Annotated in this window: 53 protein-coding genes, 1 tRNA gene and 2 riboswitches (1 of these 56 running past the window's edge); of the genes, 14 read left to right on the plus strand and 40 right to left on the minus strand. The window is 33.9% G+C overall.

Going from position 1 to position 57,671, the window contains the following annotated elements; all coding sequences use genetic code 11:
- The first annotated feature begins 74 nt into the window (after positions 1–74).
- Positions 75–755 (plus strand): IS6-like element IS1216 family transposase, encoded by a 681-nt coding sequence (locus MN581_RS07760; RefSeq protein ID WP_013646119.1) that lies wholly within the window; start codon positions 75–77, stop codon positions 753–755.
- Positions 756–1,157: 402 nt separating this feature from the next.
- Here MN581_RS07760 and MN581_RS07765 read toward each other — a convergent pair whose 3' ends face one another.
- From MN581_RS07765 to rlmH, 3 genes are all read right to left on the minus strand, one after another.
- Positions 1,158–1,604 carry a JAB domain-containing protein gene (locus MN581_RS07765; RefSeq protein ID WP_241699560.1) on the minus strand — a complete coding sequence of 149 codons (447 nt, stop codon included), beginning with the start codon at positions 1,602–1,604 and terminating at the stop codon, positions 1,158–1,160.
- Positions 1,605–1,620: 16 nt separating this feature from the next.
- Positions 1,621–1,842 carry a hypothetical protein gene (locus tag MN581_RS07770; protein WP_222317032.1) on the minus strand — a complete coding sequence of 74 codons (222 nt, stop codon included), beginning with the start codon at positions 1,840–1,842 and terminating at the stop codon, positions 1,621–1,623.
- A 359-nt stretch (positions 1,843–2,201) separates the two neighbouring features.
- A complete protein-coding gene (rlmH, locus tag MN581_RS07775; protein WP_117973456.1) occupies positions 2,202–2,681 on the minus strand; it encodes a 23S rRNA (pseudouridine(1915)-N(3))-methyltransferase RlmH in 480 nt (159 codons plus the stop codon).
- A 299-nt stretch (positions 2,682–2,980) separates the two neighbouring features.
- Here rlmH and MN581_RS07780 point away from each other — a divergent pair, with 299 nt between their 5' ends.
- Entirely contained in the window at positions 2,981–4,348 is a 1,368-nt protein-coding gene (locus tag MN581_RS07780; protein WP_117973457.1) for a trypsin-like peptidase domain-containing protein, read from the plus strand.
- A 61-nt stretch (positions 4,349–4,409) separates the two neighbouring features.
- On the opposite strand, the gene MN581_RS07785 is transcribed toward MN581_RS07780, so the two are convergent.
- From MN581_RS07785 to MN581_RS07820, 8 genes are all read right to left on the minus strand, one after another.
- A complete protein-coding gene (locus MN581_RS07785; RefSeq protein WP_117973458.1) occupies positions 4,410–5,225 on the minus strand; it encodes an MBL fold metallo-hydrolase in 816 nt (271 codons plus the stop codon).
- Between the two features lie 12 nt (positions 5,226–5,237).
- Positions 5,238–6,071, minus strand: a complete 834-nt coding sequence (locus tag MN581_RS07790) for a two-component system regulatory protein YycI (protein WP_117973459.1) — start codon at positions 6,069–6,071, stop codon at positions 5,238–5,240.
- Positions 6,071–7,360, minus strand: a complete 1,290-nt coding sequence (gene yycH / locus MN581_RS07795) for a two-component system activity regulator YycH (protein ID WP_241699561.1) — start codon at positions 7,358–7,360, stop codon at positions 6,071–6,073. Before yycH ends, MN581_RS07790 begins: the two co-directional genes overlap by 1 nt.
- Positions 7,357–9,183, minus strand: coding sequence for a cell wall metabolism sensor histidine kinase WalK (gene walK / locus MN581_RS07800; RefSeq protein WP_117973461.1), 1,827 nt, complete (start codon positions 9,181–9,183; stop codon positions 7,357–7,359). Before walK ends, yycH begins: the two co-directional genes overlap by 4 nt.
- 12 nt (positions 9,184–9,195) lie before the next feature.
- Complete coding sequence (gene yycF / locus MN581_RS07805; RefSeq protein ID WP_241699562.1) at positions 9,196–9,900, minus strand: response regulator YycF; 705 nt, start codon at positions 9,898–9,900, stop codon at positions 9,196–9,198.
- 433 nt (positions 9,901–10,333) lie between these two features.
- Positions 10,334–10,639, minus strand: a complete 306-nt coding sequence (locus tag MN581_RS07810; RefSeq protein ID WP_117973463.1) for a hypothetical protein — start codon at positions 10,637–10,639, stop codon at positions 10,334–10,336.
- 189 nt (positions 10,640–10,828) lie between these two features.
- Positions 10,829–10,901 (minus strand) — tRNA-Lys (locus tag MN581_RS07815).
- A gap of 53 nt (positions 10,902–10,954) precedes the next feature.
- Positions 10,955–11,521 (minus strand): hypothetical protein, encoded by a 567-nt coding sequence (locus tag MN581_RS07820; protein ID WP_117973464.1) that lies wholly within the window; start codon positions 11,519–11,521, stop codon positions 10,955–10,957.
- A gap of 415 nt (positions 11,522–11,936) precedes the next feature.
- Between MN581_RS07820 and nrdH the strand changes: the two genes are divergently transcribed.
- The 4 genes from nrdH to nrdF are packed head-to-tail and all read left to right on the plus strand — an operon-like array spanning position 11,937 to position 15,678.
- Positions 11,937–12,170, plus strand: coding sequence for a glutaredoxin-like protein NrdH (nrdH, locus tag MN581_RS07825; protein WP_117973465.1), 234 nt, complete (start codon positions 11,937–11,939; stop codon positions 12,168–12,170).
- A gap of 2 nt (positions 12,171–12,172) precedes the next feature.
- Positions 12,173–12,553, plus strand: a complete 381-nt coding sequence (gene nrdI, locus MN581_RS07830) for a class Ib ribonucleoside-diphosphate reductase assembly flavoprotein NrdI (RefSeq protein WP_117973466.1) — start codon at positions 12,173–12,175, stop codon at positions 12,551–12,553.
- A complete protein-coding gene (gene nrdE / locus MN581_RS07835; RefSeq protein ID WP_241699563.1) occupies positions 12,531–14,693 on the plus strand; it encodes a class 1b ribonucleoside-diphosphate reductase subunit alpha in 2,163 nt (720 codons plus the stop codon). The genes nrdI and nrdE overlap by 23 nt, the downstream gene beginning before the upstream one ends.
- A 13-nt stretch (positions 14,694–14,706) precedes the next feature.
- A complete protein-coding gene (nrdF, locus tag MN581_RS07840; protein WP_117973467.1) occupies positions 14,707–15,678 on the plus strand; it encodes a class 1b ribonucleoside-diphosphate reductase subunit beta in 972 nt (323 codons plus the stop codon).
- A 559-nt stretch (positions 15,679–16,237) separates the two neighbouring features.
- On the opposite strand, the gene thiT is transcribed toward nrdF, so the two are convergent.
- The 5 genes from thiT to MN581_RS07865 form a co-directional block, all read right to left on the minus strand.
- Positions 16,238–16,798, minus strand: a complete 561-nt coding sequence (gene thiT / locus MN581_RS07845) for an energy-coupled thiamine transporter ThiT (protein WP_117973469.1) — start codon at positions 16,796–16,798, stop codon at positions 16,238–16,240.
- A 62-nt stretch (positions 16,799–16,860) separates the two neighbouring features.
- A riboswitch (TPP riboswitch) is annotated at positions 16,861–16,962 on the minus strand.
- Between the two features lie 542 nt (positions 16,963–17,504).
- A complete protein-coding gene (locus MN581_RS07850; protein WP_117973470.1) occupies positions 17,505–18,017 on the minus strand; it encodes a DNA topology modulation protein in 513 nt (170 codons plus the stop codon).
- Between the two features lie 100 nt (positions 18,018–18,117).
- Positions 18,118–18,999, minus strand: coding sequence for a hypothetical protein (locus tag MN581_RS07855; RefSeq protein ID WP_241699564.1), 882 nt, complete (start codon positions 18,997–18,999; stop codon positions 18,118–18,120).
- Positions 19,000–19,014: 15 nt separating this feature from the next.
- Positions 19,015–19,683 (minus strand): class D sortase, encoded by a 669-nt coding sequence (locus MN581_RS07860; RefSeq protein WP_117973472.1) that lies wholly within the window; start codon positions 19,681–19,683, stop codon positions 19,015–19,017.
- Positions 19,683–20,252, minus strand: a complete 570-nt coding sequence (locus MN581_RS07865) for a hypothetical protein (RefSeq protein ID WP_241699565.1) — start codon at positions 20,250–20,252, stop codon at positions 19,683–19,685. Before MN581_RS07865 ends, MN581_RS07860 begins: the two co-directional genes overlap by 1 nt.
- Positions 20,253–20,832: 580 nt before the next feature.
- Between MN581_RS07865 and MN581_RS07870 the strand changes: the two genes are divergently transcribed.
- The 4 genes from MN581_RS07870 (at position 20,833) to MN581_RS07885 (ending at position 23,807) form a co-directional block, all read left to right on the plus strand.
- Positions 20,833–21,246 carry a helix-turn-helix transcriptional regulator gene (locus tag MN581_RS07870; protein ID WP_241699566.1) on the plus strand — a complete coding sequence of 138 codons (414 nt, stop codon included), beginning with the start codon at positions 20,833–20,835 and terminating at the stop codon, positions 21,244–21,246.
- 309 nt (positions 21,247–21,555) lie between these two features.
- On the plus strand, positions 21,556–22,659 hold the full coding sequence (locus MN581_RS07875) for a YibE/F family protein (protein WP_241699567.1): 1,104 nt from the start codon (positions 21,556–21,558) through the stop codon (positions 22,657–22,659).
- Positions 22,649–23,395: a YibE/F family protein gene (locus MN581_RS07880; RefSeq protein ID WP_158559456.1), complete on the plus strand. Its 747-nt coding sequence runs from the start codon at positions 22,649–22,651 to the stop codon at positions 23,393–23,395. Before MN581_RS07875 ends, MN581_RS07880 begins: the two co-directional genes overlap by 11 nt.
- Before the next feature lie 35 nt (positions 23,396–23,430).
- A riboswitch (M-box (ykoK) riboswitch) is annotated at positions 23,431–23,591 on the plus strand.
- A gap of 75 nt (positions 23,592–23,666) precedes the next feature.
- On the plus strand, positions 23,667–23,807 hold the full coding sequence (locus tag MN581_RS07885) for a hypothetical protein (RefSeq protein ID WP_158559457.1): 141 nt from the start codon (positions 23,667–23,669) through the stop codon (positions 23,805–23,807).
- Between the two features lie 498 nt (positions 23,808–24,305).
- Here MN581_RS07885 and MN581_RS07890 read toward each other — a convergent pair whose 3' ends face one another.
- Together MN581_RS07890 and MN581_RS07895 are read right to left on the minus strand one after the other, a co-directional pair.
- Positions 24,306–25,412, minus strand: coding sequence for an NADH-dependent flavin oxidoreductase (locus MN581_RS07890; protein ID WP_117973531.1), 1,107 nt, complete (start codon positions 25,410–25,412; stop codon positions 24,306–24,308).
- A 105-nt stretch (positions 25,413–25,517) separates the two neighbouring features.
- Complete coding sequence (locus MN581_RS07895) at positions 25,518–25,886, minus strand: MarR family transcriptional regulator (RefSeq protein ID WP_117973477.1); 369 nt, start codon at positions 25,884–25,886, stop codon at positions 25,518–25,520.
- 454 nt (positions 25,887–26,340) lie between these two features.
- Here MN581_RS07895 and MN581_RS07900 point away from each other — a divergent pair, with 454 nt between their 5' ends.
- Positions 26,341–27,774 carry a catalase gene (locus MN581_RS07900; RefSeq protein ID WP_117973478.1) on the plus strand — a complete coding sequence of 478 codons (1,434 nt, stop codon included), beginning with the start codon at positions 26,341–26,343 and terminating at the stop codon, positions 27,772–27,774.
- 206 nt (positions 27,775–27,980) lie between these two features.
- On the opposite strand, the gene MN581_RS07905 is transcribed toward MN581_RS07900, so the two are convergent.
- From MN581_RS07905 to MN581_RS07925, 5 genes are all read right to left on the minus strand, one after another.
- On the minus strand, positions 27,981–29,696 hold the full coding sequence (locus MN581_RS07905; RefSeq protein ID WP_117973479.1) for an ABC transporter ATP-binding protein: 1,716 nt from the start codon (positions 29,694–29,696) through the stop codon (positions 27,981–27,983).
- Between the two features lie 81 nt (positions 29,697–29,777).
- Positions 29,778–32,996 carry a DEAD/DEAH box helicase gene (locus tag MN581_RS07910; protein ID WP_241699568.1) on the minus strand — a complete coding sequence of 1,073 codons (3,219 nt, stop codon included), beginning with the start codon at positions 32,994–32,996 and terminating at the stop codon, positions 29,778–29,780.
- An 11-nt stretch (positions 32,997–33,007) separates the two neighbouring features.
- The gene (locus MN581_RS07915) at positions 33,008–36,139 is read right to left on the minus strand and encodes an SMC family ATPase (RefSeq protein WP_241699569.1); all 3,132 of its coding nucleotides are present in this window, start codon (positions 36,137–36,139) and stop codon (positions 33,008–33,010) included.
- A gap of 10 nt (positions 36,140–36,149) precedes the next feature.
- Positions 36,150–37,283 carry an exonuclease SbcCD subunit D gene (locus MN581_RS07920; RefSeq protein ID WP_117973482.1) on the minus strand — a complete coding sequence of 378 codons (1,134 nt, stop codon included), beginning with the start codon at positions 37,281–37,283 and terminating at the stop codon, positions 36,150–36,152.
- 599 nt (positions 37,284–37,882) lie between these two features.
- A complete protein-coding gene (locus MN581_RS07925) occupies positions 37,883–38,521 on the minus strand; it encodes a 1-acyl-sn-glycerol-3-phosphate acyltransferase (protein WP_117973483.1) in 639 nt (212 codons plus the stop codon).
- 128 nt (positions 38,522–38,649) lie between these two features.
- Here MN581_RS07925 and MN581_RS07930 point away from each other — a divergent pair, with 128 nt between their 5' ends.
- The gene (locus MN581_RS07930; RefSeq protein ID WP_233519197.1) at positions 38,650–39,396 is read left to right on the plus strand and encodes a tRNA1(Val) (adenine(37)-N6)-methyltransferase; all 747 of its coding nucleotides are present in this window, start codon (positions 38,650–38,652) and stop codon (positions 39,394–39,396) included.
- A complete protein-coding gene (locus tag MN581_RS07935) occupies positions 39,383–39,646 on the plus strand; it encodes a GIY-YIG nuclease family protein (RefSeq protein ID WP_117973485.1) in 264 nt (87 codons plus the stop codon). Before MN581_RS07930 ends, MN581_RS07935 begins: the two co-directional genes overlap by 14 nt.
- Positions 39,647–39,864: 218 nt before the next feature.
- On the opposite strand, the gene acpP is transcribed toward MN581_RS07935, so the two are convergent.
- From acpP to MN581_RS07960, 5 genes are all read right to left on the minus strand, one after another.
- Positions 39,865–40,104 (minus strand): acyl carrier protein, encoded by a 240-nt coding sequence (gene acpP, locus MN581_RS07940; protein WP_117973486.1) that lies wholly within the window; start codon positions 40,102–40,104, stop codon positions 39,865–39,867.
- 66 nt (positions 40,105–40,170) lie between these two features.
- A complete protein-coding gene (plsX, locus tag MN581_RS07945) occupies positions 40,171–41,175 on the minus strand; it encodes a phosphate acyltransferase PlsX (RefSeq protein WP_117973487.1) in 1,005 nt (334 codons plus the stop codon).
- Between the two features lie 45 nt (positions 41,176–41,220).
- Positions 41,221–43,260 carry an ATP-dependent DNA helicase RecG gene (recG, locus tag MN581_RS07950; protein ID WP_241699570.1) on the minus strand — a complete coding sequence of 680 codons (2,040 nt, stop codon included), beginning with the start codon at positions 43,258–43,260 and terminating at the stop codon, positions 41,221–41,223.
- A gap of 58 nt (positions 43,261–43,318) precedes the next feature.
- A complete protein-coding gene (locus tag MN581_RS07955) occupies positions 43,319–44,956 on the minus strand; it encodes a DAK2 domain-containing protein (RefSeq protein WP_241699590.1) in 1,638 nt (545 codons plus the stop codon).
- Between the two features lie 84 nt (positions 44,957–45,040).
- Positions 45,041–45,403: an Asp23/Gls24 family envelope stress response protein gene (locus MN581_RS07960; protein WP_071456054.1), complete on the minus strand. Its 363-nt coding sequence runs from the start codon at positions 45,401–45,403 to the stop codon at positions 45,041–45,043.
- Positions 45,404–45,621: 218 nt separating this feature from the next.
- On the opposite strand from MN581_RS07960, the gene rpmB reads away from it, so the two are divergent.
- Complete coding sequence (gene rpmB, locus MN581_RS07965; RefSeq protein WP_071456053.1) at positions 45,622–45,810, plus strand: 50S ribosomal protein L28; 189 nt, start codon at positions 45,622–45,624, stop codon at positions 45,808–45,810.
- 44 nt (positions 45,811–45,854) lie between these two features.
- Here the strand turns inward: rpmB and MN581_RS07970 are convergent, their stop codons facing one another.
- From MN581_RS07970 to MN581_RS08025, 12 genes are all read right to left on the minus strand, one after another.
- Positions 45,855–46,505, minus strand: coding sequence for a thiamine diphosphokinase (locus MN581_RS07970; RefSeq protein ID WP_117973489.1), 651 nt, complete (start codon positions 46,503–46,505; stop codon positions 45,855–45,857).
- Entirely contained in the window at positions 46,505–47,158 is a 654-nt protein-coding gene (rpe, locus tag MN581_RS07975) for a ribulose-phosphate 3-epimerase (protein ID WP_233519198.1), read from the minus strand. The genes MN581_RS07970 and rpe overlap by 1 nt, the downstream gene beginning before the upstream one ends.
- 16 nt (positions 47,159–47,174) lie before the next feature.
- Entirely contained in the window at positions 47,175–48,059 is an 885-nt protein-coding gene (gene rsgA, locus MN581_RS07980) for a ribosome small subunit-dependent GTPase A (protein WP_117973490.1), read from the minus strand.
- 344 nt (positions 48,060–48,403) lie between these two features.
- The gene (pknB, locus tag MN581_RS07985) at positions 48,404–50,263 is read right to left on the minus strand and encodes a Stk1 family PASTA domain-containing Ser/Thr kinase (RefSeq protein ID WP_117973491.1); all 1,860 of its coding nucleotides are present in this window, start codon (positions 50,261–50,263) and stop codon (positions 48,404–48,406) included.
- The gene (locus MN581_RS07990; protein ID WP_117973492.1) at positions 50,260–51,012 is read right to left on the minus strand and encodes a Stp1/IreP family PP2C-type Ser/Thr phosphatase; all 753 of its coding nucleotides are present in this window, start codon (positions 51,010–51,012) and stop codon (positions 50,260–50,262) included. Before MN581_RS07990 ends, pknB begins: the two co-directional genes overlap by 4 nt.
- A 17-nt stretch (positions 51,013–51,029) precedes the next feature.
- Positions 51,030–52,400, minus strand: a complete 1,371-nt coding sequence (rsmB, locus tag MN581_RS07995) for a 16S rRNA (cytosine(967)-C(5))-methyltransferase RsmB (RefSeq protein ID WP_241699571.1) — start codon at positions 52,398–52,400, stop codon at positions 51,030–51,032.
- Positions 52,393–53,337 (minus strand): methionyl-tRNA formyltransferase, encoded by a 945-nt coding sequence (gene fmt, locus MN581_RS08000; RefSeq protein ID WP_241699572.1) that lies wholly within the window; start codon positions 53,335–53,337, stop codon positions 52,393–52,395. The genes rsmB and fmt overlap by 8 nt, the downstream gene beginning before the upstream one ends.
- Entirely contained in the window at positions 53,330–53,821 is a 492-nt protein-coding gene (gene def, locus MN581_RS08005) for a peptide deformylase (RefSeq protein ID WP_117973494.1), read from the minus strand. The genes fmt and def overlap by 8 nt, the downstream gene beginning before the upstream one ends.
- Before the next feature lie 23 nt (positions 53,822–53,844).
- Positions 53,845–56,259: a primosomal protein N' gene (priA, locus tag MN581_RS08010; RefSeq protein ID WP_241699573.1), complete on the minus strand. Its 2,415-nt coding sequence runs from the start codon at positions 56,257–56,259 to the stop codon at positions 53,845–53,847.
- A gap of 72 nt (positions 56,260–56,331) precedes the next feature.
- Positions 56,332–56,640, minus strand: a complete 309-nt coding sequence (gene rpoZ / locus MN581_RS08015; protein WP_071456043.1) for a DNA-directed RNA polymerase subunit omega — start codon at positions 56,638–56,640, stop codon at positions 56,332–56,334.
- 3 nt (positions 56,641–56,643) lie between these two features.
- Entirely contained in the window at positions 56,644–57,258 is a 615-nt protein-coding gene (gene gmk / locus MN581_RS08020; protein ID WP_117973496.1) for a guanylate kinase, read from the minus strand.
- A 93-nt stretch (positions 57,259–57,351) separates the two neighbouring features.
- On the minus strand, positions 57,352–57,671 hold the 3' portion of the coding sequence (locus MN581_RS08025) for a YicC/YloC family endoribonuclease (RefSeq protein ID WP_241699574.1). Its footprint extends 568 nt past the window's final position; 320 of the gene's 888 nt are visible here — the last part of the coding sequence; the start codon falls outside the window, past its right edge — the gene reads right to left on this strand; its stop codon occupies positions 57,352–57,354.

Raw genomic sequence — 57,671 nt, forward strand, 5'->3', positions numbered from 1 at the left:
GGTTCTGTTGCAAAGTTTTAAATCTACTATCAAATAAGGTAGAATAATAGAAAAAGATAGCAGGAGGAATGACGATGAATCATTTTAAAGGAAAGCAATTTCAGCAGGATGTGATTATTGTAGCCGTGGGCTACTATCTTCGTTATAACCTTAGCTATCGTGAAGTTCAAGAAATCTTATATGATCGTGGCATTAACGTTTCTCATACGACGATTTATCGTTGGGTGCAAGAATATGGCAAACTACTCTATCAAATTTGGAAAAAGAAAAATAAAAAATCCTTTTATTCATGGAAAATGGATGAAACGTACATCAAAATTAAAGGAAAATGGCATTATTTGTATCGAGCCATCGATGCAGATGGTTTAACCTTGGATATTTGGTTACGTAAAAAACGGGACACACAAGCAGCCTATGCTTTTCTTAAGCGGTTAGTGAAGCAGTTTGATGAACCGAAGGTTGTAGTCACAGATAAAGCCCCCTCTATTACAAGTGCCTTTAAGAAACTAAAAGAATACGGCTTTTATCAAGGGACAGAACATCGTACCATTAAATACCTGAATAATTTGATTGAACAAGACCATCGTCCAGTAAAGAGACGCAATAAATTCTATCGAAGTTTACGCACTGCCTCACCCACGATTAAAGGTATGGAAGCCATCCGAGGATTATATAAGAAAACCCGAAAAGAAGGCACTCTCTTCGGGTTTTCGGTCTGTACTGAAATCAAGGTATTATTGGGAATCCCAGCTTAAATCATAGATACCGTAAGGGATTTTATTCTTTATTTAAAACTTTGCAACAGAACCCCTGCATATAACATATTCTTTAAAAATGACAAAGGACGTGTTTTGGCGAAAATAAATGACTTATCTCATTTGAAATAAGTCATTTGTGATAACTATATCTAGTAACAAATTTCTAACACACCTATAACAATCGTAGTAGTTACCTTAATAAATAATTTAAACCAATTCATTTGCTTCCTCCTATTTCTTCCATAGTATCTAATATTTCTGATAAGCAATCTACCAATAACTCTAATATTTCCACAATCATATTTTTCAAATACCTTTCTCTCTCTTTAAATCAATCATTCCATGCCTCCCACATAACAAGATGAAAGCTGAATCATCAATACCTTACAAACTAACTCCTTATAGTTGTCCCTCTTCTTTAAAAGAATAATAACAATTACCTCCTATAATTAAATGATCCAGTAATTCTATTCCTAACAACTCTCCCGCAGCTTTTAATTTTTTTGTTAATAACTTATCTTGTGTTGAAGGTGTCGTATCTCCAGAAGGATGATTATGAGCAACTATATATCTAGTACTGTTAGACAGTAGAACTGGTTTAAAAATATCTCTAGGTTCTGCGATACTCTGATTAACTGTTCCTATATGAACTAAGTTAATAATTAAAGGTTCATGTTTTGTATTGAGCCCCACGACAACCAAATGTTCTCTATCTTTTTCTTCAATAAAGGGTCTCACTAGTTGGTAAGCGGATGCCACAGAAGTACATTGTCTTGGCTCATACAATAAGCTGGACTCCTTAACCAATTTTAAACTCACGACATCAATTCTTTTCCTAGGTTTCATCGTTATTTTACTCCCTTCATATTTTTATTTTCTCCAACGTCCATGGCTGATTTCTGATACTTGGTACCAAAGGATGGATTGGTCTATCTTTTTCATCAACAATCGCCACTACTTTTTCTTTATTAGTTTTAGTAAGTAGGTTCAATATCTCCTTCAATCTTCCTTGCAATAAATAACGACGTGTTTTCTTACCATTCATAAAAACTTTATTCCTAACTGTTTCTGATTCAACTTTCATTTCGTAACCTCCTTAATTATTCATTTTTGGGGCATAGAAAAAGTCCAATGACTTTCATGTCATTGGACTCATTGTTATAATATATATTCATATTTACCACTAAATCAGTGTTTCTTATTTTTATGATCTACTAAAACCTTAGCAGCCTTAGATTTAGCTGGCTTACTTTTTGATGTTGTTATCTTTTTCTCTTTCTGGTCATAGTTATGTATTCTTATATTATTTGAAGATGAATAAAATACTTTGTGCTTCTATTCAGAACATAGTAAACTATCTCTGCATATATAAAGATTAGTATTTATTCAAGGTTTAACAACCTCATTTAACACTATATATAGATAACCAACAAAAAAACCGCATCATTTATGATACGGTTCTCCATTATTAATCCTGAAAGTTCGATAAATTTGTTCTGTTAAAACCAATTTCATTAATTGGTGTGGATAAGTCAGTCGACCAAATGATAGTTTTTCATCACTTCTCTTTAACACATCTGTGGATAACCCAAGTGATCCTCCTATAATAAACACAAACTGACTTTTCCCACGTGTTGTTAATCTGTCTAGTTCACTAGCGAATTCTTCTGATGATAATTGTTTGCCTTCAATAGCTAAAGCAAAGACGTAATCTTGGTCACTTACCTTACTTAAAATGCGTTGTCCTTCTTTGTCCTTAACTTGTTTCATCTCTATCTGGCTTAGGCTTTCTGGTGCTTTTTCATCAGACACCTCTATCATCTCTAATTTGCAATATCGACTCAAGCGTTTACTATACTCATCGATCCCCTGTCTCAAATATTTCTCTTTTAATTTGCCTACCGTAATGATTTTTATTTTCACTTTTATCCATCCGTTCTCTTTATTTTTATACTAAAAAAATTATCCACAGTTTTACTCACAATCAAAAAATTTCTATTATAAAGATTTTTTACTTACCCACTAAATTGTGGATAAGTTATGTTGATAACTTTTTTATTTCTCGCCTTCACATTTTTTTCTTAAATTCATTATTTCTTCATATTTTAAAAAAATATCTTAAGTTTTTCAAGTATTGTTCCAATATAACCACTAATATTAGACTAATACCACGTTCTTATCTTATAATAGGTTAAACATAAATTTAAAGGAGGATGACATCTATGAGAAAAGACGTCACACCAAACGAAGAACAAAAGCGTGAAACGATACATAAAAAAAATAATCCTACTCCATCAAACCCCTCTCTTTTTAAGCGTTTTGGTATTTCATTAGCCGCTGGTGCATTGGGTGGGCTACTCGTAGTAGGGGGTTCTGCTTATATAAATGACCATAATGCGTCAAGCTCCAATAATGCGTCAACTACAACTGCACCTGTTGAAAAAGGAAAAACAACTGTCAGCAATGTGAATGTCAATGTTGAATCCGAAGTAACAAAGGCAGTTGAAAAAGTTGAAGATGCTGTTGTATCCGTTACAACTTACCAAAAAAGTAATTCTGAATTATCCGATATAGAAAAAATATTTGGTCCTGCTTCTGGTTCACAATCATCTAAAGATGAATTACAAGAAGCTGGTGAAGGTAGTGGTGTTATCTACAGAAAAGATAATGGAAAGGCTTATATTGTAACTAATAATCATGTTGTTGCTGGTGCTAGTGCTGTCAGTATTATGTTACATAGTGGTAAAAAAGCTGATGCCAAAATCATAGGAACAGATACCTATAGTGACTTAGCTGTTCTTGAAATTTCCGATAAAGACGTTACCACTATAGCTGAATTTGGTAATTCAAACAACGTAAAAGTTGGTGAAACTGTTCTAGCAATCGGTTCTCCTCTTGGATCAACATTTGCAAACTCTGTTTCTCAAGGAATTATCTCAGCAAAAGATCGTATGATTACAAATCAAACATCTGATGGTGCGATTATTAATAGTAAAGCTATTCAAACAGATGCGGCAATTAACCCAGGTAACTCTGGTGGTGCTTTGATCAATACTGCTGGACAAGTTATTGGAATCAATTCAAGTAAAATCGCTCAAGCAGCTTCTGGTGTGAGTGCTGAAGGGATGGGATTTGCTATTCCAAGTAATGAAGTAGTTAATATCATTAATCAACTTGAACAAGGTAAATCTGTCGCTCGTCCTATGCTTGGTATAAAAATGGTTAATTTAAATGTATTAAAAACAGAAGACAAGAAAAGTGTTCTAAAATTAGATGATAAAATTACTAATGGTGTCGTAGTTGCCTCTGTTGAGAAGGATACGCCTGCTGCAGCTGCTGGTTTGAAGCAATATGATGTCATTACTAAAATAGATGGGAAAGACATTTCTAGCACAACTGAACTACAATCCATTCTTTATTCTAAAAACATTGGTGATAAAATAGAATTGACTTACTATCGCGATGGAAAAGAAGCAAAAACAACGGTTAACTTGACTGAAGATTCCAGTAAATTAGAAGAACAACAAAAACAGGCTCAAGAACAACAAACAGAACAAAGTCGTAATAACTCAACTAACCCTTTTAACTAATATAAATTAAAAACGCCCCAATCAACCATGCACTACGACTGATTGGGGCGTTGCTTTTTAACTAAATTGCAAATAAATCACAGGCTTTATCAGGGTCAGTGTCCATAATGTTAACTTGACCACCTGCATCAATACCATGTTGTTGTAAAATACCTGTTACTGTCATATTAGCTAACTCTTTCATATTATTCTCTTTACTTAAATGCCCTAAATAAATGTGTTTGGTTCGATCACCAATAAATTCAGTAGCAGCTAGTGCACCATCTTCATTTGATAAATGGCCTTTATCACCTAATATCCGTTGCTTAGTATTCCATGGATAACGACCCATCCGCAACATATTAGGGTCATGATTACTTTCTAATAAGTAAGCATCAGCATTTTTTATGATGCCTTTAACTTGTTCACTGCAATATCCAGTATCGGTTAAAACAACAAACGATTTATTATCCTTATAAAATCGATAAAATTGTGGCGCTATTGCATCATGGGATACGCCAAAACTTTCAATATCCATATCACCAAAAGTCATAATTTTTCCCATATCAAATATATTTCGTTGTTCAAAAGGAACATTTCCTATTGATTTTTCCATCGCTTGCCAAGTTAATTCATTAGCATAAATATCTAAATGATATTTTCTTGCTAAAACACCTACCCCATGAATATGATCACGATGTTCATGAGTTACCAAAATTGCATCTAAATCTTCTGGCGAGCGATCAATGGATGATAATAGACTCGTGATTTTTTTTCCACTAAGACCAGCATCAACTAGTACTTTTCGTTTATCTGTTTCAATATATAACGAATTACCAGTACTTCCACTAGCCAGTACACTAATATTAAAACTTGTTTCTGACACTATTAAATGCATCCTTCCTACTAGCTACTTATTAATAACCTCTGATACAGAAGATGAAATGACCGCATTAGTAAAAGCGTTCACACGTTCTGTTTGTGTCACATTTTTACTACTTTCAACTGAAACAAACCACGCTGGAATATAGACATCCTTTCCTCGAACCGAAAAAATACGCGTATAACCTAAGTGTATCCATTTAATTGTATCGCCAGATTGAATGCGATTATTAGTATATAAACTAATAATCGCATCACGCTCAGAAATGACACTTTGTATTTCACGTAGTGGCTCAATGCGACTAATGTGTGTTTGCTTATAGCTAGATATATGATTATTTTCAAATTTATCTTGAGAAACAATCACAGATAATTGAGCTGTTTCATCATAAAATGGAATACCTTCATATGTTTGATTGTAAATATAATTCTTTAACGGAATGGTTTCCTCTTCGTTTAATACATAATCTATTCCATATAATATATTGGATGAATTACGAATAAAATTATCAAGTGACTCAATGGCATTTGTTTTTTTTATGACGACATCAGATTGAATCATCAGTTGACTAGTCAGTTGATGATTGTTCACTTGCCATGATTGGTCAGTCAATTTTTCACGTGCATCAGTTGCTAAGTCATCTTCTTCTGCTGAGAGATAGTATCCCTCTTTTTTCACTTTTGACAGATTGCTAGGGACTTCAATATGTTCAGCCTTTAAACGTTCTTCTAAATTTTCTGAAATACTTCCTGTTGAAATATAATCTTGAGGCTCTCTTCCTTCTTGATAGATATAGAATAAAAACATATTCAAAAATAAAAACACGATAAAAAAGATGCCTTCAACTCGTCTAAAATCCATTAAATCTGGCCTCCTTTAGCCAGTATTTTTTCTAACTCTTCTTGAGTCATCCAATTGTCATCATATTTTATATACCAAGAAGGGACTAAATCAATGGCTTGTTGCGTTTCTTTATTTTGCTCCCACTTGTATCCTATCTGAATATCTATTATTTTAGACATATCTGCACCTTGATTTTTCAAATGATCAACTAATTCTTGAGTGGGTACAAGAGTCACAGAATCGTCTGAAGGTAGAGGAATTTGCAAGGTATCTTGATTGGCTTTAATAAACACATTTTTATTTTGAACAGTCGTTGCCAGACACCCTTTCATATTATCACCAAATACAGGGAATCCTTCTACATAATTTCTATATACCACTTCATTACTAGTATCTGAAAAATATCGTAGATTACCTAAAGATGTCCCCATGTCTTCTACATATTGAAACGTATCATAATATAAGCTATTTTCATTTCCAACATGACTCTGTTTTAACTTACCAAAATAATTCACTTCACCTGTTTGACTATCAATAGTTAATGACTCTCCCTCACTATTTGACAAACTTAAGTTTTCACCTTCATTTGAAAACAAATCATTTGGTTGATTGAAAAAGCCATGTGAAAACGTCGTAAAAGACTGTGTGGCAATAATATAACTATAAGTTTTGAGCTTGGCACTATCAGCTAAATAATAGATACCTGCGACATTATCTGTAGATAATAGGGCGTTTACATAATTATTATTTTCAGCATCAAGTATTGAAGTAATACTAGAAATATTTCCTTTAACCTCAACTTCTACTCCTAATTTATTTTTGTAATTCACAAAGTAAATTTTTCCATCATCTAGTGACATAATTAACCAATTAAACATTAAGTTTTTACTATCACGTGGCAAGGAGATAGATAAATTATTCATATTGATGAATAAAGAGGCTGGAATAGCACTTGGATAAACCAAATTAAATAAATCGCGTTGCGTAGTTAGACTTTCTACTTGGCCTGTTGTCATAGTCCGAGCAGTCCCAAATTCAAGTGACACAATTTTCTCATGCAAACTTGTCATGGTAGATTCTTTATTAGAGTACAGAAAATGATCTCCATTCCCGTGATGATAAAATAACTTGGTTGGCATATATACTTCCGTCATATCTTTTTTTTGCACAACGGCTTTGACCTTCGCTGTTCTATCTTGAAAACTGCGATTAGCAGGTTTTGTCCAAATTTTCCAAGATAAAAATAAACTAAGTAGCACCATTAAAATGACACCAATCTTTAACAGATTCTCTCCTAATTTACTCATTCCCATAGATCCTCCTCGTAGGGTTCATAAGGTAGTGAAATAAAGAATGTCGAACCTTTATTCTCTTCGCTTTCTGCCCAAATATTTCCACCATGTGCTAGTATTGATTCTTTTGATATAGCCAGTCCTAAACCAGAACCGCCCATTGCACGGGAGCGTGCTTTATCAACACGGAAAAAACGATCAAACACTCTGCCAAGATTTTGTTTTGGAATACCTAATCCTTCATCAGAAATACTTAATACGACATTTTTGTGTGTTTCAAGTAAACGACAAGTAATCGTTCCACCATCTGGCGAATATTTCATGGCATTATTTAAGATATTATCCAATACTTGAATCATGCGATCAGTATCAATATCGACCCAAATCGCTCGTTGAGTAAATTCTCGTTTAATCACATAATTTCTATCACTATCCTTAATCACCATATCAAAACGATCTAACACATAATTAAACAATTCATTTAAATGGACTAATTCTTTTTGTAACTCAATTTTATTGGCATCCATACGTGATAATTGAAGTAAATCATTAATCATCCGAATCATGCGATTGGTTTCTTCTTGTGTAACTTTTAAAAATTGTGGGGCAACTTCTGAATCTTGCCATGCGCCATCAAGTAAAGCTTCAATGTAGCTTTTCATACTTGTTAGAGGTGTTCTTAACTCATGAGATACATTTGAAACAAATTGGCGACGTTCTTCTTCGTCTTTTTCTTTTTTGGTCACGTCATGAAGCACACATACTAATCCACTGATAAAACCAGACTCTCGCCGAATCATTGAAAACTCTGCACGAATAAGAGTTGTTTCACTAAAATCTTCACTAAAATCAAGTAACACATCTTCTTGTACTTCTAGTAAGTCCCTAAAGCTATACTTATCTCCTAATTTTAATAACTCTAAAATGGATTGATTGATGACATCTTCAGTACCAATTCGCAGTAAATTTAACGCTGTGTCATTAATTAAAATGATGTTTCCACGACGATCGGTTCCGATAACACCATCAGACATATGAGTTAGAACGCTATCTAAGCGACGCCTTTCAGCATCCATGGTTTCTTGTGTTTCTTTAACACGATAAGACAGTTCATTAAATGTCTCCCCTAATTGTCCTAATTCGTCTTTCCCATAAACTTCCACTTGTCCTGAATAATCACCATTAGCAATTCTATCTGCTTGTTGTTTCATTTCGCCAATAGGCTTTGTAATCGTTCTAGATACAAGCAGCGCTATGATTAACGTAAAGATAAGTGCAATCATCGATGCATAGAAAAATATCAACGTAATCTCACTAACTTGTTGATACTTACTTTCTATATTGCTTTTAACATATAATGAACCAATTACCGTATCACCAGTGGGAGAATATATTTGTTCAATATTAATAAATACCCTCTGCCCCGTTTTTGGGTCTGTCCGTTCTTCTTTTTTTTGATTAAATGAATTAAATAATTCATAATCATTTTTTTTTCCAACATCTCCTTGTAGATTTGGATCACTTGTTGCCATAACAATCCCTTTATCATCTACTAAACGAACTTCTAAAATTTCGTTTTTAGAAAATTCATCTAAAATTCGCTTTAAATTAGATTCTTGTTGTGAATCATTTTTTTTGCTAATTTCAGAACTTAAATTGGTCGCGAGTGTTTCAACTTGGTTAGTCACATTTTCCTCAAACGTTTGAATGGTTGATGTTTCAAGCACTCGGATAAAAATAGCTCCGACAATCTCAATCGAAATCATCAATAATAGCACAAACACCAAAGCAATTTTAAAGTGAACAGATGAAAAAAAGGGCGTTCTATTTTTTTTCATTATATGCTTCACCTAATCTTGTTCTGGATTTCTAAGATAATAACCAACACCACGTCGTGTAATTAACCAATTAGGATGACTAGCATTATCCTCTATTTTTTCTCTCAAACGCCGTACCGTCACATCCACTGTACGCACATCACCAAAATAATCATACCCCCAAACCGTTTGAAGTAAATGCTCACGTGTCATAACTTGTCCAATATGTTTTGCAAGATAATGGAGCAATTCAAATTCACGATGCGTTAACTCAATGGTTTCACCTCGTTTTGATACCACATAAGCATCTGGATGAATAGTTAACGCACCAATTGTTAATTCATTACTTGGTGCTTCTTCCGTTTTAGACGTTGTATTACCATGTCGACGTAAATTAGCTTTCACACGCGCCACTAATTCACGATTAGAGAATGGTTTTGTCACATAATCATCTGCTCCAAGTTCCAATCCTAACACTTTATCTATTTCGGAATCCTTGGCTGTTACCATAATAATCGGTGTATCATACTTTTTACGCACATCACGACACACTTCCAAACCATCTTTTTTGGGTAACATTAAGTCCAAAATAATTAAATCCGGATTTACTTCATCCACCATTTCAACTGCCTCTTCACCATCAAAAGCGGTAAAAACTTCATATCCTTCTTTTGTTAAATTAAATTTTACTATATCTGAAATAGGCTTCTCATCATCTACAACTAGTATTTTTTTCACTATTGGTCACCATCCTCAATTCTTCATTATCATAAAAGTCATCCCCACTATTATACAACATTTTGAATACTTAAAAAACATTTCCGATTTTCAGAATCATTTCAAACTTTTTTGACAATTTTCAGTAAATATCACTTATTTTTTTCGGTATTTTGCATATGCATAAGAAAAAAATGACGATTTTATATTAGTTGATATATCAATGTTTATAAACATTCTAATCTGTGTTATTTAATTAACTTGTTTTTTTCATTGTGACTTTCCTGTATATAACTTAAACTTAATATATAAATTAATTCATTTAATTTATTCGGCTAATAATTGAAGTAAGACTAGGTTTCCCCTTCCCTTACAAAGTCTAGTCTTATAGAAGCAAAAAAAGTTGAGATGTGATCTCAACTTTTTTTGTATCCTCTTTTATTATGCTAAAAAATCAAGCTTTCACCTGTGTTTTAATCGCATTTAATTTTGACTTCAATGAATCAATATGGCTTTCCGTTGGCTCAACTTCTAGTCGTTCAAAGACACTAACCATTGTTTTTAACTCTTCATCATCTAATTCATCGATAATATCTAATAAATTTTGATTGTCTTGTAATTTATCTTTTACTAACAATTTATACTTTAGGCGATTTACAGATTCTGTAGTTTTCTCAATCCCTCTTTTGGTTAGTTTAGTGATAGTGATTAGACCTATGACACCTGTTGCTACAATGGCACATTTTGTTGATTTTTTCATACTAATCATCCTCCATCTCTTTACAAGTTATTATAACATCAAAGAATTTTTTCTTGTACTAAAACCCCTTCTTTATATAACAACACTCTTATCATCTCTCGACAGATTGACTGTTTAACGGCGTAAAAATAAAAAAACATTGACAAATAAGTTCATACTCACTCATTCCACAATGTTTTTCTTATTTTATGGGCTGTAAGGGGCTTGAACCCTTGACCCACGGATTAAGAGTCCGTTGCTCTACCAACTGAGCTAACAGCCCAATAGTTAACGGGTCTATTATATCACTTGTTATTTTTTCACGCAAGAAATTTTCTAGATTTTACGTACTTTCATTGGAACGATATTTCTAGACCTTTCTCCCTCATTCTGTATTAATTCGGCTAATTGATATAAACAATCAATGTCTTCTAAGTTGCCTATATCGAGGCCTATTTCTTCACCTAATGTTAATAAATCTGCTTCTGGAGTTCCTATTAATAAATTCTCGACTTCCAGTAAAACCAATTCTTTTAAATTTTTAGTCGTCTCGGCTAATTGTAGCCCTTGTGAACATTTTTCGTGAAAATATAGAAATTCAAAAAATTTTACCAAAATGAGAAGAATTTTCTCAAAACATTTCTTTCCTGCAATAACTTCATGGGGAAAAATATCTAATAAGACATCTTGTAGCGCTTGCTCATTCCAATTATCTAATGTCTGAAAGTGATAATCAAACATATATTCACTAAAGGACATAATAACTCTTCGAGACATTCTCCGTTCAGAATAGTTAAGTTGTCTATAATAAAATGTTTTTTCAAATACATTTAATTTTTCTTTGGTATCACTCATCGCTTCTTCAAATAAATGATTCGCTTTTTCTAAATAATCATTTGCCATTATCTCACCATCTTTTCTGATATCATCTATTTTTCAAAAAAGGGGATTAATACCTTATTCATTAAACGTATCATGTAAATTTTAAGGTAACCACCTTTTATAAAAGTCATCTATACTATTTATTATTATATAGATAATTTAATATAAGTTTATGAATAGTTTCGTCTGATGAGACGACAAATTTGGTTTTTTTCAAATTTTTTTTCTATTTACTTTTATACTTAGTATGTCTATACTAGAAACTATTGGTTAAGCATTTTTATTTTATGAGAATTTTTTCTTTTTCACCTAAAACACAATAGATAGTAGCTTTCAATAATCCAAACACAATATCTAGTGTTTCATTATTGACTTTTTTTTATTTCAAGCTATACTTATATTTATATTAAGAAGAACAAATTAGGAGGAAGAACTCATGAATACAATCACACTATACACAAAAAACAATTGTCCACAATGTTTAATGACAAAGAAATTTTTAGCACAAAAAAATGTTGAATTTAATGAAATTAACATAGATAAAGAACCACAATATATTGATTCATTAAAAGAACAAGGTTTCCAAAGTGTGCCTGTTTTAAAAACAATGGATGAAAATATGACAATTGTTGGTTTTAGACCTGATCAATTAAGAACGTTGGCGGTTTAATCATGAAACTAGTCTTTTTTTCTTTAACCGGACAGACAAGACGTTTTATTAACAAACTAGACCTTCCTTTTCATGAAATTGACACAACCAATCCTTTTCATGAAATCAATGAAGACTATCTATTAATCGTTCCTACTTATGACAAAGAAGTCACAGAAGTAGTGAACGATTTTATTGAGTACAAAACCAACCAAGAGCACTTACTAGGTGTCGCTGGTGGTGGCAATCTTAACTTTGGAGACTTATTTGTCTTTACTGCAAAAGACATTGCAAAAGATTATGGCATTCCTCTTGTGTTTTCTTTTGAATTTAGTGGCACAAATGACGATGTAAAAAATTTTAAGAAAGTAGTGAATGAATTTGAGTCTAAAAGATCTGACTGACGTAACTTATTTCGAATTAAATAACGAAATCAACCGCCCCGTAAATGATCAAATTCCCTTATATAAAGATAAAGAGGCTTTAGATGCCTTTTTTAAAGAAAACGTGGAGCCAAATACGAAACAATTTTCTTCTATAAAAGAAAAATTGACATTCTTAACTGAAAATGAGTATGTAGAAGAAGAATTTTTATCTCTTTACTCACTAGAGTTTATTGAATCACTATATGCGTATCTAGCGTCTCAATCATTTACCTTTAAATCATTTATGGCAGCTTACAAGTTCTACTCTCAATATGCCTTAAAAACAAATGATGGCACACAATATTTAGAGCGCTATGAAGACCGTGTAGCGTTTAACGCCTTGTACTTTGCTAACGGTAATGAAGAACTGGCTATGAGTTTAGCAGATGAAATGATTCATCAACGCTACCAACCAGCAACACCATCCTTTTTAAACGCTGGACGTAAACGTCGTGGTGAATTAGTGTCTTGTTTCTTAGTGCAAGTAACTGATGATATGAATAGCATTGGTCGCTCAATTAACAGTGCACTACAATTATCACGTATTGGTGGTGGTGTTGGAATCACACTATCAAACTTGCGTGAAGCTGGAGCACCAATCAAAGGATTTGAAGGAGCAGCAAGTGGTGTCGTTCCTGTCATGAAATTATTTGAAGATAGTTTTAGTTATAGTAACCAACTTGGTCAACGTCAAGGTGCTGGTGTGGTTTACTTAAACGTCTTCCATCCGGATATTGAAATGTTCTTATCAACAAAAAAAGAAAATGCTGACGAAAAAATTCGTGTTAAAACATTATCACTTGGTTTGTTAGTCCCAGATAAGTTTTATGAATTGGCTCGTAACAATAAGGACATGTACTTATTCAGTCCATATAGTGTGGAAAAAGAATATGGCGTACCATTTTCTTACATTGATATTACAGAGGAATATGACAACTTAGTTGCTAACCCACGTATTAGAAAACAAAAAATTGACGCTCGTTACTTAGAAAATGAAATTAGTAAATTACAACAAGAATCTGGTTATCCTTATATCATCAACATTGACACTGCCAACCGTACAAACCCTATTGATGGTAAAATCATTATGAGTAACTTATGTTCTGAAATCTTACAAGTCCAAAAACCATCTGTCATTAACGATCGCCAAGAATATGACGTCCTTGGAACAGATATTTCTTGTAACTTAGGCTCTACAAATATTGTCAACCTAATGGATAGTCCAGACTTTGGAAAATCTGTTAAAACCATGACACGAGCTTTAACTTATATCACAGACGCTTCTGATATCGAAGTTGTTCCATCAATCCAAAACGGCAACCGACTAAATCATACAATTGGTTTAGGGGCTATGGGATTACATACTTACTTTGCCAAAAATCAAATGGAGTATGGTTCAGAAGAGTCATTAGAATTTACAGATGTGTATTTCATGTTATTAAACTATTGGACTTTAGTTGAAAGTAACAATATTGCAAAAGAACGCAACGAATCATTTGATAACTTTGAAAAATCAAAATATGCTACTGGAGAATACTTTGATCTCTACATTAATGAAGAAATTAAACCCTCTTCTGATAAAGTCAAAGAATTATTCGATGGTATTTTTATTCCAACAGCAAAAGACTGGGAAGAATTGAAACAATCCATTAAAGAATTTGGTTTATACCATCAAAACCGTTTAGCTGTAGCACCTAATGGCTCAATTTCTTATATCAATGATACAAGTGCCAGCATCCACCCAATCACTCGTTTGATTGAAGAACGTCAAGAAAAGAAAATTGGGAAAATCTATTACCCAGCACCTTTCTTATCAAATGACACCATGCCGTATTACACGTCCGCTTATGATATGGATATGCGTAAAGTCATTGACGTGTATGCAACAGCTCAAAAACATATTGATCAAGGGATGAGTTTAACGCTATTTATGCGCTCAGATATACCTGAAGGCTTGTATGAATGGAAAACAAAGACAACAAAACAAACAACACGTGATTTAAATATCTTACGTCACTACGCATTCCATAAAGGCGTTAAATCAATTTACTACGTTCGTACTTATACTGATGACGATGAAGAAATTGGTAGCAACCAATGTGAAAGCTGTGTTATTTAAGGAGGAACAATAAATGACAACGTTAGACAATAGCTATTACCAAGCAATTAACTGGAATGCTGTTGAAGACATTATTGATAAGTCCACTTGGGAAAAATTGACAGAACAATTTTGGTTGGATACACGTATTCCTTTATCAAACGATTTAGATGATTGGCGTAACTTTAACGACGATCAAAAAGAAAATATTGGCCTGGTATTTGGTGGTTTAACACTACTAGATACGATTCAATCTGAAAGTGCTATCGAAGCCTTACGCAAAGACAGCCGCACACCTCATGAAGAAGCTGTGTTAAACAATATTCAATTTATGGAATCTGTTCATGCCAAAAGTTACTCATCCATCTTTAGTACACTAAACACTAAGGCTGAAATCGAAGAAATTTTTGAATGGACAAACACCAATCCTCAACTACAAAAAAAAGCTGAGATTATTAATGAAATTTATTTAAATGGATCCCCATTACAAAAAAAAGTAGCGAACGTGTATGCTGAAACGTTTCTTTTCTACTCTGGTTTCTACGCACCTTTGTATTATTTAGGAAACAATAAATTAGCAAACGTAGCCGAAATTATTAAATTAATTATCCGTGACGAGTCCGTTCATGGGACTTATATTGGGTATAAATTCCAACTAGGTTTCAATGAATTAAGCACGAAAGAACAAGAAGAAATGAAAGAATGGATGTATGACTTACTCTTCACTCTTTATGAAAACGAAGAAGTCTATACCGATTTATTGTATGATAAATTAGGTTGGACAGAAGAAGTCAAAACATTCTTACGCTATAATGCAAATAAAGCCCTAATGAACTTAGGGATGGATGCCTTATTCCCAGATACAGCCAATGACGTCAACCCTATCGTTATGAATGGATTATCAACTGGAACAAGCAACCATGACTTTTTCTCTCAAGTAGGAAATGGTTACTTACTTGGTACAGTAGAAGCCATGGAAAATGATGATTATCTAATTGGTATGTAACATTAAAAAGACTCACCCATTTATTACAAAACTATAAAAACACACCCGTTTTATTTCACATAAATTCAACGGGTGTATTTTTATAGTTAAAAGAATATCTCACCAGTAGAAGTAAAATAAAAAAAGCCCTCCTTAATTATCAAGGAGAGCAATTATTAATTAAAAAAGCGATTATATCTTTTTGTAATAGATGTCATGGCTAATAAACAGAGACTAGAAATGATAAATACCATATTAAAACCCAGCTTATCTGATACAATACTTAACAAGATTAAACTTAAAGAAAAAATCAAGGAGTATAATACACTACTGGCTGAATAAACTGATGCAATTTTTTCTGAGGGTATTGTTTGTTGTATGACTGTCACTTGAGGAATATTTTTCATTATTTTTCCTACTTTCACTTAGGTGAATAATTCATCACCTGTTTAAAGTATTTACACTAAGCGAAATAGTCTAACTTTGTCACATAGGATACTACAATGGATTTGTTTCAGTCCACCACTTTTAAATTAAAAAATAAAACACCCCTTTATTAAAGAGTGTTTTTTCAAGCAGGTTAATTATCTGTCATCATAAATAGGCTTTTATTTTTATTCAAGATTAATAGTAGAATAACCATCGTCACAACACCAGTCAGTAAACCACTTATCCCATTTGCCACTAATGAATACGTCACTGGAGATAGTCCCCAAATGGCATATTTACCCCAAAAGATAAACCCCGCAATAAAATGAAAAATGTAACGTGCTAACACACCGACAAATGTCCCTGAGACGACATAACGCCAAGCATTTGATGGATTAGTTTTCAGCGTTATTTGTAGTTTTTTATTGAATAAACCAGAAAAACCAGCCGCTGCAAAAGCAAAAATGTATTCAACAATAACTTGAGAGACGGTTAAAAAATAAACTTGTCCCATTAAAAAATGTAGTAAGCCCCAAACTAACCCAGCATATATTCCCGGTATAGTTCCACGACGTAATGCGTATAATGTTAAGGGAATCATTCCTAAAGAAATGGAAAATCCTGTTCCTATATTTAATGGGATAAACGATAATGACATTGATAATGCGGCAACGATCGTCCCCTCTAAAATAATTCTTGACCTTTTCGACATAAAAAAACTCCTCCTATTATCGATTCATACGTGACCAATCAACAAAAGAGCAGTGCTTACTTGCTACCACTTCACACAATTCCTACGATTGAATTAACAATATCAGGTTCGAGGGTTTAGAGTCTATACTCATTCTCAGCTTGAAGGCTCCCCTTTGTGACGGTTATGTATTTAATTTATTTCACACACAGTATGTCATGTATCCGCTTAAGAGTCAAATTAATCACTCAGATTCTGTTAATCATCTAGTTATTTAATTACTCAGATACAAGATTTTTACAAATTTGAATAACATCAGTCATCCCTTGTGCTAAGCGATGATGGTTATTAACAAGTAAGTAGCATATTTCCTCTATCTTTTTTGCATTCTTTAACAAAATTCTACTCCTTAGTCATCACACAATCGTACAAATATTACGTTAATACACAAGGAGATAGTTGTTGAAATCCCTTACCCGTATCTTTTGCGACATCAAAAAACGCTTCACAATACTTTTTTAAACTTTTCCAGTCTTGATTTTCCTATGCCTTGTCTGAATTTCCCATATATTTTATATTACTTTTCTTCTATATTTTAGCGTAAAAACTCAATAACTCGTAACAAGTTCTCTTATAAATACCAAATTTTTATCATCGTTATATGAAAAGAATCGACTTTTGATAACATAATTTCTTCTACATAACACACCACATACATTTTTCTATTTCACATATTTTCTAAAGAATTTAAGAAATCATCTATTTCTTTTTGGTTCATTAATTTGATTAAAGTTTGTTCACTAGTTAAATCCTTAAGATGCTCCTCTATCAACGGCTCATGATTTTTTGGAAATTGCCAAACCCATCTGATAAACGCCCAATCTAATTTCTCTGGGCAATTTTCTTGCATATCAGGACGCGTTTTTCCTCGGTAACGAATAAAACGTTTGAACACATGATACAAACAAGTCAGTCTTGAACGTTTTAAATAAATGATGGTATCTGCTTCTCTTATTCGAATATCTAACGTACTACTATAATTTCCATCAATAATCCAAAAATTTTGCTTAACTATATCATATAATATCTCTCGTTGCTCTGCTTTTGTACTCATCTTCCAGTGTGGTTTCCAAAACAATTTATCTAAATGATATAAGTTTATTGCTAAACTATCCGCTAATTGTTTTGCTATGGTACTTTTTCCTGTACCAGGAGAACCTATGACTATCATTTTTTTCATCGAGCATTACGCTCCTTGCCGTTATATTAATTAGCTCCATAGCTGATTACCTATACACATGTTGAAAAAATCCAACCGTTAATCTGGTTGGATTCAGTATTTAATATTCTATTTCGTCCATTACTTGTTGCTTTCGTCTAAACCCACGTTTCTCTAAACGTTTATATTCTTTATAAGAATACACACTTAATAAAATACCTAATATTAAAAATACTAGACTTACTATAACTTGTACTAGCATTGGTAATTTAAGGCTTTCTATAATCCATACTTTCATGTGATCGTCAATAATCGATAAATAAGTCAGTGGATTTTTCATTGATAGAATAACGGTAAAAGATACAAGTAACAAACCTGTACTCGTTATCACATAAGCAATATTTCTTACAAACACATGCTTATATCGGCCGCTTGCAAAGTACAAACATAAAATTAATAAACACAATACGATAAGCGACACAATCAAAGTAATCGTAGTTAATCGTTTAATTAAACTAACCCGTAAACCAATTGTTGAAATAATTTTATTATGAATTTTTCCATTATAAATCTCGATGCTTTTTGTAATGAATTGGTCGACAGACGCTTGATTTTCTGCTGTAATAGGTTTATTTTCTTTTTTAGCATAATCTTCTACCGCAGTCTTTAGCCTTGATTCAACTACATCTTGTTTTATTTCATAAGATTCGCCTTTGAACGCCTTAGTTATAAATTGGTCAAAATCTTTTGTTACTTCCGATTGTGATATTATTTGATTTAATCCGTCTTGTTTTATACCGCTAGCCATCCCGATATCTTGAATGGATTGATTAATTGAATCAGTCAAACTTTTAGTGTAATCACTCTCCATAGCTACCTTTATCCAATGATTTGAAGATAACAAAAACGGTTTTGCAATCAATATCTCACTAGCAATCAATAAACACAATACAGAAAGTAATGTTAGCAAAAATTGATAGACATGCTTTATCTTTTTATTCATCTAAACATCCTTTCTCTATTGGTTTTGATCAATCATTTTTCCAGAAATTCGTTCAGCATAGACAAACAATCGATTATCAGTTAAGCCAATCATATCTATCGGATAACACGTGTATAAAATTAATTGATTATTATCTGATTTTTTATAGAGAGTTTCGATGGCAGACTTATCATCAAATCGAGCAACTTTTTTATGAGTTACTTTATACTGATACGTTTCATAACTTGTTTTAATAGTAATTGTGTCATCTGATTCAACTCCACCTAGAGCTGCTAAATCTGCTGTATTATGACCACCTATAAGTGTTGTTCCTTCTTCACCAGGAAAAACACTCCCATTAAATTGCCCTACTCCTTCTCTCAAATCTTCCTGAGAATCACCGTAAATTAATCGTGCTTGAACATTATATTTATCTATATTAACGACCCCGTACTCCGCTCCTAGGCTAGGATATTCAATCTGACTCGAAGGGATTTTATTTTTTACAGAGGTAATATTTTTTTGCTTCGCTTCATCAAAGATAGAACTAACTTTTGTATTTTCTGCTTTTTCTGTAATGCTAATAGCACTGACAAATAAGTCAACTGTCTCTCTAAATGGCAAGAATAACAAGAATAAAATGACATAGGCAGAAATAAAAAAGAGTACTGGCATATAAACATATGCCAGTACCCTTTTATTCATTAACAACTAGCTCCTCTTCTTTTTGAGAAGAAACCTGTCGCTACTGTTAATGCCACTAAACTAGCAATTGTCACGATGGCACTAGTTAGTGAAATACCGGTTGTTTTTACAACTGGATTACTACTTGTTGTCGCAACAAATACTTTTTGTCCAGCATTATTTGTAACATTTCCTTTACTATCCACAGATAAGCCTAGTGCTTTTGCTGCTTCTAAAATATGATTTTGAATTTGGTTTTGTATATGTTTAGGTAACTGTTTTAAAAAGTCTTCCAAACCTGTTGCTTTAATACCTGCTGAATTATCAACAGCTAATTGTTTAGCCGCTTCAATATGACCAACTACAGTATTAACAGTTTCAGCACTATAATCATTGGTTTTTAAATCATTTTCAGCTTGCTGAATATCAGTTGCTGAAAAGAAAAAACGCTGGCCTTCTTTAGTCGTAATCCCCGCATTCAAAGAATCTAATATACGTTGTTCATCAGTAGAGATGGCTCCAGCAGCATTCGCTGTAATCGGTAACATGACTACTAACAAAGTAAAAATAAGTGATACTAATTTTTTCATTAATTAAAACCTCCTTTTTATACTGTTATATTATATCACAACCTAATGATACAACCTACCTTTTTATCTATTTTTTCTCATATTTTTCTAATCATATCTATTGTTCATTCCTTTATATAGCTATATGACTACTTTTTTGATATTACATTATAATAAATAAAAAGAGGTCGAACATGAAAAAAATTTTAAAAAATAATATACTATTATTATTCAGTATTTTTTTATTCTATTGCTACAATTATTTATTGTTTCCTCAACTAAGGTGTCTAGCGAAGAAAAACAATATGTAGAGCGTATTATTGGTTTACCTGGAGAAACTGTTTGCTATAAAAAGAAGCAACTTTTTATCAATAATTAACAAGTAAGAGAAGCATTTGATTAAAAAAACAGAGTACATACTGGATTTTTTCTTATAAATTAAATCGTCATGAATTTTTTGTTTTAGATGACAATGGAGGAAATTCTATCGACAGTAGACATTTTGGTTGTATTAATAAACGCAATATTGTGGGAAAAATGATTTATCTTTTTTTTCCACTTCCTTCTATTGGAAAAATAAATTAAAGGAGTGTGAGATAATATGAACTTAGGAACCATTATTACAAGTAAACGAATTGAGAAACAGCTAACCCAGGATCAATTAGCGAAAAAATTACACGTTACAAAAGATACGATTATAGAGTGGGAAGATGATATTCTCTATCCAGATATAAATGATTTAGTAAAACTTGCAAAACTATTAGGCTTTTCATTGGATGACCTATTCCTAACAGACAATCAGACACCTTTAAAGCCTATCATGAAACAAACAAATAAACACTATTTTCAATTTTCCATCATTATTTGCCTAGTGACTTTAATTATTTTATTGGCTGTTTTATTCGCATCATTGCTAACAGAAAATTCTAAACTGATTATTTCTGGAATGATTATGTTAGGAGAATTAGTGAATCTATTTGCACTGACTTATTATATAAAAAAATTCATTAATTAAAAAATCACAAATCTATATTTTGTGATTTTTTAATATACTCAAGTAAATCTATCAAATCTTGCTACTTAAGTCTAAATTCAAATAGTTCCGTTTTCATCTACTTAATATTAATTTCTCCCTGTCAATGGTAACACCTTATATTCTTTTTAATTTAGCTCTTTCGAGAATATTTTTAAAAAATGATATTCATTACTTTTTATTATAAAATGATTAAATAATTAATAAATAATAAATATCATTAATCTTCTAATGAAAAACTATCATAATATGTCTATAATTATGATAGTTTGATTGATAAGGAGGTTTACTTTGTTACAAAAATATCTATGGGGCTTTTTTGCCGCCATCCTTTTAACCTTAAATATTTGGTGGATTTATCAAACATTGCAATATAATCAATACCATGATCCTTTAGGGAAAATTACTAAAATTGAAACAAGCAATAAACAAGACACTATTGATGAACATCAAAATAAAGACGTCCTAACAACTCAAAAGATAGAATTAATTGTATTATCCTCTCAATATAAAGGAAAAAAACTAACTCTTTCAAATACCTTTAGTCAATCAAAAATTAAGGATCAAGATTATAAAAAAGGCGAGTTAGTATTTCTATCTATCAAGGATAGTAACATGTCACAAACTACCATTCTCGATACTAAACGAGATACAGGTTTGGCTATCATGATGTTTTGTTTTGTTCTTTTACTAATACTTATAGGAAGAAAAAATGGGGTTACGTCTCTACTAGGACTTATAATAAATACTGGTCTTTTTTACTGCTTATTAATCATTTATGAACAGATTTCTAGTCAATCTCTTGTGTGGCTTTGCTTACTATTTTTTCCTATCATTGTGTCTAGTACCTTAATTATTTCAAATGGTTGGAATCAAAAAACTAAGATTGCTATTTTAGCAACAATTTGTAGCACACTGGTGACTTTTATCGTAGGAGTAGGCGTAATCACTTTATTAAAACATAAAGGACTTCGTTATGAAGAAATGGAATTGATTACTAGGCCCCAACATGTTCTCTTCATCTCTAGTTTATTAATTGGGACGATGGGAGCAACAATGGATATTTCCATTACACTCAGTACTGCCATGAATGAAATCGGTCAAAGACATAAGCAATTAACCCCTCAAGCATTGTATCAATCAGGGATACAAGTTGGATCTGATGTCATTGGTCCAATGATTAATATTATGTTTTTTTCTTATTTAAGTGGATCCATTCCTTTAATCCTTATTTTTTTAAGAAATGATATGTCCTTTAATTATACGTTTCCTATTTCTCTCTCGCTCGAAGTGACTCGCGCATTAATTGGAAGCATTGGGATTATCTTAACTATCCCCATTACCAGTTTCATTGCAAGTATTTTTCTGACAAGGAGGAATGAACATGAGTGTTAACTTAGTCTTACTTCTAGTTCTTATCTTGTTATTCTGGTTTTTTCAAAAAAAAAGGGGATTACTTACATTAATCACATTGGGGATTAATTTAGCAATGCTATTTTTCATGATTTTAGGGTTTAACTTAGGCTTTTCTCCAATTATATTAACCGTTATAACCTCTATTTTAATCAGTGCAAATAATCTATTTAATATTAATGGGTTTAACCCTTCAACAAAGTCAGCTTTTTTAAGTAGTACATTCATTATTTTACTCATGGTTTTTCCGATATTTTTTACCACTTCCTTATTGCATCTTCAAGGAATCCCTCTTGAAGGATTAATGGAAATGGATATGTACTCGTTACATATTGGAATATCTTTTGTTGATTTAAGTGTGTCTGTCCTTCTTATGACTGTCATTGGTGCTATTAACGACATTGCTATTTCAATTACCTCATCCATGATTGAAATTAAAGAACAACTTCCTGACCTGTCTCTTTCTGAATGGAAATCTTCTGGTCTAACAGTAGGTAAAGATGTTTTAGGACCAACAATTAATACCCTCATTTTCGCAGCTATAGGTAGTCAGTTTGCATTATTAATTTGGGTATTTGATTTGAATTATAGTCTAACACAACTGGTAAACAGTAAATTAATTGTCACAGAATGGGTTGCAATTATTTTTAGCGGGATTAGTATTGCCATCACGATTCCCATTACGATTTTCTTACTCATAAAACAAGTTAAAAATTGACAATGCCTTATATTCCGTTAAAATAAAATACGATAAATGAATTTTGTTAGGTGAGGCTCCTATGCAAACACAGGCTATTGCCCAAAAACGTCGAGAGACACCAATGGGTAGAACAGGAATTGTCGTTAAGGCTTTTCATAAGATAGCTAAGATGTTTCTTTACGTTGCATAGTGCTAAAGCTCAACATATTACTTAAAATATGTTCGTTCTTTCAAGTCCTAACCTCTTTATTTAGTTAGGGCTATTTTTAATTTTAGGAGGTGGATGATTATGATGATAGTTTTTGCCATTGCAATTGTTGTGGCTCATATTGTGGGACACAATGCCACAGAGATAGTTACAGATATACCAATATTATCTGACGATTTTGACCCTCATCCCACTCTAGTTGGTTGTCGTCAATTTAACTAAGCCTTCCTAACAATTATTTATCGAACAAAATACCTGTAAAGAAAAACAGAAGCTAAAAACGGCTTTTGTTTTTCTGTTTCTTTGTATAAAAGATAGCTGAAAAAACATATACCACCTAAATGTAATCGTTTGCATTTTTTTAGAGACAGGTTATTATAAGCATATAAGGAACTACAATTCCCACAATTAGTTAACAAGATATTTAGATCTTATCAGCTTTAAACGAGAAAGGTAATATTTAAAAGATTTGTAACTGGTTGACATGTAAACAGAAACACATGTAAGTGAATTAGAAGTTTAAACAAGATAGAAAGGCGTGGGAATTTGAAATCTTCCTTATTAACAAAATAAGACCTAACAGGTGTTTAAGATTTATTGGAGAAACAAAAGGCACTCCAATGTGAAACGTACGACAAAAAGCACAAAATCCTGTTAGGTCTATTTTTTATCAAAAAATAACTAAATCCTATTATAAAAAAAGAATGATGAGTCATCTCATCATTCTTTTAATCTTTCAGGCATCATAAATTCAAGAAATTCAGTCAACCCATCTTGAATAAACAATTCTTCTCTGTCATACATAGATAAAGACGTTCTAATCAGAGGTTCTTTATTATCCAATATTTTTTGTGCCCAATGAGGATCAATAATCATAGAACGACCAACTGCTACAAAATCAGCATTCTCTAGAACATTTTGGACATCTTTTGAAGTTCTCACATCACCTATTCCAATTAAAGGGACTCTATTATTTATTTTTTGATAAACATATTCAAGCATCGATTTATCCTGATAAGAAGGAGAAACAGATTTACGATTATAATCATTTAAAGAAATATGAAGATAATCCAATCCTTTATTAGATAATTTATCGATTAAGAACAACGTATCTTCAAATTTAATACCAGGATTTTCAAACTCCTCTGGTGAGAATCGATACCCAATAATAAAATTTTCTACATCTGATTGATCAACTGTATCAATTATTTCATCAACAATAGTATCAATAAAATGGTATCTTTTTTCTAATGTGCCACCCCATTCATCTTTTCGTCGATTAGAATGTGGTGAGAAAAATTGTTGAATAATATAAGTATTTGCTCCATGTATTTCAACTCCATCAAATCCTGCCTTGATTGCACGAATTGTCGCTTGCTTGAAGCTATCGATTAAATGTAAAATATCACTTTCAGTCATTTCACGTGGCATTTCCGCATCTGGTCTTTCTGCAGCTATACTGCTTGCTGAAATTGGTTGAGTACCACGTAAAATCTGAGAATTAGTCATTCTTCCAGCATGAAAAATTTGTAGAATAGCCTTGGTGCCATTTTTTTTAATACTACTTGCAAGTTTACTCAAACCAGGAATCTGTCTATCGTCATAAACTCCCAATTCGCCTTCCCATCCTTTACCATCTTCTTGAACATTAGCTGCAGCTGTGATTACTGCTCCCACGCCACCTGAGCGCAACCCATAATAATTTGCTTCATCCGTTGTAATAACACCATCGTAAAAAGACATCTTAGTTGTCATCGGGGCCATAAACAATCTATTTTTTAATGTTAATCCTCGCTTAAATGTTACACTATCAGTAAAATTCTTCAACATGATCCTCACCTTTCATGAAAGTTTTATATAAATGCATGCGCACGCATTTTATGGATAGTATGTTATAATAAAAAAAGTCTATGAGCAAGCATAATGACTTAATCATAAACGTTCATTTAGGATAATTTCTATATATCTCTCAGCTTCAATCAACATATTTTTTCCTTTTTTTGTTAGATGGATATATATACCACGTTTGTCATCTAGACACGTCGTTCTTTCTATCATACCATAATCTTCACTTTCCATTCTAACCATCATTCTAGACATCGCACTTTGACTTAAATTAAAATATTTACTTATATCAATCAATTTAATACAGTGGCTAGGTGTCTTTCCCAAATAATATAAAACATAATATTCATTTAATGATAAATTCACTTTTCTTTTTAGTGTATTTTCTAATTTTTTTTCTAGCTTATTATGTTGATTGGTATAATCTAACCATCTCTCCATTAATTTATTTTCCATACTCACATTCCTCACCGTATTATGTATCATATCTACACTATACATCATTTAATTAACTAATAAAATGAATAATATTTTTAATGTATTAGCCTATTATTATCTAATGTAATAATAGTAACTTTAACAATTATTTATAATTATTACACTATTTATTAACAAAAAATTCACAAATTATAGATATTATATAAATGTACCAACAAAACAACCCTAACAAACTTTTTCATTTTATTTACTCCTCCAAAGTAAATAAAAACAACTCCTTCCTTGAATGGTTAAGCCATTCAAGGTTTTTTTATTTCTCAACCTATAAAAACAATAATGATTTAATTACTTCATTATTTCCTATTTCTAATGGTTATGAACAACAAATTATATCATCGTAAGTTAGAATCTTTGACATTCTTTTTACTTGTACATAGTATTAGCGTTAAGAAATAAGAAGGGGGGCATTGAAATGAATGAAAATTATTTAACTACATCTCATGGGGCACATGTTGGAGATAATCAAAATTCCTTAACTGCAGGGGAATTTGGTCCTGTCTTAATTCAAGATGTTCATTTATTAGAAAAATTAGCACATTTCAACCGAGAACGTGTTCCTGAACGTGTTGTCCACGCAAAAGGAGCGGGTGCTCACGGTATTTTTAAAGTAACAAATGATGTTTCTCATTATACAAAAGCAAATTTTTTATCAGAAGTTGGTAAAGAAACAGACATGTTTATCAGATTATCAACTGTAGCTGGAGAATTAGGTGCTGCTGATACATTACGTGATCCTAGAGGTTTTGCAATTAAATTTTATACGGAAGAAGGAAATTATGATTTAGTAGGAAATAATACACCAATCTTTTTTATCCGTGATCCTCTAAAATTTCCAGATTTTATACATACACAAAAACGTGATCCAAGAACCCATCTAAAAAGCCCGACTGCTATGTGGGATTTTTGGTCTCTTTCGCCAGAATCATTACACCAAGTGACTATTTTAATGAGTGATCGTGGTATTCCTGCAACGTTTCGTCATATGCATGGTTACGGCAGTCATACATATACTTGGGTAAATCAAACAGGTGAAAAATATTTTATTAAATACCATTTTAGAACAAACCAAGGTGTCAAAAACTTAGATTCTTCATTAGCTGCAAAATTAGCGGGTGAAAATCCAGATTATCATATTGAAGATTTATCAAATGCTATCAAACATGATGACTTTCCTTCTTGGACACTCTATGTTCAAATCATTCCTTTTGAAGACGGACTAAATATGAAAGAGACTCTATTTGATGTCACAAAAACTGTATCGCAAAAAACTTATCCTCTCGTTGAAGTTGGAGTCATGACATTAAATCGTAACCCGGAAAATTACTTTTCTGAAGTAGAACAAGCCACATTCTCTCCTGGTAACACTGTACCTGGTATTGATGTATCACCTGACAAATTATTACAAGGTCGTTTATTTGCATATGGAGATGCTCATAGATACCGTGTTGGTGCTAATAGTGCTCAACTTCCAATAAACATGCCAAAAGCAACCGTTCACAATCATCAACAAGATGGTGCTATGGCGTATAAAAATGTAAACGGAAGCATAAATTATGAGCCAAACAGCTTTGATAGAACAATAGAAGATAAACAAGCTAAATCTACGAATTACGAAGTCACAGGCGAAGTAGGTAATTATAGTTATAATGATGATTTTTATACTCAACCTGGCATCTTATACAATATTTTTTCTGAAGAAGAAAAAGAGCGTTTAACCGATAACATCGTTGCATCGCTATCACTTGTTGAAAATGAAGAAATCAAAAAACGTCAAGTGGCGCAATTCTACAAAGTGGATAAAGACTACGGAGAACGTGTAGCTAAAAAGTTAAACTTAAACATATAACTAAATCATTCACTATAAACGTGCCAAGTATTAAAAAAAGGAAATAATAAAGTATCCAATCTAAACAATAGATTATAAATTTTAGTATAATGCTTGATGTAATTCGGCTATAGCCTTTTTAGGTACCATTTTTATTAGTAGGTATATTTTATCCTATAAACCAAGCACATAAAAAAGCCAAGAGTAACATGACTCTTGGCTTTTCATTAGTTTCTAAATTGTGCGTCATATAATTTTTTATATGCTCCTTGTTTTTGCATTAACTCTTCATGTGTGCCACTTTCAACGATACCTGTTGTATCAATGACAACAATGCGAGTTGCATCCTTAATTGTCGCTAAACGGTGTGCGATGATCAGAGTCGTGCGTCCTTTAGCCAGTGAACCTAGTGACTCTTGAATCACTTGTTCTGTTTCTGTATCAAGAGCTGATGTGGCTTCATCTAAAATTAAAATTGGTGGATTCTTTAAAAACATACGAGCAATCGCCACACGCTGTTTCTGTCCGCCTGATAATCTCACACCACGTTCGCCGATGACTGTGTCTAACCCATCAGGCAAGCCGTCTATAACTTGTTCTAAATGAGCGAGTTTCACGGCCTCTAGCATATCTTCTTCTGTTGCATCTAATCTTCCATATAAAATATTTTCCTTAATCGTTCCTGGAAATAAAAAGACATCTTGTTGGACTAATCCAATTTGTTCACGCAATGATTTTAATGTAACGTCTTGAATGTTTTGACCATCAATCAAAATATCACCACTATCAATATCATAAAAGCGTGGTAATAAATGGCATAAGGTTGTTTTCCCTGCCCCACTTGGCCCAACAAAAGCCACTGTTTCCCCTGATTTTATATCTAAAGATAAGTTATCAAATACTTGCGTGCCATCACTGTAGCTAAATGAAACATCTCTGTATTCAATGTTTCCTGTCACTGGTTTTAAGTCAACTGCCGTGTCACTATCTTGGATAGAGGGCTCTTTGTCAATCTCTTCAACAAATCGCTTGAATCCGGCAAACCCTTTTGGATAACTCTCAATCATAATATTGATTTTCTCAATTGGTCTAGCAAACACATTTGATAACAAGATAAACCCAACGAAATTCCCATTGGTTATGTCCCCACGTATCGTGTAATAAGACCCAAATAATAAAGCAAATAAATTAATCAACCGAATCATCAAATAGTTATATGATGAACTCACTGCCATCGTTTTATAAAAAGCTAGTTTTGATTGACGATATAATTCATTTAGTCCGGCAAACCGAGTGACCTCATGTTCTTCATTGGCAAAAGCTTGCGTCACACGAATTCCACTCACACTGGCTTCAATTCCTGCGTTAAATTCACCAAGATTTTCATAAATCGTTGTATTGACTTTTGTCATTTTTTTATTGAAAAAGACTAATGCAATCGTAATGAAAGGCACCATCACAGCTGTCGCAAAAGCTAGTTGAGGATGAATTTGAAACATCAATAAAAATGCCCCTACAAGTGTCATAATCGTGATGAACACATCTTCTGGTCCATGATGAGCCAGTTCTGAAATTTCAAATAAATCACTCGTTAAACGTGTCATCAACTTTCCTGTTTTTTGGTTGTCATAATAATCGTAAGGTTGTTTTTGCAAGTGCGTAAATAACTCATTACGCATATCCGTTTCGATATTAACCCCTAACTTATGTCCAAAATAAACCACGACATACTGTAATGTGGTATTGATGACATAAAATCCAAACAATGCCGCACTGACTAATAAAATCAAGCGAATATTTTTTAACGGCATAATTTTATCAATCACTTGATTAACAATAACCGGAAATGATAATTCAAGTAATGCTGCGATAATTGCACCTGTAAAATCGACAATGAATAATGCTTTATACGGTCGATAATACGAAAAGAATCGTTTTACCATCTAACTCCTCCTAAATAAATGCTGTAAAATAAACTAACTATAACATACAAAAAGAAAAACATGAAAGAGTGGCCTTTCATGTTAATCCTCATCACCAATGGCTAAAATATGTTTAATATCATCCATAGTCATTGATGACAATTCTGGTGCATCTTCTGAATGAAGGACTTTTTGGAACAAGGCTTTCTTTTCTAATTGAAGTTGATTCATTCGTTCTTCAATGGTGCCTTCAGCTAATAATCGCCATACTTCTACTTTTTTTGTTTGACCTATACGATGAGCTCGACCCGTTGCTTGTTCCTCAACTGCTGGATTCCACCATAAATCATATAAAATGACCGTATCTGCTCCTGTAAGGTTTAATCCTGTTCCACCAGCTTTAAGTGAAATCAAGAAAACATCTTTTTCGCCACGATTAAATCGCTCCACTAATTCTTGACGCTCTTTCACCGGTGTACTGCCACGCAAGTAAAACGTGCCAACGTCTCTTTTTGCTAACTCATCTTCTAAAATGCTTAGCATCCCAGTAAATTGAGAAAATAACAATACGCGTCGACCATTACTTTTGGCTTGTTCAATCAAATCAAGTGCTTGATCCATTTTTCCCGAACCACCTGTGTAACCATCAATGAATAATCCTGGATGACAACAAATCTGACGCAGCCGAGTAATACCAGCTAAAATTGACATACGTTGTTTGTTGAAATCTTTTTCATTAAGCTGTGACATAGATTCTTGAATTTGTTTTAAATAAGCCACGTACACGGTTTTTTGTTCCTCTGTTAATTGAGAATATCGATCTGTTTCCACTTTATCTGGTAAATCTTGTAAGACTTCTTTTTTCACTCGACGTAATACAAAAGGCTTAATCATTGTGGCAACTTCAGTTGTTTCAAGCTGCTTAAACCGACGTTTTGGTGGGAAAAATCCCGGCATCAATAATTTAAATAATGACCATAATTCTTCTAATCTATTTTCAATTGGCGTCCCACTTAAAGCAAATACGCGATCTGATTTTAATCCAGATATTGATTGGAACGTTTTTGTTGTCGAATTTTTCACCATTTGTGCTTCATCTAAAATCACACTGTGACAATCAATTTTTCTAAATTCTGTACTATCTTGACGTAACGTTGAATAAGAAATAATCGCCACATCAACATCATCAAGTGACGCAATTTGTTCGTTTCTCTCTTCTTTTCCACCGATAATCAACTTAGATTTTAAACTTGGTGCAAATTTTTCTAACTCAAGTTGCCAATTATACAACAAACTAGCTGGAGCTACGATGACACTTGGTTTTGTCAGCTCGCCATCTTCTTTTTCTGACAGTAAATACGCAATAGTCTGAATGGTTTTACCTAACCCCATATCATCAGCTAATATGCCACCAAAATGATACTTACTAAGTGTTTTAAACCATTTAAATCCCGTGATTTGATAGTCACGTAACGTGGCATTTAATTTATTCGGTAAAGAAACTTCAACCTTTTCAGGATGGGTCAACTCGTCAACCATCGTTTCAAAATAATCACTCGTCTCAACATCTGATAACTGTGTCATAGCTTCACTCAATACTAAACTACGATACGTTGGGACTTCTAAACGATTACCATCTAGACGAATATCTTCACGCAACAAGCGTAGCATTTGATTGGTTTCTTTATATGCATCATCATCAAGCATCAACACCTGACCATTGCGTAGCTGATGATACTCTTTATTTTTCATTAAACTACTTAATACGTCATTGACTTCTGTTTCATCAACAGATGAAATATCAAATTGGATATCAAACCATGACCCATTTTCAATAATACGAGCTTTTGGTTGATGCTCATCTGCTGTTAAATACAAAGCTTTAATATCATCTGAAAGATGCACAGTCGTATATGTTTCAAACGTTGGAATTTCTCTTGTGAAGAAGTAAAAACGTTCCAAATCATTTGGAAAAGTTTTGCTATATTTTTGTGCATAAGTTCCGTACCCATAATGACGTAATAGTGTCAGTAGCCGTTCCTCTTGTACTTTATCACGTAACACGACACCTTCTTCACCGATGGACGTGCTATATTTCGATTCATTTGAAAAGACATAATCCCCGTAACAAAAATCAACACGAACTACTAATGATGCCTCTTCTTTGTGGAAGTACAACTTAATATCTAATGGATATCGTAATACCTCATCATCTAATGATTCGGGTAATTCAAAGTCACACAACAATGCTAGTTGAGGTAAAACATACGAAAAGAGTGAACTCACCTGATCTTTGGTATAGTAAATTGTTGGCTTATCAAGTCGTTTCAGCATTTGGGTTAATACTTGATAACTAGATGCTTGCTCTTCTGTTAATTCGTAAAAGCCATCTGTTCCAACTAACCATTGGTATTCTTCTAAAAACACAATAAACGGATCAATAATTGTCAATTCGTAATCCGTTAAACCCACTGGTGATAAAGTTACTGTCAACGGAATCTTCCCTTGATGAATCACCGCACGTTTAATCTGAGTATCAAACCCTTTTATAACAAATGACTTGTCATGTTTAAAGTGATCAAATAACTCACGTGCTTCTTGCTTACTTAATATCATATAGCGTCTATCAATCACAGATTTAGCTTGTGAGCGACTATTAACGACTAATGTTTGTTGTTCTTTCATAGCCAACATACTACGAATCAATGCATTATCTTCTGAATTAAATGCAGTTGCTCCGACTTTCCAATTAATCGTGCTAATCCGAATTTCCCTATCTTGTTTATATGCTTCTAAAAATTCATCCATATTTTTTACAACATACGTTTTATTTGGTGTATCTCGTCTTCCGATTCTTAAATGGAGTCCCAAAACGGATTGTTCATCATGATACTCAGACGTTGGGACAATGTCTATTCCATATGTTAAAAACAAATCATCTGTTTGTCTAATCAGTTTTCTAAGTTCTGCTTCTTGCAGTCGTTCAAATCCTTTTGTGAAAACAACAGCTGGAGAAATAACTTTTGGTGCATCTGTTTCTTTTAATTCCGTACGAGGAATAAATCGTGATACCCCTTGTTCACGCATTGCAAGTTCTACTGCTACTGTGTGCTTGCAATAACCATGTTGTTCCCAATACATACACTGGCATACATCATCTTCTTTAGCTGTTCCGTCTAGTTCAACATAAAGCATGTCACTTCCGATGACTTCAGCGTACCATACACGTCTTTCTAGATTTTTAGACCAAGAGACAACCCTGCCTTCTTTGGCACACTCTCGTCCTTCTTCTATTACTTTTTCCGGTATGGACCACTTCATTTTACCACTCCTTACGTGAATTCTAGCTGTGGTGTCGCATGACTTCGATTGTCTTTAGACACTGATATTTTTAATTGTTGTGGGATTCTTTCTTTTAATTCATTAACATGAGAAATAATGCCAATCAATCGATTACTCTCACCCATTGTTTCAAGCGCACGAATCGCTGTTTCAAGTGCTTCCTCATCTAGCGAGCCAAACCCTTCGTCAACAAACATCGCATCAATTTTCACACCGCCTGCTTCACTTTGAATCACTTCAGCTAGTGCCAATGCTAATGTAAGAGACGCAATAAAACTCTCGCCACCTGACAGAGTATTGACTCCTCTTAGTTGCCCCACATTGTCATCAAAAATATCAATTTCTAAACCTGTTTTTTTCTTCGAGGATTGTTTAGCATCTCTTAATGCAAAGGTATATCGACCTCGTGTGAGTTTTTTCAATGTGTGGTTTGCAACGGCCAAAATTTTACGCAGATAGCTTTGCAACACATATCGCTCAATGCTTAATTTATGGTCACTATCTCCATTTAACACATCTGATAACACACTCAGCTCATGCAATACTCGCATATCTTCTTTGATATCTGTCATCAATGTCTGAATCGTTTGAATTGTTTTATTGTTATTCTCCAATTTAATTTCTTGTTGACGTTTATCATCTATCACTTGTTCATACTTTTGGTTTGCTACTTGGTATAGTTTCTCTAATTTTGTTAAATCTGGTTTATCTGCTTCTTTCGTTTTATCTTTCAAGCTCGATAACGTTTCTTTTAATGAGTAAATTTCTTTTTCAAATTGAGCAATGGTTTCTTCATACCTGACTTTATTTTCTTTATCGGCTAAGATAGTTTGAAGCATCTCTTCATCCCACTGATAATCAAATAAAAAGGCTGTTTTACTTTTTTCAAGTTCGGTTAATTCGTTTTGTAGGACTTGTTTATTATGTTCTAATTCCTCTAGCCTTGTTTGTAATTTCGTTTTATCAGTCATCATCTCAGATAATGATTTGTCACATTGTTTGCTTTCTTCATACCAAGTATCAATTTGTTGCTTGATTGTTTTCTGTTCTTTTTTTGCTTCTTCAAAAGAAGTGATATCTGTTCCTATACGTTTTTTCAACTCATCATTACTATGTTGACACAATCGTTTTTCTTCTTTGATTTGCTGGATAGTAACCTGACTTTCACTTCGTTTTTTATCAAGCTGACCTAACTCAGCCTTAGCTTGTTCCAACTCTCCTTGTTTGACTTCAAGTTCTGTTAGCTGTTGTGTATAATCACTCACTTGTTGAGTGGTTATTTTAACTTGTTTAGTCACTGTTTCTAACCAATGTGTCTTATCTACCTCTGCCATATTAGTTGATATTTTCTCTGATAAACTGGTTTGTTTGGATACTAAACTAGTTACTTTATCTTGTATCGCATCTTTTTGTGCTTGTAGATGACTGATATCTTGAACTAACTGCTCTTCTTTTGTTGTGAGACCTTCTATTTCCTGTTCTAAGACATCAAACTCTTCTTTGGATAGTTGTGTTACATGAGCAGGTTCTGGATGGTCAATCGCGCCACAAACTGGACAAGGTTCACCGTTTATCAAATCTAAACTCAATCTAGCAATTTGACCTCGTGCCCACGAATCTTTTTTCTCTGCTAATTTAAGCTTTAAGTCCTCTAATTCTTTTTGTCGTAACGACATTGTCTCTTCATGTTTTTCATACTCTTTTTTTAAAGACTCTTCTTCACCAAGATAAGTTTGAAAAGATGTCACATCGTCTAATAATGCTGTTTCTTTCACTTGTTTTTCTTTTAAGTTAGTCAGTTCCTTGTATAAAGAAGGAATAGTATCCACTGCTTGTTGCAACTCATCTTGGCTTTTCTTAGCTTTTTCAACATGTGTTTCAAACTTTTTTAATTCAACTGCTTGTTTTTCTTCTTCTATGACTAACTCTGCTAGTTTTTTAACTAACTGTGCTTCTTCTTCAAATAATGGCAGACGTTCTTCTAATTTCACCAAATAAGTTTCAAGCTCTTTTATCGTTGTTTCTTGATTATCTAGTGCTCTTTTCTTATCAACTAATTCCAAGTAATGTTTTTCTACCTCGTGGAGTTCTGTTTTGGTTATCGTTTGTTGTTGCTCTTGTTCATCTAGCTTTATCTGAGAAGCGCTGATATCAATCAGTACTTTTTCTAATGGTTCTAATTGAGAAAAACGTGTCATACGTTGTTTCAAGTCATTGATTTTCTCTGTTTCAAGCAATCGTTTCTCTAGCATTTTTTCGGTTTCTTCTTTTTCGACAAATAATTTTTCTAACGCTCGAGCTACTTCTAACCTAGCAAGTTGGTCATCCCGTTCTTTCTTAACTAACGTCACATTATCATTTAAATCAGCAATGTGTTGCTCTTTTTTTTGTTTTTGTTTATCATATAACGCTAATTTTTCTTCGATTGTCCTATCACCTGACACAGTTTCTAGGAATTCTTCATCCCATTCGACTTGTTCAAAGAGCGTTTGTAATTTTTGTTGTTCTTTCTTTAACTCGTTAGATTGTTCTTTTTTCTTATCTTTAAGCTTTCTAGCGATTTCTTGATACTTAGAAGTATCAAATAACTGGCGTAAAACTGCTTCTTTATTGTCACTATCAGATTGTAGAAACCGTTGAAAATCACCTTGTGGCAACATCACGATTTGCGAAAATTGTTTTGCACTAAGTTGTAATAACTCTTGGATATGAATGTTAACATCCATTTGTTTGGTATACTGTGCTTCTTCTTTCCCATCTTCATCAAAAATCGTCAAAACTGATTTGGCTTTTTCTAATTTTTCTCCCTCACCACGTAACCTTCTACGTAATTGCTCCGGCTCACGAACGATATGATACGTTTTTTTGTCATGTTCAAACACAAATGTTACGCGTGTCACATCATCAATCGTCGAAAAATTTGACCGCATTTCTTTTGCTTCACGAGCGTCACCTGATGTATTTCCGTATAATGCATAACTCATCGCATCAAAAAGTGTTGTCTTCCCAGAACCTGTTTTACCTGAAATTAAAAACAATGATTGTGCGTAAAAAGAAGAAAAATCAATCGTCTCATCTTCATATGGTCCAAAATGTTCTAACGTTAATGTTAAAGGCTTCATGATTTCCCTCCTATTTTTCTTTTTCTACATCAATCAATACTTCTTCTAACCATTCATGTTGCTTTGTGGTTAGAGATTCATCGGTCACGTCTTCAAAGTAGTTTGCAATGACTTCTTTTGGGGAGACTTTTTTTATCTCGATATCGTCATAGCGCTCATCCGTGATATCTTTTTGTTCGCTGATACGTTCTAAACTAATCATTCGTGGATAAATTTGTCTAAGTTCTGATAAAGCATTTGGCACACTCGTTTTATCAGTTAACTCAACTGCAATATAATTTTCACGATTTACGTCTTGATAGAACTCATAATCTGTTAATTCTGAAAATTCGCCACGTAAAAGGGCCACATCTCGTAAAGGGGCTATTGGAATAAACTGACTGTCTACGCCGTCATCTTTTAGAGTCACTACACGGACACCTTTATCCTGATTTCTCTCAGATAATGAGTATTTCAGTAATGACCCACTGTATTTAATCAACGCTTGATTGCTTAATGCATTTTTATCATGCAAATGCCCTAATGCCACATAGTCAAACAGCTCAAACATATCAGCTGGTACACTAGAAAGCCCTCCAACTTCAAGCGGTGTCTCAGATTCACTTTTACACGCGCCAGTCACAAAAAAGTGGCTAACTAACACATGGTATTTATCTGGTAGAAATAATGATTTTGCTTCTGTCATAAGACGTTCCATAACAAGTGGAATAGTCACTAGTGTATCGTCATTAAAATACAATCTTGCATGAACCGGCTCAATGTAAGGCAGTAAAAAGAACTGTGTATCACCTACCACAACAGGAGAGAAAAATTGTTCCAACTGTGTGTATAAATAGAATTGCTCTTTTTCCAGCCAAGGAGATCCTGTTGATAATCTTGTCGCACTGTCATGATTGCCTGAAATGGCTAAGACAGGAAATTGATGCACCAGATTCATCTCAATCATCATCGTATTTAACAACTCAACTGCCTCAACAGACGGCATCGAGCGATCGTATAAATCTCCTGCGACAACAATTGCATCGACATCTTGTTCTGTCGCAACCTGTAGCATTTTATCAAATGCATCTCGTTGTTCTTCTAGTAGACTGAATCCATTTAATTTACGTCCTATATGCCAATCAGCTGTCTGTAAAAATTTCATCGTATTCCTCCAAAAAGGTCTTCTCTCCATTATAACAAACTTTAATCAGATTGTTTAATGGATTCCTTATCTTGACCTACTTACTTTTTTTACGAAAACTTTTTCTCACATTTCATAAATTCTATAGACTTTTTTAAGCTAAATTTAAGGGGTTCACGCTAAACTATGTTTATAGTTAATTGATACAACTTAATTATGTTGTGGGTGAACGAGGTGTTTTGACTCATTGAGATTTAACAGACAGTTCATTCTTTATCCTTTGAGGTGTAGGTTCGAATCCTACCATCCACGTTATTTCTTTTCCCCCAAAAAGAAATAAATAGCTAAATAAATTTTTTATTTTTTCCTTCCTTCTCTCATCATTTTATGGTGAGAGTTTTTTATTTTTTACGATCATATTAGTCTTATTTTAGTATTTCTGTTAACTTCTTTATATACAGATTTTTGAACAAAACTACTATGACCTTACAAATAATAACCTATTAGTTAAGAACACGACCTCTCATTTTTATTCATTTAAAATTTAAATATGCCCATCAAACGTGATGTTGTATTAACTACATGTCAACAATAAAAAATAAAAACCCTTAGAATAATTTCTAAGAGTCTATTTTTTCTTTTTTAACTGGTGGCACATAAACGAAATCTGGATTGACTTGATAATCTAATTGATTAAATGCTTCTTGCATACGTCTTTCCACTTCTGCAATGCCATCTTTGTCCATTTTTTTAATATCTGAGATATCAATTGGCGTTCCATACGCAACTGTCACACGACGTTTTGTAAACAATCCACCGAATGTCAATGGTCCTTGGTACACAGCTGGAATAATATCAACTTTCCCCATTTTTGCGATAAGTGCCGCACCACCTTTTAGTTCGTCAGAGTAACGACTGCCACTAGGAAAGACCATGACGCTTAAATCAGTGTTTTTCAATGTTTTAACTGGTGTTTTAATCACACTAGGGCCAGGATTATCACGGTCCACAGGAAAAGCATGACATTTTTTCAAGATATAAGATAAGATCGGATTTTTAAATAATTCTTTTTTTGCCATAAAAGCAAATTTTTTCGGCCAAGCTCCCATAGCAAAGTACAATGGTTCAAACCATGTTCTATGTGGGCTGACTAGGACATAATTTTTATCTTTTGGTAGATTGTCTTTACCAACAAATCTTGAGTTAGTATTAATAACAAACGTTAAAAATCGAACAACCGCTAAAAGTACTCGATACATTTTTTTCATCCTTTACATTAAATTCCCTATTAGTATGCCGAATTCTATCAAAACTTGCAAGTTTTTCTTATTCTATTTCGAGGTATCTTTGATATAATATACAAATGATATCAAAGGATGTGACTTTATTGACTACCAAACTTTTTCCAGGGGAACGCATCGATCAGCTGTTGTCCCAGAATATACAAATCATTCAAAGTTCAGAGGTGTTTTCATTTTCTTTAGATGCCGTTTTATTGGCCTATTTTGCCTCGATTCCTAAAAGAGGGACTATCGTCGACTTTTGCGCTGGAAATGGTGCTATCGGCCTATTTATGCGCCCTAGAACACACGCAACGATTACTGGCGTTGAACTACAAGAAAAGCTCTATGATATGGCGAAACGCAGTATCGAATTAAACCAGTTTAACGACTCTATGACCATGATTCATGCTGATATTAAAAACATCGCGCAATTTATCAAACCCGATTCAGTAGATTTTATCACGTGTAACCCACCTTACTTTAAAGAAGCACCCAATAGTAAAAAAAATCCTAATCCTTATTTAGCCATTGCGCGTCATGAAATTCATTTAGGAATTGATGATGTGTTTCAACAAGCCTCTAAGCTATTAAAAATGAATGGGAAAATTGCGATGGTACACAGACCGGATCGACTGATTGATATTTTACATAGTATGGAAAAAAATCGTATTGCCCCAAAACGAATCCAATTTGTCTACCCCAAAACGAATAAAGAAGCCAATACATTACTTATTGAAGGAATTAAAGATGGGAAAACAGATGGATTAAGAATTCTTCCCCCTCTTTATGTTTATGGTGAGGATAATGAGTATTTACCAGAGATTAAGGGGATGCTTCATGGCACAAGCTAAACATCACTATTTTTACGTATTATTATGTGCTGACAATACTTTTTATGCTGGTTATACCACAAACTTAGAAAGACGACTAGATGAGCATAACTCTGGTAAGGGGTCAAAATATACTAGACTAAAAAAAAGACGACCGGCAAAAATGATTCACCATGAAGTATTTGAAACAAAAAGTGAAGCCATGAAAAAAGAATATGCCTTTAAACAATTAACACGTCTTAAAAAAGAAGCGTATTTAGCCGATAATTAATCGAATTTTATTCAAATAATTGCACACATGTCTTCATATTTATTTCATAGCTAAGATTTATTATTCTTTATGTAGTAACAAACAACCCTACATTTTTTTACTTTATTTACTCCCCCAAAGTAAATAAAACAACTCCTTTTTTCTACCAGTCATATGACTGGTAGTTTTTTATTTTATGGCAATAAAAAAGAGTACCACTTTATGTGATACCCTACTTATTATTGGTTTGCAACGATATAATCAACTGCTGCGCCAACTGTTTCAATTTTTTCTGCATCTTCATCAGAAATTTCTGCATCAAAGACATCTTCTAATTCTAAAACAAATTCCATAATGCTAATTGAATCTGCATCTAAATCTTCTTTGATATTTGTTGTTTCAGTCACTTTATCTTCATCTACTTCAAAGTGCTCAACGATAATTGTTTGGATTTTACCAAATACGTCATCTCTAGACATGTAAGTTCCTCCTTTTATTAAGCCACTCACTCTACTTAGTATTTTACTTGTAAATGCTTTTTTTGTCTATGCTTGATGCTCATCAAAATAAGCAACTAAATTATTTACTACATCTTTTTCAAGCATCGTATGGATTTGTCTAATTGTGTGTCTCACCGCATCTGGTCCTGTTGAGCCATGTGTTTTAACAACAGGTGCTTTGACACCAAACAAGACAGCTCCGCCATGATTTGAGTAGTCCATTTTTTGTTTTAATTCTTTTAAGCTATCTTTTAATAGCAATGCGCCCATTTTGCCTTTTAATCCACTATCTAAAATTGATGATTTTAAATTACTCATAATAGCTTGAGCTGTTCCTTCAATGGATTTTAACACGGCATTTCCAGTAAACCCATCTGTCACAACCACATCTGCGACACCATTAAATAAATCTCTTGCTTCAACATTTCCGACAAAATTTAAACTTGGTTCTTCTTTTAATAATTCAAATGCTTTTTTCGTTAGCTCGCTTCCTTTAGTATCTTCCGTCCCATTGTTTAAAAGACCGACACGAGGATTTTTCACGGCACGAACTTGACTGGCATAATAAGACGCTAAAATACCATACGTTAACAAATGTTCTGGCTTATTATCAGCATTTGCTCCCATATCAATAAAATCAAATCCAGCCCCTTTTTCACCTGTAAAAACTGGCATCGTTGTCATCAAGCCTGGTCGCTCCACTTGTTTGATACGTCCCACAATAAATAGCCCAGCTGCTAAAAGAGCACCTGTATTACCTGCAGAAAACAACGCGTCTGCTTGTTTTTCTTTAACAGCTTGAGCTGCTAAAACCATTGATGCTTGTTTTTTTCGTCGAATCGCTCTAACTGGCTCATCATCACTTTCTATTTTTTCATCTGTGTGAATAATCGTAATATTTTTATCGTCTGTCACATATTCTTTAATGGCTGATTCTTTTCCAAATAATAAAAATTCAATATCTGGAAAATCTTTTTTGGCTAACATCACACCTTCAACAATTGCTTTTGGCGCGTTGTCTCCACCCATAGCATCTACCGCTATTTTCATGATTGATTTCCTCACTTTTTTACAATTTACATTCATTATATCATGTTAATCTAAATGATTTAATTGATATGTTGTGCTCTTGATACTCTTAGCTAATGGTACAAACGATTTATCCTGTACCCAATCAGGCGTTTTCCAAAGACTGATGGCTTCTTCTCTTGCTGTTTCTAACATAATAAAATCAGCTACCATATCCCCCACTTTAAATTCAGGCAAACCAGATTGTTTGGCGCCGAAAAAGTCTCCAGGACCTCGCATTTCCAAATCTTTTTGACTCAATACAAAACCATCTGTCGTTTCAGTCATGATTTTCATTCGCTCTTTACCTTGCTCACTCTTTGGATTAGCTATCAACACACAATAAGACGCTTTTTTCCCACGTCCAACACGTCCACGTAACTGATGAAGCTGGGCTAAACCAAAACGATCAGCATCAATAATAACCATCATCGTGGCATTTGGGACATTTACTCCAACCTCAATAACAGTTGTTGAAACCAATACTTGTGTGTCATTGTCTTTAAATTTTTGCATGATAGCGTCTTTTTCATCAGCCTTCATCTTTCCATGTAATAAATCAACATGATACGTCGGAGAGAAAGAGGCTGATAAGTGTTCGTAAATTTCCGTTGCATTTTTTACATCTAGCATCTCTGACTCTTCAATCAACGGACAAATCACATACGCTTGTTGTCCTTGTTTTAGTAACTCACGCATAGTTGCTAAAATACTATCCAATTGTTTTGGCAAGGCCCAACGTGTTTCGATGGGTTTTCGTCCGGCTGGTAACTCATCAATAATCGACACATCCATTTCGCCATAAGCTGTGATGGCCAACGTTCTAGGTATTGGTGTCGCTGTCATAAACAACACATCTGGATGATTGCCTTTTTCTCGTAATATTTTTCGCTGATTCACACCAAAACGATGTTGCTCATCTGTGATGACAAGACCTAAATTTTTGAATTGAACTTCTTCTTGGATTAAGGCATGTGTCCCAACTAAAATATCAATATCACCTTCTGCTAATTCGGTTAAAATTTGTCGACGTGCTTTGGTCTTTGTCGAACCTGTTAATAATGATACTCTAACTGGCGTATTTTCAAACAATTCACTTAGACTTTCCATATGTTGTTCTGCTAAAATTTCGGTTGGTACCATCAACGCTCCTTGATAGGATGCCGTGTGGGCTGCAAATAAAGCCAGCGCTGCCACCATCGTTTTCCCGCTACCAACATCTCCTTGCAGTAAGCGATGCATATGATAAGGACTTCTCATGTCAGCACAAATTTCGTTGACAACTCGTTTTTGAGCATTCGTTAATTCAAACGGTAATGTCTTAATAAACTGTTTCAACTCATCCACATCATATAAAATAGGATTGCCGTGTTCTTTGGCTGTTTCTTCCTCCTTTAATTGAATCATCTTTAATTGGAATAAGAAAAATTCTTCAAAAGCTAATCGCCTTTTGGCTAAACGATTTTCTTCAATTGATTCTGGAAAATGCATCGCTCTAACAGCTTGTTGTTTAGGCATCAGCTTATATTTGTCCAATAAATAATCTGGTAAGTTTTCTTCAACCAACTCACCGTACCCTTCAAACCCCTGTTTAATCAGTTGAACCAGTGTTTGTTGTTTGATATGTTTATTCACACTATAAATGGGAGTAAACTCTTCTTCTTGCTGCTGTGTCGCCATTATTTTTAGACCTGTTAACGACTTTCTCTTTGCATCCCATTTACCAAAAATGGCAATTTCTTCTGACGAACGAATTTTATTTTTTAAAAAGGGTTGATTGAAAAACGTCACAGTTATAACAGCTTGCTCCACCATCATTCGAAAAACTAAACGGCTTTTTTTATGCCCATAGTAATTGACTACCCCATCAGAAAGGGCAATACCTTTTAAGACTACTTTTTCTTGGTCACTAATTTCTTCTAACTTTTTTTCTTGGATATCGTCATAGCGAAACGGATAATGTGTCAGTAAATCATTAATCGTTTCTATGTGTAATGTTTTGAGCGTCTCCACACGCTTTGGACCAACACCATTAAGTGTCGCGATACTATCACTTAACTGTTTCACTTTGACTCCTCCTTTTTAACTGTTAAAAAAAGTCAAACCAATGTTTGACTTTTTTATCTTATTCAGCTGCAAATAGATATGGATAAACTGGTTGATCTCCTTGGTGAATCTCAACTTCTAAATCACTATCCATTTCAAGCAACGCTTCTTCTAATAATGATGCTTCTTCATTTGTTCCATCTTCTCCAATTAAGATTGTCACAATTTCAGTGTCATCATCAATCATTTGTTTTAATGTTTCTAAACATGCATCAAAACGACTTGGAGTTGATACCACAATTTTTCCTTCAACCATGCCCAAGTTATCGTCTGTTTTAATTTCAACGCCATCAATGCTTGTGTCACGAATAGCCGTAGTGACTTGACCGCTTGTTACACCATCAAGCATTTCTAACATGTTTTTTTGGTTTTCTTCAAGTGATACTTGATCATTAAATCCTAATAGTGCCGTCATTCCTTGAGAAATTGTTTTCGATGGAATCACGATTGTTGGCACATCACTGACTTCTGCTGCTTGATCAGCTGCCATGAAGATATTTTTATTATTAGGTAAGATAATCACGTTTTCAGCGTTCACTGATTGGATTGCTAACATAATATCTTCTGTACTTGGATTCATTGTTTGTCCACCACTAATCACATGATTAACACCCATGCTACTAAACAAGTCTTGAACTCCTTTACCAGCAGCAATTGAAATAATACCATAAGGTACTTTTTCTTTTGGTTCTTCTGCAACTGGTGCACTTGGAGTGTCAAGTAATGATTCGTGTTGCAAGCGCATGTTATCTACTTTAATTTTGATTAATGAACCAAATTTTTGACCATAATTCATGACTTTACCAGGTTGCTCTGTATGAACATGAACTTTGATGATTTCATCATCGGCTACAACTAATAATGAATCACCAATTTCATTTAAGTAATTTCTAAATGTGTCATAATCAAACGTACTATCAACTGTTGGTCCTTCACCAATTTTTACCATAATTTCTGTACAGTAGCCAAATTTAATGTCTTCAGTTGACATATGGCTTTGAACACTACGATGATGTTCAGCATTAACCATCTCTTCCATTTGAGCTGGTGATGGTTGATAAATTTCACTTTCAACTACTTTGCCAGATAAAGACTCAACGAAACCTTCATAGATAAAAACAAGTCCTTGTCCACCACTATCGACAACACCAACTTCTTTTAAGACAGGCAACATATCAGGTGTTTTAGCTAACGCTTTTTTAGCACCTTTTAGAGCAGCTTCCATGACTTCTAATGCATCATCACTCTCTTTTGCTTTTTTCTCAGCGGCAATCGCAGCACCTCTAGAGACAGTTAAAATTGTTCCTTCAACAGGTTTCATCACTGCTTTATACGCAACTTCTACACCATTTTTAAACGCATCTGCTAAGTCTTGTGCGTTTAATTCTTCTTTATCTTCAATTTTTTTTGAGAATCCTCTGAATAATTGTGACAAGATAACGCCAGAGTTACCACGTGCACCCATTAAAAGGCCTTTAGATAAGATTGCAGCTAATTCTCCAGCATGTTCCGTTGTTGCCTCTCTAACAGCTTTTGCTCCACTAGTCATCGATAAATCCATATTTGTTCCCGTGTCACCATCTGGTACCGGGAAAACATTTAAAGAATTGACAAATTCGGCGTTTTGGTTCAGTCTATTGGCTCCAACTTGTACCATTGCTTGAAATTGCCCTCCGTTGATTGCTTTTAGTTCCACTAAAATGTTCCTCCTCGTATGTTTAACACTTAATAGCACATGATTTTATTCAGGTTGCACACGCACGCCTTGTATAAAAACATTTACTGAGTTTGCAACAACGCCAAGCATTGTTTCAAGATTGTATTTGACTTTTTCTTGCACATTACGACTTACTTCAGAAATTTTTGTTCCGTAACTTACCATGATGTACACATCCACTGCTACACCGTTTTCTTCTTGGCGTACTACTACCCCACGAGAATAGTTTTCTTTACCTAAAATATCATTTAAATTGTCTTTAATTTGATTTTTGCTTGCCATACCAACAATCCCGTAAATATCTGTGGCAGCACCACCGACAACTGTTGCTATAACATCATTTGAAATTTCAATGGTTCCAGCTTGTGTTTTAATTTTTACAGCCATTTTACTACCTCCTCAAAGTCAGTATTACCCATTATCATTCTTTAGTTTATCATAAACACGATTTTTATTAAAGAATAATTATCTTTAAACGCTTATAACATCGCTTTTATTGTAACTTTATCATATTTTTTATTGCTTTTTGTTTCTTTTTATGATAAATTGTTTTAGTATGATTAATAGAATCGTAAAAATGCCAGCAAAGCAAAGGAGGGAATATCATGGCAAAACAATGTTATATAACTGGTCGTAAAGCAAGAACTGGTAACAACCGTTCTCACGCAATGAACGCATCTAAACGTACTTGGGGAGCTAATCTTCAAAAAGTTCGTATTTTAGTTGACGGTAAACCAAAAAAAGTTTGGGTTTCTGCTCGTGCTTTGAAATCTGGTAAAGTTGAACGCGTTTAATAAAATAGATATTAAAAAAGCAACCTAACTAGAGGCTGCTTTTTTTATTTGTCTTTAGATTGAATGACACACATCATGCCACTTGAAAATGAAAATCTTGTTGTTTTACCAATGAATTCATTACTTGCATAGGAAGTTGGTTGCATCACATCAACATCATCTAAACGATACTTCGCATCATATAACGATAAATGTGTCATAGGTGTTAAACAAACATATGCTAAATATTTTTTATCTGGCTCTTTTTCAATTGTATAATCTCCTGGCAGAAAATAAGAAATCGTATTTTGATTGTCTTTTATCACAAGCCTTGTAGCGACTGATTTAAAGCGATCTTGCAATGGCAACCATAGATTAGCTAGAAAATGATCTATTCGCCCGCCAGTACCACCTATTAGGATGATTTTAGCGTCTTCTGATAGTTCACTAGCGACAGAAATACCAATTTCAGTATCCGTTTCATCTTTTTCAGCTGGGTATTGTGTCACTTTTTCTACATGTTCTTTAACATAAGACAGTTCTTCAGAACTTAGTGAGTCAAAATCACCTACCGCCACATCAACAGATAACCCATGACGAACACCTTCGTAAGCTCCCCTATCAACCCCAATAATATGACTTGCTTCATCAAATCTATCCATGCTTGGCCATAATGATTTATCACTACCGGCCAACACAATAACCGACTTTTTCATTACTTACCTGCTTCTTTTAATTTTTTAATCGGCTCAGCGACATCATCATATTTATAAACATATGATCCGGCCACTAACACATCTGCTCCTGCTTCAACACATTCTTTTGCAGTCTTATCATCCACGCCACCGTCAACTTCAATTTCATAAGTGTATCCTTTAGCTTGTCGTAACTCTGCTAGTTCACTTACTTTATCTAAACATTCTGAGATGAATTTTTGACCACCAAATCCTGGGTTAACTGTCATTACTAAGACTAAATCAACCATTGATAAAACAGGCTTAATCATCTCAACTGGTGTTCCTGGGTTAATGACAACTCCTGCTTTTACACCACTTGCTTTAATTTGTTGAATGACACGGTGTAAATGTTTCGTACTTTCAGCATGTACGGTAATAATATCAGATCCTATCTTAGCAAACTCTTCAATAAAACGCTCTGGTTCAACCATCATCAAATGTACGTCAAACACTAAATCAGTGACTGGTCTAATAGATGAAATAAGTGCCGGACCAAATGTAATATTGGGAACAAACTGGCCATCCATGACATCAATGTGAATATAATCTGCTCCTGCTTTATCAACACGTTTAACATCTTCTCCCAATTTTGAAAAATCTGCACTTAATATTGATGGTGCTATCTTTACCATAGTTTTTTCCTCACTTTTATTTATTTTTTTTATATACTGGTTTTCGGTTATCAATCTCATCATAAAATTGTAAATAGTGATCATATCGACTAGATAATATTTCACCTATTTCAACTCTTCTTTTCACTTCACATTTTGGTTCATGACGATGTTTGCATTCTCTAAATTTACAGTAAACTGACGCTTCAACAAATTCTGGAAAACGTTTCGGCAATTCATCCAATGTCATTTCTAAGAAATCAATTGAACTAAAACCAGGAGTATCTGCTACTAATCCGCCAAATAAATCAATCAGTTCAACATGTCTCGTTGTATGGCGACCACGTCCCAAACTTTCGGAAATCTCTCCTACTTTTAATGATAAATCTGGTGATAATTGATTTAACAAAGTCGACTTACCTGCACCTGATTGTCCCATAAACACAGTTAGTTTGTCTTTAAAAAAACGCGTTAAATCCTCTAATGAGTTTTTTTCAGCTAATAAAACAGGATAGCCTATTTTTTCATATTCTGTTTGAATGACTGCTATATGATTACGTTCTTCTTCATTGGCTAAATCCATTTTAGTCACATAAATAATCGGGTCGATGTCTTTTTCAGATAGAGTAACTAAAAAGCGATCTAAAAGATTCGTTGAAAAATTAGGTTCAACACAGCTTGATACGACAACGCCCTGATCAATATTAGCGACTGGTGGTCTAACTAAATCATTTTTACGCTCATAAACATCTAAAATATAACCGTCTGTTTCATTTGTACTCTCAAATTCTACCCAATCTCCGACAAGTGGTGTAATATTTCGATTTCTAAAATTACCTCGTGCTCGTGTTTGATAACGTTTACCTTTATAATCAATGTAATAAAACCCGCTTAATGCTTTACATATCTGTCCTTTAGGCATTTATTTCCTCCTTTAGTAGTCATATCATTCTAGGGTTATTGTACCATATTTCACTTTTATTTAAGAAAAAATATAGCATAATAACACTTAATAGAAAACCCCACTGACATTACAGTAAATATAAAAGCCGTCACAACATCAAATTCGTCTTCAGAAAAGCCAAGAAATCCTAATAAAACTTTACTAAAAACGTCAGATAGCCATTCACAATCACTTATACTTTTAGGTGCTTCTACCATTATTACTAGTGTAGGTACTTTTATTCTCAGAAGAAAATTAGTTTAATCAATAAAAAATACCCAAGAGATAGGTTGTTACGACCTTTTACTCTTGGGTATTTTTCATTAATCTTTTTTATCTTTTGGCTCACTTTGACTAGGTTTGGTGTTACTACCTTTATTGTGATTATTATGATTTTCTTCGTTTTCAGGTTCTGAACTCTGAGTCGTTTCACTTGATTCAGTGGTTTCACTTGAAGACGTCGTTGAACTACTTGGTTGAGTTTTAACTGGTTCTGGACCCATTGAGTAAACAACTTGAATATAATCACCTTTTTTAACAGGTGTTCCACCAGCAGGAGATGTATAAATAACCTGACCTTGTGGAACAGTCGCACTGTATTCTTGCGATTCACCTTGAAGGATTAATCCTTCGCTATCAATATAACGAAGAACTTGATCCCTAGTATAACCCGCTAAATAAGCTAAAGAAAAGTTGTCTGGTCCTTTGCTAATTGTTAAGGTGATTGTCTCGTTCTCAGGAACAATATCTGTTCCTTGCTTAATACTTTGAGAAATAACAGTATCTTTTTCCACTTCATTCGATGACTCGTTTTTCTCAAGTATATTGTCTTCTTTAAAACCTAACTCTAATAAGGCTTTTTTTGCCTTATTAGAAGCTAATCCTTCCACTTCAATCATCGAAACAGTCTGCTTACCTTTACTTACATACAAAGTTACTTCAGATTTTTTTTTGACTCGGGTGCCAATTGGCGGTTGTGTCTTAACAACATTACCTTCTGCTATTTTATCATCTGACACTTTTTCTATTTTCGAATTAACTTTTATTTTTTTTGCATCTAATGCATTGATAGCTTCTGTCTGTGACATATTTTCGACATCAGGGATTTCTACCTCATCTTGTCGTGTCCCTAATGCAAATAATCCCACGCCAATCGCCACCAAGATAGCAAGGAGACTAAAAATAACCTTATTTCTTTTAGACGAAGACTTTTTCTTTGGTTTTTCTTCTTCAGATAAATCTAGTTCAGATTCTTTCAAAGGTATCTTTGAAACGATTGGATCGGGTTCTTTTACAGGTGTTAACATAATCGTTTCATCTGTCATAGAGCTTGGTGTATAGATTGGTTCATTTGCTCTTTCTGGACTTAAGGATGTACTTAAATCAGAATACATGTCATTTACTGTTTTATATCGATCTGAAATTTCTTTTGCTGTAGCATGGAGCACCACATTTTCCAATGCCTGTGGAATATTAGGGTTATATTGTCGAACAGATGGAACGTCTTTTTGAAAATGTTTCAAAGCTATTGAAACAGCCGATTCCCCCTCAAACGGTACAGTTCCTGTCAATAACTCATATAAAATAATCCCTAATGCATAAATGTCAGATTGTCTTGTTGACATACCACCTCTTGCTTGTTCTGGTGACAGGTAATGTACTGACCCGAGCAATGTATTAGTTTGAGTCAATGATGTTTCTGATAGAGCAATCGCAATCCCAAAATCTGTAATCTTTACATTTCCTTGTTCATCAACTAAAACATTTTGTGGTTTTAAGTCTCTATGAATAATACCATGTTCATGTGCCAAAGACACTGCTGATAAAATCTGTTCCATCATGTAAACGACTGTATCTAATGGGATAGGAGAATAATTGCGAATATAATGTTTTAAGTCAGTTCCTCGAACATATTCCATGACAATATATTGCATGCCATTTTCTTCTCCTACATCATACACACTAACAATATTAGGATGAACCATTTCTGTTGCGGCAAGAGCTTCACGTTGAAACCGTCGAATCGCATTTTGATCATCTTGAAAATCGAAACGTAATACTTTAATTGCCACTTCACGATTTAAAATCAAATCACGTGCCAAATAAACATTTGCCATTCCACCACTACCAATATTCCCTATTATTTCATAGCGTTCCCCTATTTTTGTCCCTATATTTATCATGGTGTATCCTCCTGTAACTCATCATCAAAGTCTATCAGTAGCACAGTAATATTATCTGTTCCGCCAGCTTCATTTGCTTGTTCGATTAACTCATTAACCCGACTATTCAGTGACTTGCCATTTGACATAATCATTTTAATATCTTCATTAGATAACATATTAGTTAACCCATCTGAACATAATAAAATTATATCTTTTTCCTGACAATTGATCAGTGATATATCAACTTCAACTTCACCTGGTACGCCAATTGATCTTACTAAAATATTTTTTTTCGGATGATTTTGAGCCATTTCAACAGATATTTCACCTGTTTTAATTAGTTCATTAACCAGCGAATGATCTTCAGTCAATTGTTTAATTTCCTGATTCCTCACAATATAAGCTCGGCTATCACCTACATGTGCTAAAATTAATTCTTTTTCTAAAATAACAGTTGATACAATAGTCGTACCCATCCCAAACATCTCTGGATTGGTACTGCCTTTATCAAAAATTCGTGTATTTTCTTCTTGAATGTGAGAAACTAACCACTCACATACCTCGTCTTTTTGAGTTAACATGGTTTCTTCCCAAACTTCGCCTAATCCAGTAACGGCAAGATAACTTGCTGTATCTCCAGCTTGGTGTCCTCCCATTCCATCTGCGACAATCGCTAATGTAATGTCTTTTTTATTTTGATAAACACCAACTGTATCTTGATTATTTTTTCTTTTACGTCCTACACTCGTTTGGAATTCAATTTGCATGCTTACACTCCCTTAATCTATGCTTTTCGTCTAAAACAACTGATAAAAAATCCATCTGTGTGATAATGATGTGGGTACAACTGCAACTGTTTATCATGATAGCTCTTAGATAAATGCGCTGCTTCTAAAACATCTATTAGCTCAAATTCAGGATGTTTGTTTAAAAATATCGCTACCACATCTTTATTTTCTTCATGAGTCAATGTACATGTGCTATATGTAATTATACCCCATTGTGCTACTTTTGGCACAATACTTTCTAAAATTTCCAATTGAATCCGTTGTAAATTCATAAAATCTTCGGGAGTTTTATGGTATTTAATGTCTGGTTTTCGACGTAATAATCCTAATCCAGAACACGGTGCGTCAATTAAGACACGGTCAAAATAATCATCTGGAAAATTATTTTTCACTTCTCTTGCATCTAGTAATATCGCCTCAACAACATCTTCAACATGTAATCTTTCCGCATTTGACTTGATCAATTTTATTTTGTGTTGATGAATGTCTAATGAAATGACTTTTCCGCCTTTATCCGCTTCTAAAAAAGTCGCGATATGTGTCGTCTTCCCACCAGGTGCTGCACAGGCATCTAACACAGTATCATTTGCATTGATTTGCATACTTGGTGCAACTAACATAGAACTTTCATCTTGAATGGTCATTTTTCCTTCTTTAAACAATGAGCTACTTGCTAAAAATCCTTTTTTAGCAACGACTCCATAAGGTGAGACCTGACTTTCTTCTACGTCTAATCCTTCTTCACACAACACATTTATGGCTTCATCTCTTGCAATGACTCGTGTATCTATTCGTGCACTCACATGACTTGGTGTCAAAAGTGATTCTCCTAGTTGTTTTGTCTCTTCAAATCCAATATCATCTATCAAACGTTTAGTTAACCATAAAGGCATACTAATTTCAATGGATAAACGTTCTACTTCATCTTTAATCTTATCTAAAGAAGGCACTCCGTGACGTTGAATGTTACGCAATACACCATTAACAAATTTTCCAATGCCTGGATTTCCTTTTGCTTTAGCAATGGTCACAGCGTCATTAAAAATGCTATATTCTGGTACTTTATCTAAATAAATCATTTGATATATAGATAGACACAATAATTCTTTCACCCATGTATCGACCTTTTTTGCTTTTTTGATAAAAGGAGCAAGGTAATACTCTAATGTTAGTTTGCGACTAATTGTGCCATAAACAATCTCTGTCATTAAACGAGCATCTTTATCAGAGAGTTGATGACGTTTAATGGATTCATTGATTAAAACGTTTGAATAGGCTTGATTGTTCGCAATTTTTGTTAAAAGTTCTAGCGCCGTATAACGAGCTGTATGTTTAATGTGCTTCGGTACTTGTTTTTGTTTACTCAAGAATGTCTCCTACTTCCACTGTTTTTCCGACACCATTTAGAAAATCTGTCACATTTAATCGACCCTTTCCTGCTGGTTGGATAGTATTTAATTGTAAAACACTCGACTTACCACATGCTACTTGCAAACAATGCTTATCTTTTAAAATAATTGTCCCTGGCGATTTATCTGTTGTTTTTTCTGGCAATGGGGTTACATCCCACATTTTCCATCTCTTATCTTGATACATTGCGTAAGCTACTGGCCATGGGCGCATGCCTCTAACTTGGCAGTCGATTTCTTGAGCTGTTTTATTCCAATCAATTCTTTCTTCTTCACGTGAAATATTTGGAGAAAAACTGACCAGTGATTCATCTTGTGGCGTTGGTGTCATCTTGTTAGCTAATAAATCTGGCAATGTTTTTAATAACAATTCCTTGCCTAAAAGACTTAATTTATCAAACATACTTCCAACATCATCTGTTCCTAAAATCGGGATCGCTTCTTGTGCTAAAATATCTCCTGCATCCATTTTTTTAATCATTTCCATAATCGTGACACCAGTTTCTTTGTCACCATTGATGATTGAATAGTGAACAGGTGCTCCTCCACGATACTTTGGTAACAATGATGCATGGACATTAATCGCACCAAATTTAGGAGTCCTTAACAAGCGTTCAGGTAAAAATTGACCAAATGCTGCCGTGACGATTAAATCTGGATTAAGCGCGATAATCTCTTCTAATTCAGCTGATTGACTGATTTTTTCTGGTTGATATACTGGTAATTTTAAATCAAGAGCTGCTTGCTTTACTGGAGGCGGAGTTAACACACGTTTTCTTCCAACTGGTCTATCTGGTTGAGTTACAACGCCAACCACATCATACCCTTCACTCACTAATCCTTCTAAAATTGGCACTGAAAACGCCGGTGTTCCCATAAATACTATTTTAGTCATAACCATGTTCCTCCATGTAATCAATTAATTCATCTGGTGATAGCCTTTTTATTATTTTATCAATAAATAGCCCACCATCCAAATGTTCTATCTCATGCTGCATCACACGCGATAAATAATCTGAGGCCTCAACCTCAACTTCATATCCTTCTCTGTCAACAAATCTCACTGTAATATCATCAAATCTCTCCACTGTTCCATAAACTTCCGGAAAGCTTAAACACCCTTCGACATCGATGGTTTTTCCTGATTTTTTTATAATTTCTGGATTAATCATCTCAAAGATACCTGATTCGTCATCTATATGGACAATAGCCACTCGAGATGACACGCCAACTTGGTTAGCTGCAAGTCCTATTCCATCCTTTTCAAGCATAATGGCATGCATTTCATCTAATAAATCTATCAACTCATCATCAATTTCTGTCACTTTTTTTGTCGGGGTAGTTAATACAGTGTTAGGATATTTTATTATGTCTCTCATGTCAAACTCCTTTATTTTAAGCACTAAATAAAATGCTGTGGTTCCATATCGATACTAACGCGCAAGCCGCTTCTAATATCTTTTTGACTCTCTTGTAATATTTCTTCTAGTACTCGCCCTAAATTTTCTTCAAATCGATATTTTATCACCGTTTGATAAAAGTAACGACGATTCATCCTTGCCATTGGTTTTGGTGTTGGACCTAAAATGACGGCTTGTGGGGTTAAGGCTTGTTTGATTTTATTTGCTATCTCGTGCATTTTTTTTGCTGCTTGAAGCTCTTCTTCATGGCTCACCACAAGTTGTACGGTGTAATAGTAAGGTGGGTATTTCCCTTGTCTTCGCAAATTCATCTCATGCTGATAAAATGCTTCGTAATGCTGATTTTTTGCTAAAGTAATCGCGTAATGTTCTGGGTTAAAGGTTTGAATAATCACTTGACCTAGTTTTTCTCCACGTCCGGCACGACCACTTACTTGTGTTAATAACTGAAACGTCCGCTCACTTGAACGAAAATCAGGTAGATTTAATGCTGTATCTGCGTTTAACACACCAACTAACGTCACATTTGGAAAATCGAGCCCTTTTGCTATCATTTGTGTGCCAAGTAAAATATCTGCTTCTTTGGCTTCGAATTTTTGTAATAATCGTTCGTGACTTCCCTTTTTACGTGTTGTATCAACATCCATGCGCAAAATTCTAGCATCTGGTAATAATTGTTGCAATTCTTCTTCGACTTTTTGTGTCCCTGTTCCATAATAACGAATTTTTTTACTATCACAAATTGGGCAACATTGTGGAATACCTTCTTCATGGCCGCAATAATGACACTTCATTGATTTTGTATCCATGTGAAGCGTTAATGAGATATCACAGTTTGGACAAGGCAACACGTAACCACAATCTCGACACATCATAAAGGAAGAATACCCACGACGATTTAACATCAAGACCGACTGCTCTTTTTTCTCTAGACGCTCAGTCAATTCATTTAATAAAGATGTTGAAAAACTACCTGTGACACCTTGTTTCAACTCACGTCGCATGTCTACCACTGATACAGTTGGTAAAATAGCATTATCCGAAGCTCGTTTGGTTAACTGCAACAAGTGATACACATTTTTTTGTGCCCTTGCTCGTGATTCTAAAGATGGCGTCGCACTTCCAAGTAACACTGGACAGCGATGATACTCTCCTCGCCAAATTGCTAAGTTTCTAGCATGATACCTCGGTGATTCATCTTGTTTATAACTTGTTTCATGTTCCTCATCAATAATAATTAACCCGATATTTTCTAGTGGAGCAAAAACAGCTGACCTAGCCCCAACGACGACTTGTGCTTCTTTACGCTCAATTTTTCGCCACTCATCGTATTTTTCACCTTGAGACAAGCCGCTATGTAACACTGCGACTTTATCTCCAAAGCGTCGTTTAAATCGTGTTACGGTTTGAGGAGTTAGGGAGATTTCTGGAACAAGCATAATAGCTGTTTTTCCTTCTTCCAATACATGGGAAATAGCCTGTAAATAAACTTCAGTTTTTCCACTACCTGTAATGCCTTCTAATAAGAACACATCATTTTGATGATCTGAAACAGATTGGCTGACAGCATCTAAAGCAACTTGTTGCTCTTTATTTAATACCAATGCGTCATCTTGTTGAAACAACCGATTTTTATATGGATCTCGGTAAACTTCTCGTTCATCTTGTACTAACCAACCTAATTCCACTGCTTCTTTAATCACTTGTCTGGATAAGTCATAATGCTCAACTAATTCTTTTACTGAGAATTCACCGGTTTGTTCAGAAATAAACAAATCTAATAATTTGTGTTTTTGATGAGCATTTTTCCTAATGTGCGTTTGAATGTCTTGCAGTGTTTCTTTGGGTAAGTTTGCTTGCACAACTTTCATCGTTTTAACTTTATTTTTGGTTGTCACTTCATAACGAATATCAACTGCTCCCTCTTGCCTCAAACGATGTAGCTCGGACAAATAAGGGGTATCCTTTATTTCTTCCCAATCACGCTCTGCTAATCCTAAAAACACCTCTTCTTCAATATGAGTCGGGATATCTCCCACTGATACTAACCATTTTTTGTAAGTTGAACGCATCACACTGGGTAACATCGTTTGAAGACACGTAATTTTAAATGAAAAAGTCGTCTTTGCCATTTCTTCAGCCAAGAGCAACAACTCATCATTCACTACAGGGTGTAAATCTAAAACAGCTTTTATTGGTTTTAAGTTATCTACCTCTTTTTCACTTTCTATATCAACAACAAAACCTTGTATTCGACGATTTCCATTACCAAATGGCACATCGACTCTCACACCTACTTCAATGGCTTCTTCCATATCATTTGGAATTAAATAAGTAAAAGGTTGATCTGTTTGCATCGTTGGAACATCAACTATCACATGTGCTATTTTGGGCATTTCTTCACCTTCTTTTTTTGCATTCTACTCGAATAAAAAAACCCAAGAGGTCTATCTCTTAGGTTTTATATGTTACATTTTTTTCTCAAATTGGATACGTGCTTCAAGTTCTTGATGTTCACGGCGTTTTAATGCTTTTTTCTCTTCTTCTTGTCTTCTAAGTAATTCTCTTTTTAGCTCTGGATTTGGGTCAATAACCACATCTCCTACAGCGATTTCTTCAAGAGCACGACCGACATTTTTGACAGAGACAAATTTATCTGGTTCAATCATTGGTTGCGCACCTTCGTCTAATTCATGAGCTCTCTTACTTGCTAAAATAACCAATGAATATTTTGAATCGACTTGCTCTAATAATGAATCTATTGATGGATATAACATAGTTTATAACTCCTTTAACATATTTTCATAGCGATCAATCACGTGATCTACACGGTAATGTTCGCTTTCGATAATTTTTTTAATCCGTTGTACTGCTAATTCAACCTCATCGTTGACTACAGCATAGTCATAATGACGCATCATTTCAATTTCTTCTTTTGCTTTCGACATACGCTTTTCTATCACTGATAACGCATCTGTTCCACGATTAACGATTCGTGCTTTTAATTCACTAAAATCTGGAGGGGTTAAAAAAATAAAGACACCATCTGGCATTTTTTCTTTGACTTTCATGGCTCCTTGCACTTCAATTTCTAAAAAGACATCTTTGCCTTCATCTAATGTCTGATTAACATAATCTAATGGCGTACCATAATAATTACCAACATACTCGGCATATTCTAACATTTTTCCTTCAGATATTAATTGCTCAAATTCTTCTTTTGATCGAAAGAAATAATCTACACCTTCCACTTCACCTTGACGCATTTGGCGTGTTGTCATTGAAATAGAATACTCAAATTGATTGTCATCTTTTTCAAATAACGCCTTTCTAACTGTCCCTTTTCCAACACCGGATGGACCTGATAATACAATTAGTAACCCTCGTTCTGACATCGTGTCGTCCTCTCACTTACAATTTTCTTAGTTTACCTTCTATAATGCACCCTAGAGAATATTTTTGCAAGTGTCTATGATAATTTTTATCAATTATTCAATATTTTGAACTTGTTCTCTAATTTGTTCAATCAACGTTTTCAATTGAATCACACTAGATTTAACATCTAAATTAGTTGACTTTGATCCAATTGTATTGACTTCTCGATTCATCTCTTGAATTAAAAAATCTAGTTCTTTCCCAACGGGACCATTCTTTTTAAGTAATTGCATCATGGCATTCACATGTACACTTAATCTATCCAACTCTTCAGATATATCTCCCTTATCAATTAAAATAGCCACTTCACTTAATAACCTAGACTCATCAATAGGAATATCTTCCATCAAACTAGTCATTTTTTGTTTCAGTT

It is taken from the genome of Vagococcus sp. CY53-2 (assembly GCF_022604695.1).
GTDB lineage: Bacteria > Bacillota > Bacilli > Lactobacillales > Vagococcaceae > Vagococcus.

Excerpts from the sequence above, each read along its gene's own strand:
- plsX (WP_117973487.1), bottom strand. The coding sequence starts at position 41,175 with ATGAAAATAGCGGTAGATGCTATGGGTGGAGACAACGCGCCAAAAGCA.
- MN581_RS07900 (WP_117973478.1), top strand. The coding sequence starts at position 26,341 with ATGAATGAAAATTATTTAACTACATCTCATGGGGCACATGTTGGAGAT.
- MN581_RS07920 (WP_117973482.1), bottom strand. The coding sequence starts at position 37,283 with ATGAAATTTTTACAGACAGCTGATTGGCATATAGGACGTAAATTAAAT.
- MN581_RS07970 (WP_117973489.1), bottom strand. The coding sequence starts at position 46,505 with ATGAAAAAGTCGGTTATTGTGTTGGCCGGTAGTGATAAATCATTATGG.
- MN581_RS07850 (WP_117973470.1), bottom strand. The coding sequence starts at position 18,017 with ATGAAAAAAATGATAGTCATAGGTTCTCCTGGTACAGGAAAAAGTACC.
- MN581_RS07760 (WP_013646119.1), top strand. The coding sequence starts at position 75 with ATGAATCATTTTAAAGGAAAGCAATTTCAGCAGGATGTGATTATTGTA.
- walK (WP_117973461.1), bottom strand. The coding sequence starts at position 9,183 with ATGAAAAAAAATAGAACGCCCTTTTTTTCATCTGTTCACTTTAAAATT.
- MN581_RS07910 (WP_241699568.1), bottom strand. The coding sequence starts at position 32,996 with ATGAAGTGGTCCATACCGGAAAAAGTAATAGAAGAAGGACGAGAGTGT.
- MN581_RS07770 (WP_222317032.1), bottom strand. The coding sequence starts at position 1,842 with ATGAAAGTTGAATCAGAAACAGTTAGGAATAAAGTTTTTATGAATGGT.
- MN581_RS07960 (WP_071456054.1), bottom strand. The coding sequence starts at position 45,403 with ATGGCTGTAAAAATTAAAACACAAGCTGGAACCATTGAAATTTCAAAT.
- MN581_RS07860 (WP_117973472.1), bottom strand. The coding sequence starts at position 19,683 with ATGAATAAAAGGGTACTGGCATATGTTTATATGCCAGTACTCTTTTTT.
- MN581_RS07905 (WP_117973479.1), bottom strand. The coding sequence starts at position 29,696 with ATGGTAAAACGATTCTTTTCGTATTATCGACCGTATAAAGCATTATTC.
- acpP (WP_117973486.1), bottom strand. The coding sequence starts at position 40,104 with ATGTCTAGAGATGACGTATTTGGTAAAATCCAAACAATTATCGTTGAG.
- nrdF (WP_117973467.1), top strand. The coding sequence starts at position 14,707 with ATGACAACGTTAGACAATAGCTATTACCAAGCAATTAACTGGAATGCT.
- yycH (WP_241699561.1), bottom strand. The coding sequence starts at position 7,360 with ATGAGTAAATTAGGAGAGAATCTGTTAAAGATTGGTGTCATTTTAATG.
- MN581_RS07820 (WP_117973464.1), bottom strand. The coding sequence starts at position 11,521 with ATGGCAAATGATTATTTAGAAAAAGCGAATCATTTATTTGAAGAAGCG.
- priA (WP_241699573.1), bottom strand. The coding sequence starts at position 56,259 with ATGCCCAAAATAGCACATGTGATAGTTGATGTTCCAACGATGCAAACA.
- MN581_RS07810 (WP_117973463.1), bottom strand. The coding sequence starts at position 10,639 with ATGAAAAAATCAACAAAATGTGCCATTGTAGCAACAGGTGTCATAGGT.
- rsgA (WP_117973490.1), bottom strand. The coding sequence starts at position 48,059 with ATGCCTAAAGGACAGATATGTAAAGCATTAAGCGGGTTTTATTACATT.
- rpe (WP_233519198.1), bottom strand. The coding sequence starts at position 47,158 with ATGGTAAAGATAGCACCATCAATATTAAGTGCAGATTTTTCAAAATTG.
- MN581_RS07765 (WP_241699560.1), bottom strand. The coding sequence starts at position 1,604 with ATGAAACCTAGGAAAAGAATTGATGTCGTGAGTTTAAAATTGGTTAAG.
- thiT (WP_117973469.1), bottom strand. The coding sequence starts at position 16,798 with ATGTCGAAAAGGTCAAGAATTATTTTAGAGGGGACGATCGTTGCCGCA.
- rpoZ (WP_071456043.1), bottom strand. The coding sequence starts at position 56,640 with ATGTTATATCCATCAATAGATTCATTATTAGAGCAAGTCGATTCAAAA.
- rpmB (WP_071456053.1), top strand. The coding sequence starts at position 45,622 with ATGGCAAAACAATGTTATATAACTGGTCGTAAAGCAAGAACTGGTAAC.
- MN581_RS07870 (WP_241699566.1), top strand. The coding sequence starts at position 20,833 with ATGAACTTAGGAACCATTATTACAAGTAAACGAATTGAGAAACAGCTA.
- MN581_RS07785 (WP_117973458.1), bottom strand. The coding sequence starts at position 5,225 with ATGCATTTAATAGTGTCAGAAACAAGTTTTAATATTAGTGTACTGGCT.
- pknB (WP_117973491.1), bottom strand. The coding sequence starts at position 50,263 with ATGATAAATATAGGGACAAAAATAGGGGAACGCTATGAAATAATAGGG.
- nrdH (WP_117973465.1), top strand. The coding sequence starts at position 11,937 with ATGAATACAATCACACTATACACAAAAAACAATTGTCCACAATGTTTA.
- MN581_RS07935 (WP_117973485.1), top strand. The coding sequence starts at position 39,383 with ATGGCACAAGCTAAACATCACTATTTTTACGTATTATTATGTGCTGAC.
- gmk (WP_117973496.1), bottom strand. The coding sequence starts at position 57,258 with ATGTCAGAACGAGGGTTACTAATTGTATTATCAGGTCCATCCGGTGTT.
- MN581_RS07885 (WP_158559457.1), top strand. The coding sequence starts at position 23,667 with ATGATGATAGTTTTTGCCATTGCAATTGTTGTGGCTCATATTGTGGGA.
- MN581_RS07780 (WP_117973457.1), top strand. The coding sequence starts at position 2,981 with ATGAGAAAAGACGTCACACCAAACGAAGAACAAAAGCGTGAAACGATA.
- def (WP_117973494.1), bottom strand. The coding sequence starts at position 53,821 with ATGAGAGACATAATAAAATATCCTAACACTGTATTAACTACCCCGACA.
- MN581_RS07925 (WP_117973483.1), bottom strand. The coding sequence starts at position 38,521 with ATGTATCGAGTACTTTTAGCGGTTGTTCGATTTTTAACGTTTGTTATT.
- MN581_RS07915 (WP_241699569.1), bottom strand. The coding sequence starts at position 36,139 with ATGAAGCCTTTAACATTAACGTTAGAACATTTTGGACCATATGAAGAT.
- MN581_RS07865 (WP_241699565.1), bottom strand. The coding sequence starts at position 20,252 with ATGAAAAAATTAGTATCACTTATTTTTACTTTGTTAGTAGTCATGTTA.
- nrdI (WP_117973466.1), top strand. The coding sequence starts at position 12,173 with ATGAAACTAGTCTTTTTTTCTTTAACCGGACAGACAAGACGTTTTATT.
- fmt (WP_241699572.1), bottom strand. The coding sequence starts at position 53,337 with ATGACTAAAATAGTATTTATGGGAACACCGGCGTTTTCAGTGCCAATT.
- MN581_RS07790 (WP_117973459.1), bottom strand. The coding sequence starts at position 6,071 with ATGGATTTTAGACGAGTTGAAGGCATCTTTTTTATCGTGTTTTTATTT.
- MN581_RS07990 (WP_117973492.1), bottom strand. The coding sequence starts at position 51,012 with ATGCAAATTGAATTCCAAACGAGTGTAGGACGTAAAAGAAAAAATAAT.
- MN581_RS07880 (WP_158559456.1), top strand. The coding sequence starts at position 22,649 with ATGAGTGTTAACTTAGTCTTACTTCTAGTTCTTATCTTGTTATTCTGG.
- MN581_RS07855 (WP_241699564.1), bottom strand. The coding sequence starts at position 18,999 with ATGAATAAAAAGATAAAGCATGTCTATCAATTTTTGCTAACATTACTT.
- MN581_RS07895 (WP_117973477.1), bottom strand. The coding sequence starts at position 25,886 with ATGGAAAATAAATTAATGGAGAGATGGTTAGATTATACCAATCAACAT.
- MN581_RS07955 (WP_241699590.1), bottom strand. The coding sequence starts at position 44,956 with ATGGTACAAGTTGGAGCCAATAGACTGAACCAAAACGCCGAATTTGTC.